Raw genomic sequence first — 54,223 nt, forward strand, 5'->3', positions numbered from 1 at the left:
GAGCCAACTGCGCTGCTTCGTGGCCACCGCCGAGGAGCTGCACTTCGGACGCGCCGCCCAGCGGCTGAACATGACGCAGCCGCCGCTCAGCCGGCAGGTCCAGCTGTTGGAGCGGATCCTGGGCGTCACCCTGCTGGACCGCACCAGCCGCTCGGTGCGCCTGACCCCCGCCGGCCGCGCCTTCCTGCTCGAGGCGCGCCGCATCCTACGGCTGGCCGAGAGCGCGGCCCTGGCCACGCGCCGCATCGCCAGCGGCGAAGCCGGCCAGATCGCCATCGGGTTCACCGCCGCCTCGGGCTATAATTTCCTGCCGCAGCTGGTGATCCTGTCCAAGGCCCGACTCCCCAATGCTGATCTCACCTTGCGTGAGATGGTCACCCGCGAGCAGGTCGAGGCTCTACTGACCGGCCGTATCGACATCGGCCTGGTCCGCCCGCCGATGGAGCGGGTCGAGTTCGCCACCGCCCGCGTATTGTCCGAACCGCTGGTCGCGGCCCTGCCCACGGGCGACGCGCGCTTGGCCAAGGCTTCCCTGACGCTGGCCGACTTCGACGGCGCGCCGCTGATCATGTATTCGCCCGAGGGCGCGGGCTATTTCTACAACATGCTGACGACGCTGTTCGACGCCAATGGCGTCGCGCCGAACTACGTCCAGCACGTCACCCAGATCCACTCGATGCTGGCCCTGGTCCACGCGGGTCTGGGCGCGGCGATCGTGCCCGAGGCGGCCATGAGCCTGCACTTCGACGACGTGCAGTTCCGGCCGGTGGCCACCACGCCGGACCGGCCGGTCGAGCTCTACATGGCCTGGCGCAAGGACAACGAGAGCCCGATCCTGCAGGCCTTCATCGACCTTTGCCTGGCCGAGGCCTCGCCGACGGAGCCGGACGCGCGCTGACGCGCGTCGTCTCTCCCTCGGCGGGCCGCGGCCCAACGACGACAAGACCGGGAGAGAAAACATGGCCGTCGATCGCCGCGCCGTTCTGGCCGGAGCCGCCGCGCTGGCGGCCGCCCCCAGGGTCAACGCCATCGGCCGCTCCGCTCCGGTCGCGACAACCACGGCCGGACGGGTGCGCGGCGCCGAAATCGACGGGATCAAGGTGTTCAAAGGCGTCCGCTACGGCGCCGACACCGCCCCGCGCCGCTTCCAGCCGGCCCAGCCAGCCCAGCCCTGGAAAGGAATCGCCGACGCCCTCGCCTACGGTCCGGCCAGCCCCCAGACCAAGACCGAGGAAGGGACCAGCGAGGACTGCCTGTTCCTCAATGTCTGGACGCCGGGGTTAGCGGACGGACGCAAGCGGCCGGTATTGTTCTATGTCCACGGCGGCGCTCATGCGAATGGCTCGGGTTCCAGTCCGCTCTACGATGGAACCTGGCTGGCCAAGACCTACGACGTCGTCGTGGTCACCGTGAATCATCGCCTCAACTGCTTTGGCTACGCCTACTTGGCGCGCCTGGGCGGCCCTGAACTGGCCGACAGCGGCAATGTCGGCAATCTCGACCTGATCCTGGCCCTGCAATGGGTGCGCGACAACATCGCCGCGTTCGGCGGCGATCCTGGCAACGTCATGACCTTCGGCCAGTCAGGCGGCGGCGCCAAGCTGGTGACCTTGATGGCCACGCCGCGCGCGGCGGGCCTCTACCACAAGGTCGCGACGATGAGCGGCCAGCACGTCACCGCCATGGGCCCGATCCACGCGACGATCCGGGCCCGCGCCTTCATGGAAAAACTGGGCCTAAAGCCCGACCAGACCGAAGCGCTCAAGACCTTGCCGGCCGCGCGGCTGGTCGAAGCCTTGAAGATGCGCGATCCGCTGGAACGCAAGGGCTCGATCCTGTTCTGGTCGGTTGTCGACCACGGCGTCCTGGCCCGCCATCCGTTCTATCCGGACGCGCCGCGCGAGAGTGGCCACGTCCCGATGATCATCGGCAACACTCACGACGAGACCAAGGCCTTCCTCGGCGGCGATCCCAAGAACTTCGCCCTGACCTGGGAGGAGCTGCCCGGCCGGATGGAAGGCGAACTCGTCCTGGACGTCGCGCCCGAGCACATCATCGCCCGCTATCGAGAGCTCTATCCGAACTACAGCCCCTCGGACGTGTTCTTCGCCGCGACCACGGCGGGGCGCTCATGGCCCGGTCACCTGATACAGGCCGAACAGCGGGCGAAGATCGGCGCTCCGGCCTGGATGTACCAACTGGACTTCGGGGCCCAGACCGATCCGAAGATGGGCGCTTATCACAGCTACGACATCGCCCTGGTGTTCGGCACGCTGGGCGCCAAGGGGTCGATGACCGGGACCGGTCCCGCCGCCCAGAAGGTCCGCGACCAGATGAGCGCGGCCTTCGTCTCGTTCGCGCGGACGGGCGACCCGAACTGCGCGGCGATCCCGGCTTGGGAGAAGTACACCCTGCCCCGCCGTCCCACCCTGGTGATCAACCAGACCTCGGCCATGGTCGACGATCCTCGCAAGGCGGAGCGCGAGCTGTTCTCGGTCGCGCCGTTCCTGAAGGAGGGAACCTAGCGGGCGAGCGCGACGGGCTTCGAGAAGGCCGAGCTGGCGCCGGCGGCCGTGGTGCTGGTCGCGGTGATCGCCGAGCCGGCCGCCGCGCCCTTGACCTCGCCGACGAAGGCCGCGTTGCCCTGCCCGTCGGTCACGACCTGGATAGAGCCCAGATAGCGCTCGCCCTCCGCGGTTCCGGCCTTGCCGCCGAACACCTCGACGGTGACCAAGCTCGCCGCAGGACCTTGCAACACGCCCTTCACCGAGAGCTTTCCGCCAACCGGCCGCACGACCGAGAGGCTGGGCGGCCCTAGCCCAAACTGTGGCAATGCGTGGCAACTGGCCGGGTCGTCCTGGTTCAGGCAGATCACCGCCGCGCCAGCCTTGTCGAACACCACGCCCATGCCGCGCGAGCCGACGAAGCTGCCGTGCTCCAGCCCGGGCGGGCCAATGACGATGCCGCCCCGAGCCATCTTCGGATCGCAGGAGCCGCCCGCTGAGCAGCGCATGATGGGCAGGCCATTGCCGGCGATCGCGTTCTGGCTGATCCGGTTGGCGGAGACCTTGGCTTCGGGCCGTACCGCGACGCCGATCCCGTTGCCGCGGATGTCGTTGCCCTCGACCATGTTGCCGGCGCCCGTGACGCTGACCCCGAAGGCGTTCTCGCGAAAGGTGTTGGCCGCGATGTAGTTGCGCGCGCCCCAGTTCAGCTGAAGGCCATCGGAATAGCGGACGAACCGGTTGCGAACGACCGTGTTGTCGTTGCCCCACAGGATCTCGATGCCCTGCGAGGGTTCCAGATTGTCGGTCCCGCCGTCGAAAACATTGTCGGCGATCAGGTTGAAGGCCGCGCCACGTGTCAGCTCCAGGCCGTCGCCGTTCTCCAGGAAGGTGTTGCGCAGCACCTTGTTGTCCAGCGTCGTGTTCGAGGTCGAGCCGCCCTTGCCGTCGTCGCCGCTGAGCATCACCCCGGCGCCGCCGATGTTGCGGACGATCAAGTTGTCGGCGATGACCGCATTGGACGTCCGCAGCACCAGGACCCCGATGCAGAAGCCCCGGATTTCAAGGCCCCGCAGCATCACACCCTTGGTGTCGACCAAGGCGAAGCCCGGATTGCTGGCGGTGCGGACATTGGTTCCGTACTGGCCCGAGACCATGCCGGGACAGGACTTCAGGTCGCGCGGCAGGTAGCCCGCCCCGTCGATGACGTTGTGGCCGCCCGAATGCGCGAAGGCTTGGCCTTCGATCGCCACCGGCCCCTTGATCGGCGGCAGGGCCGACTTCAACACGATGCGCGGCGCGATGATCTCGATGCGATAGCGGCCTGGTTCGGCATTGCTGGTCGCCACCGCCCAGCGCAGTGAGCCCTGAGCTTCGTCATCGACTTCGCGGTCAACCAACAGAAGCGTCGTCTCGGCCCCGGTGGTCGCCGGACCACCGGCGGCCACGGCCGCGATCGGCTTCGGGTCAGGCGTCTGCGCCCAGGCGGGCCCAGCCACCAGCGCCGCCAACATCACCCATCGTGAAGCCGTGCCCGTCATCAATCCCTCCTCGCGAACTACGCCCTGTCCCAGGGGAAGCTCAGGGTCGGGGCGTTCGTATACCGCTTCATTCTCAGCGTCAGCCGCGCGCCGGCGCCGGGCGCGAGCCGCAACGTGAATGCCGAAGAATCGACCGGCGCGGCCGGCGCATCGCCGATCGCGACGCTCAGGACCTGGTGCTCGGCATAGGCGCCGCCCTGCACCGTCACGGTTCGCGCGGCGACCTGGTTCGTGTTGACCAGGGTGACGACCGTGTCGTCTTCGCCCAGCTTCTCGACCAGAGCCGCGACGTCCTCGGGCACACCGGCGCGGCGCCGCTCGGGATCGAAGTAGCGCAAGCGGGCGTAGTGCAGCGCCCCACCCTGCGCCGGCGAAGTGCCCGACCAGGGCGGCCGGGCGATGTTGATGCCGCCCTCCATCAGGTGGATCAAGGCCGTGACGCTGGCCGGATTGATGTCCAGGGTGGCGTCGGCCAGGCGCGTATCTGGCGAGGTGCGGTCGTCGCGCTGGGCCTGGGCGCGCGCCCGGACCCGTTCGAGGTCGGCCCGTAAGGCCTTCACCGGATAACCGGCGTCCTTGCCCTCCAGATACGAGACCCACGGATGCTCGGCCGCCCGGGCGCGGTCCGAAGGCTTCTGCGACATGTACCAGATCTCGAGCCCGTTCTGCCGGTACTCGCCGGGCGCATAGCCGTACCAGCCCTTGGGCCCGTACATGCGCGGGGTCATGACCTTGCCGTCGACGACCTTCTTCTGGGCGTTGATCACGTCGTTCTGGCGGCGCCAGACGTCGAGATACTTGTCGTCGCCGGTCAGCAGGTAGGCGTTCAGGAAACCGACCACGGCGCGCGGCACACGGTTGCGGTCCTCACGCTTGCCGGTCTGCGGCACGAGCGGCGAAAAGCCCCAGCCGTAGGTCCCGCTCCACCACTGGCCCTTGGGCCCGCCGATCTTGCCGTCCAGGCCGATCTTGCTGGGCAGGACGTCGCCATTGGCCTTGGCCCGATCGACCCAGGCGTCGACATACGACACGATCCAGTCGCGGTATTTCGGCTCCTGATCCAGCATGTAGGCGTTCAGCACCAGGCTGGTGGCCTGCAGGTTCAACGGCGCGTCGCCGATGACGTCGCCATACTCGGCGTAGTGTCCCAGCGTCTCCTCGTAGCTGCGCTCGCCATGCTCCATGTAGAACTTGGTGACGTCGAACGGATCGCCGGCCCAATCGAGGGGCGTGGCCTGGCGCAGCATCGGACCCCGGCTGCCGGTGATCATGCTGCGGATGATCTTCCGCTTGGGATCATAGTTCGGCGCGCCCGGATCCTCGGCCATGTAGAATCCCGAGAACCGCTTCACCCGATCGCGATAGCGCGGGTCGTGCGGGTCCGACAGGCCCAGCAGGTTGAACACCGACAGCCCCTCGGAGAGGTGCTGCCAGTCGGTCATGACCGGAAATTCCTTGAAGTACATGCCGTCCCGCGCGAACGGCACGTCCTTGGTCTTCGCCGCCGTATACTGGCGGACATTGCCCTCGAACGCCTTCTTGGCCATGGCCATAACCTGGTCGCCAGCGCCCAGCGCGTGCAGGGTCGGCCAGTCGTTGACGTTCTCGATGGCGTCGTCGGGACCGTCGTTGGCGCCCCAGCGCTCAACCGCCAGCAGATAGCCGCGGTCGTCGAAATAGCGGGCGAAGAAGGCGGCGCAGGCCTCCTCGTTGGCCTTCAGCAGCTCGCGCTCCAGCAGCGCCCATTCGGGCGGAGCCATCGGCGTCGAGACGGTCAGGACCGGCGCGGCGAAGGCAGGACGACCAAGGGCGGCGAAGACTAGGGCCGAGGCGCCGGCCAGGACGTGGCGTCGAGTCGTCATGCTTACGCGGCCTTCAATTCCAGTCGCTGGATTTTTCCGACGATCAGGAAATAGGCCAGGATGGTGATCACGCAGTGGACGCCGACGAAGATCAGCGCCCCGTCGAACGAGCCCGTGGCCTTGACGATGTAGCCAATGACGATCGGGGTCACGATGCCGGCGACGTTGCCAAAGGTGTTGAAGATGCCGCCGGTGACGCCCGCCATCTCCTTGGGCGACGTGTCGGCCACCACCGCCCAGCCCAGCGAGGCGACGCCCTTGCCGAAGAACGCCGCGGCCATGATCACGATAACCAGCCACTCCTGCTCGACGTAGTTGCAGAGGATGATGCAGGTGGCCAGCACCATGCCCAGCAGCAGCGGCGTCTTGCGGGCGATGTCGAGATTGCCGGTCTTTTTCAGCAGGCTGTCCGAGATCATGCCGCCCAGTAGGCCGCCGGCGAAGCCGCACAGCGCCGGCAAAGCGGCGGTGAAGCCGGCCTGCAGGATCGACAGGCCGCGATCCTTGACCAGATAGATCGGAAACCACGTGACGAAGAAATAGGTCAGCACATTGATGCAGTACTGACCCAGATAGACGCCCAGCAGCATGCGGCTGGACAGCACCTGCTTGACATTGGGCCAGGTGAAGGCCGCCCCGTTCGCGGTCGAGGCCTCCTCCATCCGCACCAAGCCGCCGCCGGCTTCGATGTAGTCGATCTCAGCCTTGTTGACCGCCGGATGGGCCAGCGGGCTGTGGATCAGCTTGACGAAGAAGAGCGCCGCCACGACGCCGACCGCGCCCATCACCCAGAACACCGAGCGCCAGCCGAACATATGCGCCAGCCAGCCCATCAGCGGCGCGAAAGCCACCAGTGAGAAGTACTGGGCCGAGTTGAAGATCGCCGAGGCCGTGCCGCGCTCAGGCCCCGGGAACCAGGCGGCGACGATGCGGGCATTGGCGGGGAAGGACGGCGACTCCGCCAAGCCCACGGCGAAGCGCATGGCGAACAGCACGATCACGACCGTCAGGCCGGTGAAGAAGCCGGCGAAGCCCTGCAAGGCGGTGAAAGCCGACCAGGCCACCAGGGCGATCGTGTAGATCTTTTTGGAGCCGAACCGGTCCAGCAGCGCCCCGCCGGGAATTTGCCCCAGGACATAGGCCCAGGCGAAAGCCGACAGGATGTAGCCCATCGCCACCGGATCGAGGCCCAGTTCCTTCGACGCCGATTGGCCGGCGATCGAGAAGGTTGCGCGGTCGGCGTAGTTGATCGTGGTGATGATGAAGAGCACCGCGATGATCAGCCAGCGCACCCGCGTTCGCTTGGTGGTGTCGGTCATACGCGCCTCTTCCCTGTTCGAGAGCCGATCTGCCGTCGGCGTCTATCCCGGCGACGCTAGAGGCGCCCGGGAGGAAGGTCTAAGTCAATTCGCCTATCGACCAATCCACGGGAGACATGGATCGGTGCGGTTTCCGTATCGGAACCGCCTCCAGGCGGCCTTTGGCACGATCGATTTTCGATGAAACGCGGCCAGAAACCGGTCTACCGGCCAGGATCATCCGGCCATCCGTGCCGAATGCGCATTGGTTCATACCCGATTGGGATTGGCCCTGGACGAACAGGCGCTCCTATCCTGAGGCCAACAAAGAAGGGGGCTCGACCGCCTTCGGCACGAAAAGGACCCGCGAATGCGGGCAACTGGGAGGCAACCATGTCGATCAATCGCAAACCCGCCGCGCGCGCCGTTCTGGCGTTCAGCGCCTCGGCCCTGGCCCTGACCCTGGCGACCGCCGCCGCCGCCGCCGCTCAAGAAGCCGCTCCGGCCGCGCCCGCTTCCGACGAAGTCGAAGCTGTTGTGGTAACCGGTTTCCGCGCCAGCCTGCAGAGCGCGATGAACATCAAGCGCAACTCGAGCGGCGTCGTCGACGCCATCAAGGCCGAGGATATCGCTCAGTTCCCCGATCTGAACCTGGCGGAGTCGCTGCAGCGCATCCCCGGCGTCTCGATCTCGCGCATCAACGGCGAAGGCCGCCAGATTACCGTTCGCGGCCTCGGTTCGGAGTATACCCGCGTCCGCATCAACGGCATGGAGGCCATCTCCACCACCGGCGGCACCGCCAACAGCGGCGGCACCAACCGGGGTCGCGGCTTTGACTTCAACGTCTTCGCCTCGGACCTCTTCAACAGCATCGCGGTGCGCAAGACCGCCTCGGCCGATGTCGAGGAGGGCTCGCTCGGCGCGACGGTCGACCTGAACACCTCGCGCGCCTTCGACAGCCGCAAGCCGCAGCTCGTGCTGTCGGCGGGCGCCAGCTACAATGACCTGTCCGAGAAGACCACGCCGCGCGTCTCCGCCCTGGCCAGCCGCACCTTCTTCGACGGCAAGCTGGGCGTCCTGATCTCCGCCGCCTACGAAGAGCGCCACCTGAAGGAAGAAGGCGCCAACATCACCCGTTGGGCCGTCGGCGGCAGCAACGGCGGCTTCAACGCGGCCTCGACGGTGCCGGGCTACACCCTGGCCCAGATCAACAACACCAACACGACCACCGGGATCTTCGCCCCGCGCATCCCGGCCTATGTCAGCTACGACATTCAGAACAAGCGCACGGGCCTGGCCGGCTCCATCCAGTTCAAGCCGGACGCCAACACCGAGATCACGCTGGATGCGCTCTACGCCTATCTGGAAGGCAAGCGGAAGGAAGCCCAGCTGCAGGCCATCGGCCTTTCGCGCGCCACCACCGGCAAGCCGGAGACGATCATCCGCGACGGCGTCGTCGAGAACGGCAATCTGGTCTATGCCCGGATGGACAATGTCGATCTGCGCACCCAATCGGCCTATGACGAGCTGAACACCGAGTTCAAGCAGTTCACGCTGTCGGCTAAGCACAACTTCGGTGACCGCCTGGTCGTCGGCGCCCTGGCCGGCTACGCGGACTCGACCTTCACCCAGCCGGTCTCGACCATCGTCACCTTCGACCGCCTGAACAGCCAGAACTACGCCTACGACTTCCGCAAAGGCCGCGCCCCGCAGATCCTGCTAGGCTTCGACGCCACCGACCCGGCGAACTGGTCGGCGATCAACGGCACCTCGGAAGTGCGTCTCCGCCCGACCTTCGTCGAGAACCAGTTCTCGACCGCCAAGGTCTATGGCGAGTGGGAAGCCAGCCAGAACCTCAAGTTCAAGGCCGGCGTCGACTGGCGCAAGTTCGAATACGACAGCTATGGCCTGTATCGGACCACGGAGACGGTCAGCCAGACCTTGACCCCGGCCCAGCTGGCTTCGGTGTCAAAGGTGTCCAGCGGCTTCGGCAAGGGCCTGGACATGCCGGCCGGCAACGCCACGGCCTGGCTGGTCCCCGATATCGACAAGTACGCCGCCCTGCTGAACATCTACAGCAACAGCGGCATCTACGCCCTGACCGGCACCAACAACACTTCAGCCCGCGGCCAATACGGCGCGGTCGAGGAGCAGGACACCGGCGCCTATGTCCAGGCCGAGTTCCGCTTCGAGGCGTTGGGCCTGCCCTTCCGCGGCGACGCCGGCGTGCGCCGCGTCCACACCGAACAGGAGTCGGCCGGCTACGCCGCCGTCGGCGGCGTGATCCAACGCGTCGAGGTCAAGCGCGACTACGACCTGACCCTGCCGTCGTTCAACCTGGCGGCCGACGTCACCGACACCTTCGTGGCCCGCTTCAGCGCCGCCAAGACGATCGCCCGTCCAGGCATCGGCTCGCTGTCGCCCGGCGGCGACGTCGCGGTGCAGGGCGCCAACCGCAGCTTCAGCTCGGGCAACCCCTACTTGAACCCGACCCAGTCCAAGAACCTCGACGTCTCGCTGGAATGGTACCCATCGTCGGGCGCGATGTTCGCCGCCGGCTTCTTCTACAAGAAGATCAACACCTTCGTAGCGACCCAGAGCGAGCAGCGCGTCTACAACACCCTAGGCCTGCCGGACTCGCTGATCGCCGGCACCACCGCCACGCCGGACATGCTGTTCCAGGTTTCCAGGCCCGTGAACACCAAGGGCGGCGACCTCAAGGGCTTCGAGCTGAACGTCCAGCAGCCCTTCACCTTCCTGCCGGGCTGGCTGAGCCACTTCGGCGTGATCGCCAACTACACCTACGTCGCCTCCAAGATCGAATATCCGACCTCGTCGGCGGCGGGCGCGCCGGTGGTGATCAACGACCTGATCGGCCTATCGAAGAACGCCGCCAATGCGACGCTCTATTGTGAGACCCCCAAGTGGAGCGTGCGCGGCTCACTGGCCTATCGCGCCGGCTACCTGACCCAGGTTCCGGGCAGCGACGGCAACACCGTCCACGGCACCAACGAGACCCTGAACGTCGACATGCAGGCCAGCTGGAACATCCGCGAGAACCTGAAGCTCTCGGTCGAGGGCGTGAACCTGACCGACGAGTTCAACGATCAGTACGTCGGCGATAGCAACCGCCTGAACGTCTACACCCACAGCGGCCGCCAGTTCATCGTCGGCCTCCGCTATAACTTCTAGGCGTCCTTCTGTTTCCCCCCGCCTAGGAACCTCGCGCCGCTCCTCCTCCCAGGGGCGGCGCGTTTTGTTTACAGCGCGCCTCGGCTTCAGGACCTGACTGACGCGCCATCGTCGTATCAGACCCGCCTCCAACACAGGCGCCGAGCACCGCTTCGTCGTGGCGTCGTCGCTCGCCGCTTGCGTCCGCGCCCTTGCATTGAGATAGTTTTTATTATCGTAATGTGGCCGACCGGTCGAAGTGCTGGACTTAGGGGAGTGCGATATGAAGGCGCCTATGTTCATGGGATGCGCCGCGCTGGCGCTTTCAGCCGGTGTCGCCGCGGCCCAGACGCCGACGCGGCCGACCGCCCAGGATAGCGCGACGATCGAGGAGATCGTCGTCACCGCCCAGAAGCGCGCGGAGAACTTGCAGGACGTGCCGGTCTCGGTCACCGCCCTGACCGCCGACGCCCTCTCGGCGCGCGGCGTCAACAATGTGCTGGCCCTGAACAACATGGCGCCGGGCATGCGGATCAGCGCCAACGACGCGGCGGCCAATCCCAAGATCTACATCCGCGGCGTGGGCCTCAGCGACTTCAATCCCAATGCGTCCAGCGGTGTCGGCGTCTATGTCGACGGCGTCTATATCGGCTCGCCCCTGGCCCAGATGGCCGGCTTCTTCGATCTGGCCCAGGTCGAGGTGCTGCGCGGACCGCAGGGCACGCTTTACGGCCGCAACACCAACGGCGGCGCGATCAACATCACCACCAAGCGGCCTAGCCAGACCTTCACCGCGGACGCTTCGCTGGAATACGCCACCTTCAACGCCGTCACGGCCGAGGCGGCTGTCGGCGGCCCGATCGTCGCCGACAAGCTGGCCTTCCGCGCCGCCGGCCAATGGGTCAAGGATGACGGCTATACCTACAACCGGGTGACCGGGAACGACGTCAACGCCGCCGACCATTGGGCCGGCCGACTGTCGCTGCTGTACACCCCGTCCGACGATTTCGAGCTGCTGGCCCAGGTCAATCGCTATGTGAACCGGGGCGACGCCATCGCCCCACAACACCGCGCCCTGTTCCCCGCCACGGCCGCCGCGACGGGACCCGATGGGCTGTGTGCTCCCAACGCCTACGCCAGCGGCGCGTGCACGGACCTGCTGGGCTATGCCGACACCGACGGCAACCCGCGCGCCATCGACGCCAATCTGGAAGGCAAGGACAAGGTCGACCTGTTTGGCGCCTCGGCTCAGGCGACCTGGTCGTTCAACAACCTGCAGCTGGTCTCCGTCACCGCTTGGCAGTGGGCCCATCGCAACGACCTGGAGAACACCGACGGCAGTCCGGCGCAGATGCTGGAGATCAACTACCGCTCGCGCCAGCAGCAGTTCACCCAGGAACTGCGCCTGCAGTCCGACAATCCGTCGAGCCGCCTGAATTGGCTGATTGGCGGCTACTTCATGGACGAGACGGTCGAGGACAACACCCGCCAGGACACCCTGCGCGACCTGCGCCCGCTGTTCATCGCGCCCGACAATCCCACCGGCCTCAGCCCGGAGAACAGCGTCGCGGTGTTCGGCTGGCCCTACACCCAGAAGACCAAGGGTTACGCCGTCTTCGGCCAGGCCGACTACAAGCTGACCGACAAGCTGACGGGCACGGTCGGCCTGCGCTGGTCGGCCGACGACAAGCACATGAACTACCAGAGCCAGATAGAGGACGGGCTGATCGTTCTGCTCACCTCGGACCAGAAGAAGACCTTCTCGGCGTTCTCGGGACGCCTCGGCCTGCGCTATCAGGTGAGCGACGACGCCAACGTCTACGCCACCTACAACCGCGGCTATAAGAGCGGCGGCTTCTTCGGCGGCCTGGCCACAACGCCCGAGGAGGTCGAGCCCTATGACAATGAAACCCTCGACGCCTACGAAGTCGGCCTGAAGTCCGAGTTCCTGGACCGCCGCGTGCGGCTGAACGTGTCGGGCTTCTACTACGACTACAAGAACCAGCAGGTCTTCGCCCAGGCGCTGCGCAACGGCTTGACCGTTCTGGTCCTCGACAACGCCGCCAACTCCAAGGTCTACGGCGGCGAGGCCGAGATCACCGCGCGGCCGATCCAGCCCCTGACCCTGACGGCCGGCGTCTCGCTGCTGCACGCCAAGTACGGCGAGTATTTCAGCGAAGGTCAGGACTTCACCGGCAACCGGCTGCCGCAGTCGCCGAAGGTGACGTTCAACACGGCGGCCACCTACGTGGCCCCATTGGCTAACGGTTCGTCGATCGTCGCCAATATCGACGCCAACTATTCGTCGAAGGTCTATTTCGACAATTCGAACGCCGAGCGGCTGTCACAGGGCGCGGTGTGGATCGCCGGCGCCCAGGTCAGCTGGCGCTCGCCCGACCAGAAGATCGAGGTCGGCGCCTTCGCCCGCAACCTGTTCGACAAGACCTATGTCGTGTCGATCTCGAACATCGACAGCTTGGGCGAGGACCTGCTGAGCATGAACCGGCCGCGCAGCCTCGGAGCCTTCCTGCGATACCACTACTAGGGCGCGATTGGTCGGCGGCGGGCAATCTTGCTATCAGGATCCCATGGCCAGAAGCACCGCCGCCAAGACCCCTGTCACCAAGACGGCCCCCACCAAGACCCGAACGCCTTCGCTCGACACCAAGTCGCGGCCGTCGCGCCGGCGCGGCAAGGACACGTTCGAGGTGATCCTGACCACCGCCGGCGAGTTGCTGGCCGAGGTGGGCTTCGAGCGCCTGACGACGAACCTGGTCTGCGAGCGGGCCGGCCTGACTCCACCGGCCCTCTATCGCTATTTCCCCAACAAGTACGCCCTGCTGAAGGAGCTGGCCCATCGCCTGATGGACGCCCAGGACAAGGTGGTGCTGGCCTGGCTCGCGGCTGGCGGGACCGAGGCCTCGTCGATCGAGGAATCGGTCGCCAAGAACCGCGACCTGCAGAAGCAGATCAACGCCATCACCCGGGCCTTTCCCGGCGGCGACTGGATCTTGCGCGCGCTGCGGGCGTTGCCCGTGTTGCAGGAAGTGCGCACCACCTCGCGTGACATGGTCGCCCAGACGCTGTTCGACATTCTGAAGGCGGCCAACCCCGCCGCCAGCGAGGATCGGCTACACACCGCCACGCGCCTGACGACCCAGATGATGTACGCCGCCACCGAGATGGTCCTGGAAGAGCCGGATCAGGACGAGGACAAGATCAACGAAGAGATCTGCTGGATGGTCAGCCTGTACTACCAGCACCTGACGCGGCCGGACGCCTTGACGCGAGCACGCTGATCAGGCCCAGGGCCAGCGCCAGGCAGACGCCTGACAGAGCAAGAGCCCGCCGCACGGGGCCTTCTCCCACCACCAGGGACGCGGCCAGCGGCCCGGCGCTGCTGCCCAGCAGCTGGGCCGCCCCCAGTTGCATGGCCGCTCGCCGGGTCGGATCGATCCGGATCAGCAGCAGGGTCTGGAACGGCAGGGCGAACAGCCACAGGAAGCCGAACACCGCGACGCAGGCGATGAACAGGCCACGCCCTGGCCCGCTCCACAGCACGGTGAGAATGACGGCGTTGATCGCGCCGATCCCGATCAGCATCCCACTCGGCGGCGCGCGGTCCCCGACCAAGGTGGCGGCCGTCCCGCCTAGCACCTGCAGCCCCAGCGCAAGGGCGATGGCCATCCCGGCCTCGCGCGACGAGAGCCCGGCCTGGGCCGCCAGCGGCTCCAGATATACCCAGAGGGCGACGATGAAGGCCATGTAGAGGAACACCGCGGCCAGCCCGGCCAGCGAGCGCGCATCCAGTCGTCCGCCGTCCACGGACTTGGGCAAGGCGGCGAAGCTGTCGGGGCCCGCCAGGGCCGCCAGAGCGGCCAGCATGGAGATGGCCGCAAGGCAGGTCAGGGCGCCATTGACACCCCAGCGCCCCATGACCAGAGCCGGTAGAGCGGCGGCGAGCACGAGCTGGGCCAGGGTCTGGACCGTAACAAAGACCCCCGCGGCCCGCTCCGGACGCGACGATCGCGCGATGACCCCGATCGCCAGCCACAGCATCACCCCGGCGCACGCGCCCGCCGCGCCACGCGCGACGATCACGCCGGTCCCGCTGGTCAGGGTGGTCAGCAGCATCGCCCCGGCGTGCAGCAAGCAAGCCAGCATCATCTTCAGCCGGATGTTGGCGGGCTTGAGGAAGGCCGCCGCCACACCGCAGGCCACGCCGATCGCCATCAGCTCGACCGTCGCCGCCAGACCAATCTGGGCCGTGCTGAGCCGCCCTTCCCGCTCCAGCGCCCCCAGGATCACCGGCTGCAGCCCGGCGATCAGCAGGGCCACGACGCCGACGCCCTGGCTGATCGCGGCTTCGCGCCTCGGCGGCGACAGGACGGGGGCCGGCACGTCGACGACGGCTTCGGAAATGCTCATCGACCCTGCCCATAGGATTTGAAGCGCTGGAGGATCACCTGCATCTCCTCCTCCGCCAGCAGGGTCGGGCCGCCGATGGCGAGGGTTCCCCAATAGACCGCCGCCTGCTCCTCGATCTCCTCGGCGATGGCCAGGGCGAAGTCCAGGTTGGGCGCGGCGACGATCTGGCCGTGATTGGCCATCAGGGCGGCGTAGCGGCCGTCCAGCGTCTGGACCACCGCTTCGGCCAGTTCCTCCGAGCCGAAGGTGGCGTAGGGCGCGACCGGCACGCTGGTCCCGCCGCTGACGGCCACCATGTAGTGCACCGCCGGGATCGGCTTGTTGGCGCAGGCCAGGATGGTGGCGTGGCGCGAGTGGCAGTGGACGACCGCCCCGACATCGGGCCGGCGGTCCAGCAGGCCCTGGTGCATCCGCCACTCGCTGGACGGCTTCAGCGCGCCAGGCGCCGTCGAGCCGTCAGGCTGGATCAGCACCATCTGCTCGGCGGTCAGGCGCGAGGCCGGCACGCCGCTGGGCGTCACCAGCATCGCCTCGCCGCACCGCGCGGAGACATTGCCGGACGTGCCGCGATTGAGCCCCCGCTCGTCCATGGCCCGCATCACCTCGGCCATGCGTTGACGCAGCGCGCCTTCGTCCATCGGCGCGGCCATCAGGCGGCCTCCCCCAAGGTCATCTGGCGCATCGCGGCCTCGGTGGCCTCGAAGCTTTCGAGCTTGCCGAGGGTAGCCAACCCCTGGGCGACCAAGGCCGCTGTCGCCGTCGCGAAGCGGGCCGCCTCTAGCGGCGGCCATCCACGGTCGAGCGCGGCAATAAATCCGGCGCAGTAGGAGTCGCCGCAGCTGGTCGTGTCGACCGGCGTGATCACATAGGCCGGCAAGGTGGTCCGGACGCCGTCCAGCACCACGAGCGAGCCTTGCCTGCCATTCTTGATGATGCAGCCGCCGGCGCCCAGCTCACGAAAGAAATCGGCGGCCGCGACGAGGTCATCCTGGCCTGTCAGGAACGCGGCCTCGGCGGCGCTGGGCATGAAGTAGTCGACGAAGGGCAGCAGCCGCTTCAGCTCGTCCAGGGCCGAGGCCTGGGGCGAGATCAGGTCGCAGGTCACGATCGCCCCCGCATCGCGCGCCGCCTTGACCAGTTCCGCGCCCGCCCCGCCGTCCAGGCGCGGCCCGCCGATCCCGCCATAGTGCAGGAAGCCGACCGACTTGGCGGCCTCCAGCGCGGCGGGCGTGGCCGCCGCCAGCATGCCCGCTCCCAGAGCGTGGAAATTCGGGCGCCGGCCCGCCGAATCCACCGCCAGAACGGTGGTGGAGCTGGGCAGACCCGGCAGGGTCTCCAGCGCGGAGAGGTCGACCCCGGCCTCGTCCAAGGCCAAACGAATGAAGCGCCCGATCAGGTCGTCGCCGACCGCCGAGGCTAGCTTGACGCTCATGCCCAGCTTGGCGGCGATCAGGGCGGCCCCCGCCGCCGTCCCCGCCGGCGCGCAGGCGATGCCTTCGATCAGGGTCGTCCCCTCGCCCTCCGGCAGCGCGTCGATCGTGCGCGCCACCACGTCCAAGGTCGTCAGGCCAATGCACGCCAAGCCGGTCTTCATCGCCGCTTCTCCCAATACATTGACAGTCACTATGCCCGAGCCATTATGATAGTCAAAACTATCTTATGGCGGAGCGCCGGACATGACCTGGACCAACAGCAAGGACACCGCGCTGCGCGAGCGCGCCATGGCCGTGATCCCCAACGGCATGTACGGCCACCAGTCGGTCATGCTGCTGCCCGACGACTATCCGCAATTCTTCGACCGCGCCCAAGGGGCCTATCTGTGGGACGTCGACGGCAACCGCTACATCGATTTCATGTGCGGCTACGGCCCCAACCTGTTCGGCTACGGCCACGCGGCGATCGACCAGGCCTACGTCGAGCGGATGAAGCAGGGCGACACCATGACTGGCCCCGGCCAGGCCATGGTCGAACTGGCCGAGGCCCTCACCACCCAGGTTTCCCACGCCGACTGGGCGATGTTCTGCAAGAACGGCACCGACGCCACGACCATGGCGATGATGATCGCCCGGAACTTCACCCAGAAGAAGACCATCGTCCTGGCCAAGGGCGCCTATCACGGGGCCGCGCCCTGGTGCACCCCGCTGAAGAACGGCACGACCCCCGCCGACCGCGCCAATCAGGTGTTCTACACGTACAACGACGTCGAGAGCCTGGAGGCCGCCGTGCGCGAGGCCGGCTCGGACCTGGCCGCGATCTTCGCCGCGCCGATCAAGCACGACGCCTTCATCGACCAGGAACTGCCCGACCCTGAATACGCCCGCCGGGCGCGGCAGCTGTGCGACGAGCACGGCGCGCTGCTGATCGTCGACGACGTTCGCGCCGGCTTCCGCCTGGCTCGCGACTGCAGCTGGTCGCTGGTCGGGGTCAAGCCAGACATGTCGACCTGGGGCAAGGCGATCGCCAATGGCCATCCGATCTCGGCCCTGCTCGGCGCCGATGTCGCCCGCTTCGCGGCCGCCACCATCTACGCCACCGGCTCGTTCTGGTTCTCGGCCGCGCCCATGGCCGCCTCGCTCGCGACACTGAAGCTGATCCGGGAGACCGACTATCTGGAGCGCACCATCGCGCTCGGCGAACGCCTGCGCACTGGCCTCGACGAGGTCGCCGGCCGTCATGGCGTCGGCTTGCGCCAGACCGGGCCGGCCCAGCTGCCGCTGATCATGGTCGATGACGATCCGACCGGCGCCAAGGGCTATTTCTGGAACAACGCCCTGCTGAAGCGCGGCGTCTACTTCCACCCGTGGCACAACATGTTCATCACCACGGCGATGACCGACGGCGATATCGATCACGCGGTCGAGGCCGCCGACGACGCCTTCAAGCTGCTGAAGGCCGCTGGTCCGCTCGAGCCCGTGGCCAAGCTGGAGTTCATGCACTCGCTGGTGGACTGACGGCGCCTGTCCTGAACTCACTATCGGCCCGGGCCAGTACGCGCTACGCCGGATGCATGACGAGCAAGCCTGTCGCGCTACGGCGCCTGATCGACCTTCCCGGCGTTAGGGACCTGGAATACCGGGCGCTCCTGAAGCGGGACTTCGCCGAACCCGACGCCCGAGCCGAGTTTCCGGAGATCAACGCCTGCGTGAGCGCCCTGCTCGGGCTAACCGCGGACGAGGCCGAGGCGGCGGCGCGACCGCCCGGCTGGGACGATGTCGAAAACCAGCCACCGGCCCAGCAAGTCATCGCGTTCGAGGCCGAAGGCTGGGACGTGACCGACGACAAGCGCCGACCGCTGCGCGTCTTGGGCCACTTTGGCGCGCCGCTGTGGTTGGCGATCCGCGGCGTGGCCGGAAGCCTGCCCTTCGAGGCGGAAAGCACGGAACCGGAAGCCTGGATGTCCAAGCTCGAGGCCGAAGCCAAACGCTTCCGCAAACGCTAGACGATCGCAGAGGCGCCGCGGCGCTACTTCCCGTCCTTCCGCACCTTACCCCAGGCCTCCAGCCGCTCGCGCACCTTGGCCTCGGCGCCCACGGGCTTCGGCTCGTAGAACCGTCGCCGCTCCATGCCCTCCGGGAAGTAGTTTTGACCCGAGACGCCGCCCTCCACGTCGTGGTCGTAGGCATAGCCGTCGCCATAGCCGAGCGACTTCATCAGCTTGGTCGGGGCGTTGAGGATGTGGGCCGGCGGCATCAGGCTGCCGGTCTCCTTGGCGGCCCGACGCGCGGCCTTGTAGGCGTTGTAGACGGCGTTCGACTTGGGCGCGCTGGCCATGTGTACCACGGCCTGGGCCAGGGCCAGTTCCCCTTCGGGCGAGCCCAGGAAATCGTAGGCGTCCTTGGCCGCGGTGGTCAGCAGCAGGGACAGCGGGTCGGCGGCGCCGATGTCCTCGGACGCCATGCGCACCAGACGACGAGCGATGAACAGCGGGTCCTCGCCGCCCTCCAGCATCCGGGCCAGCCAGTAGAGCGCCGCGTCCGGATCGCTGCCGCGCACCGACTTGTGCAGGGCGGAAATGAGGTTGTAGTGCTCCTCGCGGTCCTTGTCGTAGGCCGGGCGGCGCTTCTGCAGGAACTGACCCAGTTGGGTCGGGTTCAACGGGCTGTCGGTCCCGATCGAGAACAGGGTCTCGGCCAAGGTCAACAGGTAGCGGCCGTCGCCGTCGGCCATGGCCACCAAGGTGGAGCGGGCGTCAGCGTCGATCGGCAGTGGCCGGTTCTCGGCGGCCTCGGCGCGCTGGAGAAGCTGTTCCAGCGACTCCTCGGTCAGGCGCTTCAGCACGAACACCTGACAGCGCGATAGCAGAGCGCCGTTCAGCTCGAACGACGGGTTCTCGGTCGTGGCTCCGACCAGAGTGACGATCCCCTCCTCCACGAACGGCAGAAAGCCGTCCTGCTGGGCGCGGTTGAAGCGGTGGATCTCGTCGACGAACAACAGGGTGCTCTGGCCGGCCTGCCGACGCATGCGGGCCTGTTCGAAAGCCTTCTTCAGATCGGCGACGCCGGAGAACACCGCCGAGATCTGGTGGAACTCGTAGCCACCTGCCTTGGCCAGCAGGCGGGCGATCGTGGTCTTGCCGGTGCCCGGTGGGCCCCACAGGATCATCGAGGCCAGACGGTGGGCCGCGGCCATACGGCCAATGGGGCCTTCGGGGCCCAGCAGATGCTGCTGGCCCACCACCTCGTCGAGGCTTTGGGGCCGCAGCCGGTCAGCCAAAGGCGCCGGGGCGTGGGGCGTCAGGCCGGCGGCCTGGAAGAGATCGGACATGACGCTTTTCTAGCAGGCTGGTCCGTTCAAGTCCCGTTATCACCTTGCTCGCACAGTGCGCACGGAACAACGGGGACGGCGGATGGCAGGGGGGACCGAGGGGCGGGTTGGCTCGCGCTGGCTGAAGCTGTTGGTGGCGGGGTCGGCGGCCTACCAGCTGATCTATCTGGCGATCTATCTGGCCAAGCCCCACTCCGTCGCCGAACCGCCGTTCTCGGACTTTTACGCGTTCTGGAGCTTCGGTCGCTTCCTTCAGGCGCTGCCGGCCCACCAGATCTACGACTTCGCGACGCTGCAGCCGTTCCAGCACGACCTGCGGCCCGGCTTCGACGCCTTCTATCCGTGCGTCTATCCGCCGATCCTGCTGCCGTTCCTGCAAGCGTTGGGCGCCCTGGGCTACCTGCCGGCCCTCGCGGTCTGGACGACGCTAGGCCTTGCCGGCTTCATCCTGGCCGTCGCGGGGCGCGACTGGCGCGCGCCCACGCCTTGGCTGGCCATCTTGGCGCCGACCACGATCCTCGCCGTCGTATCGGGACAGAACGGGCTGCTGACGGCGGCTCTGCTGATCGGCGGCTTCCGATTGATGGCGCGGAGGCCATGGCTGGCGGGCGTGTTGCTGGGCCTGCTGGCGTTCAAGCCACAGCTCTTCGCCCTGCTGCCGATCGTCCTGTTGGCCGGGCGCCGCTGGCGCACCCTGGCCGCCGTCTGCCTGACGGTGGCGGGCATGGTCGGTCTCAGCTTTTCGCTGTACGGCCTGGAGACCTGGCGGGCTTGGGCCGAGGCCCTGCCCGCCTTTTCCCAGGCGCTGGAGAGCCAGCGTGAGGCTGTCGGTTGGCTGATGCCGACGATCACGGAGGGCCTGCGCGGCGCGGGGCTCACGGGGCCGCTTGTTGGCGTCGTCCAGGGCGCCAGCGCCGCGACGGCGGTGATCGCCCTGGTGCTGTTGTTCCATCACGGTCGCGAGCGCGACGCCCCGTCGGCGCTGGACGCCGCGGCGGTGCAGGTCGGGACCTTCCTGGCGACGCCCTACGCCTTCGTCTACGACATGCCGATGGTCTCGGCCGCCGTCGTCGCCCTGGTCGCCGCGCGCCTGTCGTCGGACCAGAGCTGGCGGCCGGGCGAGCGCGTCGTCGCCGTGGCCGGCTACGGCCTGCCGCTGGCCCTGCTCTCCGGCGGCTTCAAGACCGTCCCGATCGGCCCGATCGTGCTGACCGCCCTATTCGCCGTGCTGGTTCGCGCCGCCTGGGACCTCAGGTCGAAAAGCGCGCCGTGATCCGCTGACCCTGGCGCTCGACCGTCACGGTCCAGTTGCGCCCCTGGCCGGCGACGGCGGCGTTCAGCTCGGCCACCGTGTTGACGGCTCGGCCGTTGACCTCGCGAACGAAATCGCCCGGACGCAAGCCCGCGTTCAGAGCAAAGCCCTCGCCGATCTGCGTCACCAGGACGCCGCGCCCAGCAAAAGGATCGAGGTGCAGATCCTGGGCCACGGCCGGCGTGAGATTGACTACGGTAGCGCCGTCGAACGGATTTCGCCCCTTGATCGTACGCTCGTCGCGCGCCGGACTGTCCGGGGCGGCCTCGGCGCGGACGGTGATCGTCTGTTCGCGATCGCCGCGATGGATCTGCATCGGCACTCGATCACCGACCTTGTGGGTGCCGATGGCGAAGGCGCCGCCGCCCTCGTCATTCACCGCGCGGCCATCGATCGACAGGATGACGTCGCCTTCCTTGAGGCCCGCGCGGTCGGCCGAGGAGCCGGGATAGACCTGAGCGACCAGCACGCCGCGCGGCGCGGTCATGCCCAGGCTCCTGGCGATCTCGCCGGTGACCGGCTGGCCCTTCACGCCCAGCCAGGGCCGCACGACACTGTGGCCGCCGCCCAGGGCCGCGGCGACGACCTGGCGGACCACGGCGGCGGGGATGGCGAAACCCACCCCGCTCGAGGAACCAGAGCGCGAGATGATGAAGGTGTTGATGCCGATCAGGTCGCCGTCCATGTCGACCAGCGGACCGCCAGAGTTGCCCGGATTGATGGCCGCGTCGGTCTGGATGTAGCTGCCGAAGTCGGCGGCCCCGACGTCGGTGCGGGCCAGGGCCGAGACGATGCCGTTGGTCACGGTCTGGCCGACGCCGAACGGATTGCCCAAGGCGAGGACAAGGTCGCCGACCTCCATCCGGTCCTGGTCGTCGATGGCCATGACCGGCAGCTTCTCACCCTTCGTGTCGATCTTCAGCACCGCGAGGTCGGCGCGCGGGTCATCCAGCAGCACGGTGGCCGGGAACTCGCGACGATCGGCCAGCTGGACGGTGATGTCGCTCATGCCGTCGATATTGTGGTGGTTGGTGATGATCACCCCGTCGGCGCGAACGATCGCGCCCGAGCCCAGCGAGCCCTGGACCTGCGCGCCGCCGCTGCCGCCGCCGCCCATGAAGAAGTCCCAGAACGGATCCACGCGGCGCTGCACGACCCGGCGGCTGGCGACATTGACGACCGCCGGGGCGGCCTTCTTCACCACCGGCGAGAACGACAGCTTCATCGAGGCCGCGTCGGCCGGGACGCGGCGGGTCGGCTGCGGCATGTCCGGGATGGACTGAGCCTGGGATTGGCCGGTCGGGTTCGAGCAGGCGGCCAGCAGAACGACGGCGGGCAGCAGGGCGCGAAGTTGGCGCATGACGTTCAAGGAAGCTCCTAACGGTTCTCCGCGAACTCAGCCGAGCTTTCGGGCGAGTCTAAGGCGGCGAAAGGTCGAGGTTTCGGCGAGACTGAAAGTCCTCAGGCGGCCTGCGGTTCCGGCGTCGGCAGCGGCCGGGCCTTGGCGTAGCCCAGAAAGCCCCCGGCCAGCATCAGCGTCGCGGCGATCAGCACCGGCAGACCGGGCATGTGCAGCGTCGCGTCGTGACGCACGGCGAAGGCGAACGGCATCAGGAACAGCGTCGGGCCGAGGATCGAGGCGATGCCCATCATGGCCGAGTTGGCGCCCTGCAGTTGGCCCTGCTCATTGGGCAGGACGCGGCGAGTCATCAGGCCTTGTAGGCCCGGCTGGATCAGGCCGGTCAGGGCGAAGATCGGCAGGCCGCACAGATAGAGGAAGCCGGTCGGGGCCAGGGCGTAGATCATGAAGCCGGCGAAGCCCGAGAACAGGCCGATCAGCAGCGCCCCGCGCTCGCCCACGGCCTTGACCACCCGGCCGACGATCAGGGCCTGGACGATGATGCCCGAGATGCCGCTGGCCATCAGGGTCAGGCCGATGGTCTGGGGCGTCCAGCCGTAGCGGAAGCCCATGTACAGTACGAAGACGCTGGGCAGCACGTTGTGGGACAGCTGGAACAGGAAGCCGACGCCAGCCAGGCCGAGCAGGCCGGGATGCTTGCGCAGCAGCTGCAGCGAACCGACCGGATTGGCCTTCTTCCAGTCGAAGCGTGGCTGGCGGCGCTCGGGCGGCAGGGACTCGGGCAGGATGAAGAAGCCGTACAGCCAGTTGCACAGGGCCAGGGCCGCGCAGACCAGGAACGGCGCGCGATGGTCGAACTCCCACAGCCAGCCGCCCAGGGCCGGGCCGAAGGTGAAGCCGACGCCGAACGCCGCGCCCATCAGGCCAAAGCCCTTGGCCCGGTTTTCCGGCGTGGTGACGTCGGCGATATAGGCGCTGGCGGTCGAGAAGCTGGCCGCCGTCATGCCGTTGAACACCCGACCGACGAACAGCCACCACAGGCTGGGCGCGAAGGCCATGAACAGGAAATCGACGCCCAGACCGAAGATCGAGGTCAGGATCACTGGCCGGCGGCCGAAGCGATCGGACATCAGCCCCAGGACCGGCGAGCAGAAGAACTGCATCACGCCCCAGGTGGTGGCGAACAGGATGTTCCAGTCCGCCGCCATGGCCGTGTCGCCGCCGCCGAACGATTTCACCAGGTTGGGCAGGACCGGGATCATCACGCCCAGGGAGGTGACGTCCATGATCGCCGTGACGAAGATGAAGCCCAGGGCCGCCTGTCGGCGCCCGCCCGTGATTGTCTGGTTCATGCGTCTCTCTCCCCGGCCGTCCCTAGTTGTATGCTGTTGGCGCGACCCGCAAGCCCCGCCAGCAAGGTCCGCCACCATTCGCCATGACGCTGCAGGAAGAGGTGATCCGGAAAACCGTGCCGCGCGACGTGCGGGGCCGGGACACTGTCCCAGCCGCGGTGCTCGACGGTGACGCGGGTCCCCTCCTCCACCGCCTCGAAGCGGACCTCGACCTCGGTGTCCATCTCGGGCGTGAAGGCCGCCTGGCGCCAGCCGAACACCAGTCGCGCACCGCGCTCCCAGGCCCGCACCCGGCCCACCTCGAACACCTTGCCCGTGGGCAGGCGCTCGACTAGCCGGCCGTCCTCGAAGGCCATCACACCCGGCGAGCGCGGAGTGAACGAAAACAGCGAATTGGGCCGCCACCACAGGGCGATATCGTCGGTGAAAGCGTCGAACACCGTCTCGGGCGGCGCGGCGATGCGCAAGGCGACCAGGATCTTGGAACTCACTTGTCCTTGCTCTCCACGTGCGCCTTCAAGGCCGAGAGTTGATCGACCCAATGGTCCTCCGCCGCCTCCAGCCAGGCCTTCAGCTCGGCCATTGGACCGGGCCGCAGGCGATAGACGCGCACCCGGGCGTCGAACTCGGGATGGCTCTCCTCGACGAGCCCCGACTGACGCAGGGCCTTCAGGTGGCGGCTCATGGCCGGCGGCGTCAGGCCCAGGCTCTCGGCCAGCTCCCCCGCCCGGCGCGGCCGTTCGCGCAGCAGGTCGACGGTCCGTCGCCGATGCGGATCGGCCAGGGCCGCCAAGGTGCGATCCACTGCTTGCCTGGGGGCCTCGTTCAAGATTGGGCGTCCAGCAACTTCTTCGGCGCGACATTGCGCCAGGCGTCCATCAGCGCGCCGCGCGCCGTGGCCTCGTCACAGGCCGAGAGACGCAGACGCGTCGCCCCACCCTTGCCCCAGCCGCCCGGCACAGGGACGAAAACCCCCGGCTCGGCGGCCACGCGCATCTCTTGCTGGTCCGGCGCCAGCTTGACCATCGCCCAAGCGGCGTCGGGATTGCCCAGAGTCGCGAAGATCTTGCCGCACCGGAAATCGACCGTGCCCATGTGCGAGCTTTCGATCGCCTGAGGCATCGACAGCGCCAGGCGGCGGAAGTCTTCCGGCGAGATCATTCGGCGCCGACGGCGATCTTCAGGCCGCTGCGCGCTTCCATCTCGGCGAACGAGACGGTCTCGACGTCGGCCGAGACGGTCCAGATGTGCAGCTCCGGATCGCGGCAGCGATAGGTGCGCGAGCCGTAGAACTGGTTGGCCGGTTCCATCAGGATCTCGGCCCCGGCCGCCTTGGCCCGTGCGCAGTGGGCGTCGACGTCGCCGGGAATATAGATGTGCACGGTCTGGGTGGTCTTGCCGGCCAGCGAGGCGGGGCTGGCGTGGTTCTCGCTCCACTCGTTGCCGATCATGATCGTCGAACCAGCATAGCTCATCTGTGAGTGGGCCAGATTGCCCTCGGCGTCCTCGATCAGAAAGGTCAGCTCGAAGCCGAATGCCTTCTCCAGAAAAGCGATGGCGGCCTTGGGATCGCGATAACTGACGGCCGAGACCAGGCCGGTGCGTTGTTCGGACATGCGATCCTCCTTGCGTTCTATGATAATATTTAACGCATATCGAAACTATCTTGGCAACCGCCGTTATCGCTCGCCCATCAGCTGGAGCGCCGTCAGCGGCGTGACGCCGAAGAACCGCCGCATGGCCCGATTGAGGTGCGACTGGTCGACGAAGCCGGCCTCGGCCGCCGCCGCCGCCAGGCTCTCGCCGGCCCGCACGCTCAGCATCGCTGTCTCCAGGCGCAGCCACAGCCGCCAATGGGACAGGGGCGCGGCCAACTCGGCCAGGGCCAGAGCTCGCAGCCGCGCCGGCGACAGGCCCACCCGGCCAGCCAGCTCGGCAAGGTCGAGATCGCCGTCCAATGCGTCGAGCACGGTCCGCAGGCGTGGATCGATGGTCTCCGCCTCGCCCAAGGCCGCCTCGGCGTCGAGCGCCTCGTCCAGTCGCTCGCTGGTCAGCACCGTCGTCCATTCGGTGGGCGCGGCCGCCACGGGCGTGGCCCAGCCGCCGACGTTCCAGCGCCGCGCCAGCCGGCCCAGCGGACGCGGATAGACGGCTCTCAGGCTCTCCGAGGCCAGAAGCCGATGGCGGACGCCGGGCGCGATCGCGATGACCGCCGCTTCGACAAGACCTTGCTCGGTTTCGACCCGCACCGGCCCGTTCAGCCCCGCCACCACCTGGGCGCAGAGATGGCCGTGCGTTCGCGAGTCGCCGCTGGCGCCCTCGAAGCCCCACCAGTCGCGACCGAGCCACAGCCGCCCGGACCATCCCCTATCGCGCATCGCGTGGAAGTCCTCCCCGGCAAGCGTTCGATCCAAGACCCGGCGGCGGATCAGCGAGAGAACCTCGACATGGAGGACCTCGCATGACCCAGCAAGCCCAATACGTACCCGCCCTCGGCCGACCCGAACTGACCGGGCTCTACGACCATGTCCTGGCGTAGGTGGCGCGGGAAGGCCGCTGGCGGGCGATGCTGCTCGCGGCCCTGCAACCCCGCGAGGGCGAGCTGATCGTCGACATCGGCTGCGGCACCGGCTCCCAGGCCATCGCCATCAAGGCCCGCTGTCCGGGCGCGCGGGTGATTGGCGTCGACCCGGATCCGGCCGCCCTGGAGATCGCCCGCGCCAAGGCCCGACGGGCAAGCGTCGAGATCGAATGGGTACAGGCCCTCGGCGGCCAGGCCGACGCCCTGATCGGCCAGAGCATAGCCGACGCGGTGATCTCCAGCCTGGTGCTGCACCAGTGCGACGTGCCGGTGAAGGGCGAGATCCTTCGGGCCATGGCTCGCCTGGCCAAGCCCGGCGCGCGGCTTCTGATCGCCGACTACGGCCGCCAGCGCGGTCTGATGCGCCTGCTGTTTCGTGTGGTCCAGGCGGTGGACGGCTTCGAACGCACCGAGTTCAACGCCGTGGGCGGCCTGCCGGGCGAGATGCGCCGGTGCGGCCTGTCGGCGGTAAGCGAACTCGGGCGGATCGCGACGCCGACCGGATCGATCTCGCTGTATGGGGCGGAGGTTGGCTAGCGCAGCGCCTGCCCCACCACCTTCAGCGACCCATCCCCGACCTCCGGCCTCACGCCGGTGATCTTGGCCAGCAGCGGATAGATGTCGACATTGTCGAACACCGGCAGCACGACCCCGGGCTTGAACGACGGCCCGTGGGCCACGAACACGGCCCGCATTCTCGGATCGTACGGGTCGAAGCCGTGCGCCCCGCCGTCCTTGTTGTCCCACTTGCCGGGCTTCTTCCGGGCCTCGACGGTCGTGGTGTACCAGCCCGTTTCGGACAGGCAGACGATGGCCGGCACACGCTTGTTGCGGCCGTAGTGGAAGCGGGCCGGGATCGCGCCCTTCTTCCAGCAGGTCATGTGCGGCAAGGGCTTGGCCAGGAACGCCGTCTCGACCGCCCTCGCCTGCCCCGGCTGGGGCGAGAAGCTGGTCACCGCGCCCTTGGTGACCAGGTGGATCTTCGCGACGTTGATCAGGTCGTCCAGCACCACGCGGTGCGCCGCCGGCAGCGGCGCCATGCCGTGGTCGGCGACGATGACGATGTCGGTAGCCTCGAACCGTCCGCGCGCCTTCAGACCCTCAACCAGCCGGGCGAGAGAGCGGTCGATTTCCGCGGCGGCGGCGCGCACCTCGGACGACTCCGGGCCATAGTGATGGCCCTCGGTGTCGACCGCGTCGAAATAGAGGGTGGTGAAGGCTAGCGGCGGGCCGTCGGCCCTATCCATCCAGGCCAGGATCTGATCGACGCGAGCGTCGTACGGGAACTTGGTGTCATACTTCATCCAATAGGTCGGCCGCACGCCGTCGATCGCCGTCTCCGAGCCCGGCCAGAACATCGCCGCGGCCCGCTTGCCCTGCTGCTCGGCCGAGACCCAGAACGGCCTGGCCTGGTTCCACCAGCGCGGATCGTTGGCGGTCGGGCCGTTCATCGTGAACTTGGGCCCGCCGATCACCGCGTCCTCCATTTCGTTGCCGACCACGCCGTGGCGGTCCGGGCGCTTGCCGGTGACCAAGGTGTAATGGTTCGGATAGGTCAGGCTAGGGAACGAGGGCCGCATGGCCCCGCGCGCGCCGTCGTCGGCCAGGGCCTTCAAGGTCGGGGTGTCGCCGCGGTCCAAATAGTCGGCGCGGAAGCCGTCGATCGAGACCAGGATCGTCAGGTGCGGCGTCTTCTCGCGCGCCAGGGCCGCGCCACTCGCCAACACCAGGCCCGCGGCGAGGATCAGGGACAAAAGGCGGCGGGCGATCATCGGCGACTCGTCGAAAGCGGAACGGATCCAGCAGATCATGGCCCGACGTTGCACGCGTATGACAGCGCCGCATGACCCGCTCTTAACTTGGCGCATGCCCAGGGCCTCGCCATAGTCGCCGCGTCGAGCCGAGTCGTTCGGCGCCGGAAACGCCCGCATGTCGATCGCCCTCGAGGCCGACCGCCTCACCAAGACCTACGGGGCGGTGCGCGCCCTCGACGACTTCTCCATCACCATTCCCGCCGGCGGCGTGTTCGGCGTGCTGGGCCCCAACGGCGCGGGCAAGAGCACCCTGTTCCGCATCGCGCTCGGCCTGGTGCGCCCGACCAGCGGCTCGGCCAGCCTGTTCGGCGCGCCGGCCGGCGACATCCGGGCGCTGCGCAAGGTCGGGGCGATGATCGAGACGCCCCGGTATCCTGCCTATCTGACCGCCCGCGACACCTTGAAGATGCTGGCGCTGGAGAGCGGAGCCAAGAACGCCGATATCGACGGCTGGCTGGAGCGTGTCGGCATCGCCCACGCCGCCGACCGCGCGACCAGCGGCTTCTCGGTCGGCATGAAGCAGCGCCTGGGCCTGGCGGCCGCCTTCTTCACCAAGCCCGAGCTGGTCATCCTGGACGAGCCGACCAGCGGCATGGACCCGGCCGGCATCCAGGAGATCCGCGCCCTGATCGTCGATCTGGCCCAGCGCGAGGGCGTCACCGTCATCCTGGCCAGTCACCAGTTGGACGAGGTGAAACGCGTCTGCGACCGAGTCGCCATTCTGTCGAAGGGCAAGATCGCCGCCGAGGGAGCCGTGAACGCCCTGACCGCTGGCGACGTCCGGCTGCGCATCACCGCAGCCTCGCCGATCGCCCAGGTGCTGGCGGTGCTCGGGACCAAGGGCGTGGCCGACGGGTCCGACGCGGTCCTGGCCGACATCCGTCGCGAGGAAACTCCCGCCCTGATCCGCAGCCTGGTCGAGGCCGGGGTCGAGATCACCGAGGCCCGCTGGCGCGAGGCCGACCTGGAAGGCGTCTATCTGCGGACCCTCGAAAATAGCCAGCCTCCTCTGGAAGGAGCCGCCTGATGCTCGCCGACGCCATCGCCGCCGAACGCTTCCGCCTGCTGCGCGACCGTTCGGCCCTGTTCTGGGGATTCTGCTTCGCCCCGCTAGTCGGGTTCCTGCTCAGCGTGGCCGGCGACCTCTTCCTGCGCTACGTGAGCAAGCGGCCGCCGCCAGATATCACGGCCGGCTTAATCGACCAGGTGATCCATGTCCTGCAAAACGGAGCCTCGACCTTCGGAGCCCTGTTCCTGATGATTGGCGCCGCGGCCGTGCTGGCCAGCGACTATCGCTGGGAAACCTGGCGATTGCTGACGCCGCGCAACACCCGCCAAAACCTGTTGTTGGCCAAGCTCATCGTCGTCGGCGAGGCGGTGTTCTGGAGCCTTTCGCTGACGGCGTTGCTGTCGGCGCTCGCGGTCCTGATCGGTTCGGTAATCGACGGCCGGGCCCTGACCTTCTCGATGTTCGATCGCAACCTGTTCGACGTGGTCGGCGTCCTGGCCATCACCTGGCTGGAAGCCATGACGCTTGCGGCGCTGGCGGCCTGCGTCGGGGTGCTGTCGCGCTCGACCATGGGGGTGGTCATCGCCTGCCTGGGCGTGCGCTTTATCCAGACGGTGCTGGCCAGCTCGCTGCGCCTGATGGAACAGGGCCAGCCCAGCTGGAAGCTATTGGCCATTCCCGTCTTCGACGCCGACCTGCTGCGCGCCACCCTGCTGGATCCGGGTCAACTGGGCGCGGCCAGCGGCTCGGCGGGCGTGGCGCTGGCGGCGCTGGTGGCCTGGGTCGCGGTCCTGGCCACGGGCGCGGTGTTCCTGTTCCGGCGCCAGGACCTGACGAAGGAGTAGCAGCGACGGATCGACGCTCCACCGAAGGGCGTTGAGCGGGCGATCACAACTTTGCCGCAAATGGGCGCATGATCCGACGCATGAAAGCTTCACCGTCTGCCATAGCCGCTCTCGCCGGCGCCGCCGGGCTTCTCACCGCCTCCGGAGCCCTGGCGCAGGGAGCGCCCGCCCCGCTCTATTTCAGCTGCGACGCCAGGGCGCGAGACCTCGCCATGGACGGACTCAAGCAGGCCTCGCCGTCGCCGGAAGCGCAAGCGGCCGATCTGGCGGCGGCCAACGCCGCAATCGCCAAGGCGACCAAGCTGAACGAGGACGCGCTGGCCGGGCGCGATGTTCCCCAGCCCTACAGCGGCGTGGCCCATTGGTCGAAACTGGCCGGCCAGGCCACCGCGCCCGACACGGCGGAGCTCTTCCGGCGCGTCGCCAAGGATCAGCTGGCGCGATACCAGGCCACCATCGCCATGACCCGGACCCACTGGGCCGAGGGTCTGTCGGATCCGGCGCGGCGTTACGCCTACAAGATCGTGTCACTGGACGGCTGCGGCGTCGACGAGGCCAACACCGCCTGGTTCAAGATCGTGCTCAAGACCCACGGCTGGTTCACCATCGGCAAGGACGGCAAGGACGCCGACACGGCCGCTTTCCTGCTAGTACAGCACGCCGACCGCGATCCGGCCTTCCAGGCCGAGGTGTTGCCGATGTTGGAGAAGCTGGCGCTCGAAGGTCAGGCGCGGCCCGCCAACTACGCGCTTCTCTTCGACCGCGTCGCGCACGCCCAGAAGCGGCCGCAGCGATACGGCTCACAAGGCCGCTGCAACGACACGGGCGTATGGGAGCCTTTCGAGACCGAGGATCCCGCCACACTCGACCAGCGCCGCGCGACCATGGGCCTGCCGCCGGAAGCCGACTATGCGGCGTCCATCTCGGCCCGAGCCTGCAAACGCGGCTGAGCGGCCATCAGCCAATACGTACCGAGGGATCCATGAAGCGCACGCTGATCACACTCGCCTGCCTGACGTTGGCGGCCTCGCCGGTCCGAGCCCAGGACGCCGCCGCCTCGACTTCGAATTCAGAGATGACCCGGCTCTATGACGAAGATCAAGCCGATCGGCTCGGGTCGGGCGCCATCGATTGGTCGAAGGTCGGTCCGCGCGACGACCAACGCCGCGCGGCGACGCGCAAGCTGCTGGAGGCCGGAACCCTGCACACCGCCGCTGACTTCAACCACGCCGCCTTCATCTTCCAGCATAGCGGCGCGCCAGACGACTACCTGCTCGCCCATACGCTGGCGATGGTGGCGGTGGCAAAGGGTGACAAGAAGTCCCTGTGGATCGCGACCGCCACGCTCGATCGGTACCTGCAGCACCTCAAGCAACCGCAGATCTACGGCACCCAGTTCTCGCGCGTCGACGACGCCGAGATGAGCCAGGAGCCGTACAATCGCGACCTGATCTCCGACGCCCTGCGCGGCGAGCTGGGCGTGCCATCTCTGGCCAAGCAGGTCGACCAGCTGAAGGCCGTCCGCGCCAAATATCCAGCGGCCACGAAACCCTAGCCACCGCCAACGAAAAAGGCCCCGGATCGCTCCGGGGCCTTTTTGTTCAGGCGAACCTGAAAATCTTAGTCTTCGGCGTCGTTGACGTAGACCGGACCCGAGTCCTTGCCCTTTTCCGAGACGTCGCGGTCGACGAACTCGATCACGGCCATCGGGGCGTTGTCGCCGTAGCGGAAGCCGGCCTTCAGGACGCGGATATAGCCGCCCTGACGATCCTTGTAGCGCGGGCCGAGGGTGGCGAAGAGCTTGCCGACCTGTTCGACGTCGCGAACCGAGCTGATGGCCTGACGACGGGCGTGCAGGTCGCCGCGCTTGGCCAGGGTGACCAGCTTCTCGACGATCGGACGCAGTTCCTTGGCCTTGGGCAGGGTGGTGACGATTTGCTCGTGCTTGATCAGCGAGGCCGACATGTTGGCGAACATGGCGGTGCGGTGAGCCGAGGTGCGGCCGAGTTTACGGTGAGCCTTACCGTGACGCATTTTGTATCTCCTGGGCGAGAAGCCCGAGCGGCGCGAAAAGTGGGCGCCTTGTTGTCACCAATCCTGGTCATTCCCGACCGGGTCAGAGCGGAGCGCCGGGGCCCTCGACCGCGTGAGCGGCTTCAAAAGGCCCAGGCCGCTCCCCTTCCCGAAGGAGGAGGAGCGGCCCGGATTTAGCGCGGCAGGCTTCGAGGTTCTTAGATTTGGTCTTCGAACTTCTTGGCCAGGTCTTCGATGTTCTCCGGCGGCCAGTTCGGCACGTCCATGCCGAGATGCAGGCCCATGCCGGCGAGCACTTCCTTGATTTCGTTCAGCGACTTGCGGCCGAAGTTCGGGGTGCGGAGCATCTCGGCTTCGGTCTTCTGGATCAGGTCGCCGATGTAGACGATGTTGTCGTTCTTCAGGCAGTTAGCCGAACGGACCGACAGTTCCAGCTCGTCGACCTTCTTCAGCAGGGCCGGGTTGAACGGCAGTTCCGGCTTGGACTCGTCGGCCGACTTGGCCTTCGGTTCCTCGAAGGTGATGAAGATCTGCAGTTGGTCCTGCAAGATCCGGGCGGCGTAGGCCACGGCGTCCACCGGAGTGACGGCGCCGTTGGTTTCCACTTCCAGGACCAGCTTGTCATAGTCCAGCGACTGGCCTTGACGGGTCGGCTCGACGCGATAGGCGACGCGCTTGACCGGCGAGTACAGGGCGTCGACGGCGATCAGGCCGATCGGCGCGTCTTCCGGACGGTTGCGGTCGGCCGGGACGTAGCCCTTGCCGTTGTTGACCGTGAACTCCATGCGCACCGAGGCGCCGTCGTCCAGCGTGCAGAGCACGTGGTCGGGGTTCAGGATCTCGATGTCGGCCGGGGTTTCGATCTGGCCGGCGGTCACCGGGCCGGGGCCCGTGGCGCGCAGGGTCATGCGCTTCGGGCCTTCGGCGTGCATCCGAACGGCCAGTTGCTTGATGTTCAGAACGATGTCGACGACGTCTTCGCGGACGCCTTCGAGCGAGGAGAATTCGTGCACCACGCCATCGATCTGGATGGCGGTGACGGCGGCGCCTTGCAGCGACGAGAGGAGAACGCGACGCAGGGCGTTGCCGAGCGTTACACCGAAACCGCGCTCGAGCGGCTCGGCGACGATACGGGCCTTGCGAGTCGCATCGGCACCGGTTTCGATCTGCGGCTTCTCAGGACGGATCAGCTCGTTCCAGTTTCTTTCGATCACGTGGTCGGGTCCCTTGAACGCGGCTCGCCGGCCGCGTTTTGCGCAGCCGGCGAAGGAGATTAGTGGTCTAAAAAGTACTAGACGCGACGACGCTTGGGCGGACGGCAGCCGTTGTGCGGGATCGGCGTGACGTCGCGGATGGTCGTGATGGTCATGCCCGCGGCTTGCAGCGCGCGCAGAGCCGATTCACGGCCAGAACCCGGACCCGAGACGTTGACTTCCAGGGTCTTCACGCCGTGCTCGGCGGCCTTCTTGCCCGCGTCTTCCGCAGCCATCTGAGCGGCGTACGGGGTCGACTTGCGCGAGCCCTTGAAGCCCATCATGCCGGCGCTCGACCAGGAGATGGTGTTCCCCTGAGCGTCGGTGATGGTGATCATGGTGTTGTTGAACGAGGCGTTCACGTGCGCCACGCCCGAGGTGATGTTCTTACGTTCGCGCTTCTTTACGCGAGCCGGTTCCTTGGCCATCGGTCAGGCTACCTTATTTCTTCTTGCCGGCGATCGGCTTGGCCGGACCCTTGCGGGTACGAGCGTTCGTGTGGGTGCGCTGACCGCGGACCGGCAGGCCCTTACGGTGACGCAGGCCGCGGTAGCAGGCCAGGTCCATCAGACGCTTGATGTTCATCGAGTTCTCGCGACGCAGATCACCCTCGACGGTATAGTCGCGGTCGATCGTTTCGCGGATCGCCAGGACTTCGGCGTCGGTCAGTTGATTGACCCGACGCGCATCCTCGATGCCCACCTTCGTGATGATTTCACGCGCGGACCGTTGGCCGATGCCGTGAATGTACTGAAGCGCGATCAAAACGCGCTTGTTCGTCGGGATGTTGACGCCTGCAATACGGGCCACGTCTAATGTTCTCCTAGTCACGCACTAAAGACGCGAACGGCGCGCCCGGCCGGATCCAGAGAATCCAAACCGGCGCGCACGGATCGCGCCCTTTCGCGGAAGCGCCCCGTTATAGGGATCGTTTCGCTTCCGTCAACAACTGAATCCACTGGAAAGTCAGCAAATTCGGGGTTCGTTAGGCGACGACCGCCAGAGCGGTGTCGATAGACGCGGCGACCGCTTCGACGGTCCCCATGCCGTCCAGCTCCGTCAGCTTCCCCTGCCCTTCGTAGTAGGGCAGCAGAGGCGCGGTCTGGGCGTTGTAGGCGGCCAGGCGAGTCACGAAGACTTCCGGATTGTCGTCAGGCCGTCCCTGCTCTTCGAATCGCTTCTTGATCCGTCCGATCAGGGCTGGTTCGTCTACCTTGAGTCGGAGAACCGCGTCGATCTGCTGTCCGCGGGCGGCCAACATTTTGTCCAGGGCCTGCGCCTGGGCGACCGTGCGCGGGAAACCGTCGAAGATCGCGCCGCCGGCCGCCTCGGCCTCGGGCAGACGTTCCTCGATCAGGGCGATGACGATCTCGTCGGTGACCAGGTCGCCGCGGTCCAGCACGCCCTTGACGCGCTGGCCGAGCTCGGAGCCCGAGGCGATGGCGGCGCGCAGCATGTCGCCGGTCGAGAGCTGCACCATGCCGCGCTCGGTGACCAGGCGCTTGGCCTGGGTCCCCTTCCCCGCCGCCGGCGGACCGAACAGGATCAAGTTCATGAAAGCCCCTTCGCGCGTTGGCGGGTCTTGAGCCCGCTTAGAGCCTGCCTGGGCAGGCTCCTTTTCCTCATTGGGAGCGTGATGGCCGCCGGAAACCGGCATCCACTTCCGGCGATCACGCTCCGCTTCCCGTCGCAGACCTAGATTGCGCCGGAAGAAAACGGAAGCCGGTTTTGTGACAAACCGGCTTCCGACGCTTCTAATAAAGCCGACCCAGACTTAGCGGTTGCGACCGCCGCGCAGCTTCGACTTCTTGATCAGGCCCTCGTACTGGTGAGCCAGCAGGTGCGACTGGATCTGCGCCACGGTGTCCATGGTCACCGTCACGACGATCAGGATCGAGGTTCCGCCCAGGGCGAACTGGTTGGACTTGATCGCCATCATCGCCAATTCGGGCGCCACGCAGACCGCGGTGATGTAGGCCGCGCCGATCACCGTCAGGCGGGTCAGCACATAGTCCAGATACTCGGCGGTGCGCTTGCCCGGACGGATGCCCGGCAGGAAGCCGCCGTACTTGCGCAGGTTCTCGGCCGTCTCCTCGGGATTGAACACGACCGAGGTGTAGAAGAACGAGAAGAAGATGATCAGCAGGGCGTAGAAGACCAGGAACGCCGGGTGGCCGTGCTGCAGCGCGCCCACCACGCCCGGCAGCCACGACAGCCACGCCGGAAGCGTGGTGGTCGAGATGAACTGCATGGCGGTCGTCGGCAACAGCAGCAGGCTGGAGGCGAAGATCGGCGGGATGACCCCCGAGGTGTTGATCTTCAGCGGCATGAACGAGCTTTCGCCGCCGATCATGCGGTTGCCCTGCTGGCGCTTGGGATAGTGGACCAGCAGGCGGCGCTGCGAGCGCTCCATGAACACGATCGACAGGATGGCCGCGACGCAGCCGAACACGATCAGGAACAGCGGGGTGTAGTTGCCCGACGTCTGGGCCTGGACCAGCATCTGCCCCAGGACGATAGGCAGGCGCGCCACGATGCCGGCGAAGATGATCAGGCTGACGCCGTTGCCGACGCCGCGGCTGGTGATCTGCTCACCCAGCCACATCAGGAACAGCGTGCCGCCGGTCAGCGCCACGACCGTCGAAGCCACGAAGAAGGCCGCGCCGATACCGCCGACGACGACACCCGGCTGGGCCTGCAGGCCGAAGGCGATCGACGCCGACTGGACGACGGCCAGCACCACGGCGAAATAGCGGGTGTACTGGTTGAGGGTCTTGCGACCCGCCTCCCCGCCTTCCTTCTTCAGCTTCTCCCACGGCGGATAGATCGAGCCCATCAGCTGCACGATGATCGAGGCGCTGATGTACGGCGTCACGTTCAGCGAGAAGATCGCCATGTGCTGCACGGCGCCGCCCGAGAACAGGTTGAACATGCCGAGCAGGCCGCCGGAGTTGCCGTTGAACAGGCGCTCGAAGGCGACGGCGTCGATGCCGGGGATCGGGATGTAGGTGCCAAGGCGATAGACGATCAGGGCGATGATCGTGAACCAGATACGCTTGTGAAGTTCGGTCGCTTTTTGGAACGACGCGAAATTCATGTTGGCTGCGAGTTGTTCGGCGGCCGAGGCCATTCAGATCCCCACGACTCAAGAGCGCGATGCCGGAAGTGGATACCGCTTTCGGCGGCGACCACGCTCTGAAATTTGGTTTCTCGGACCAGGCTGGCCCGAGGAGAGCGCCACAAATAGGTGAGGCCCGCCGCGATGTCACGGCGAGCCTCGAAAAGAACTGTCATCCCGGCCGAAGCGGAGAGCCGAACCTTCGAAGGTTCCAGCGTCTGCCGCGGTCCCGGCTCGGCCTAGCGGCCGTCCAGGATGACAGCTTTATAGCCTAGGCTTCGGCTTCCGCCTTGACCTTCTTGGTCACGGTGACCGAACCACCGGCGGCCTCGACGGCCTTGATGGCGGCTTCGGTGGCCGAGTAGACGGTCAGCTTCAGCGCGGTCTTGATCTCGCCCTTGCCCAGCAGCTTCACGCCGTCCAGCTCGCGACGGATCACGCCGGCGGCGACCAGGTCAGCGGGAGCCAGTTCGGCGCCGGCCTTGAACTTGCCAGCGGCGACGGCCTGCTCCAGGCGCCACAGGTTCACTTCAGCGAACTCGAGACGGAAGGGGTTGTTGAAGCCGCGCTTAGGCATACGCATGTGCAGCGGCATCTGGCCGCCTTCGAAGCCGGCGATGGCGACGCCCGAGCGCGCCTTCTGGCCCTTCACACCGCGACCGGCGGTCTTGCCCTTGCCCGAACCCGGGCCACGGCCAACGCGCATGCGGCCCTTGGTCGAGCCTTCGCGGGGAGCCAGTTCATTCAGCTTGGTCATATGTGCCTCTCCTTGGAGATCTGCGCCCGGCGGAAGCCGGACTCGGCGTTGAATTTGGACTTCGTCCGATCCGCGACCGGGGTCGCGGCTTCAAACGAAAACCACCCCGGCTTTCACCGGGGTGGCGCTTTCGGCGTCTCGTAGCAGACCTACTCGACGATTTCCAGCAGGTGCGCGACCTTGCGGATCATGCCGCGAACCGACGGGGTGTCTTCCAGCGTGGACACGCGGCCCAGCTTGTTCAGACCCAGACCGGCCAGCGTATCGCGCTGGTCGCTCTTGCGACGGATCGGGCTGCCGGTTTGGCGGACCGTAACGGTTTTAGCTTCAGCCATGACTTAACCCTCGATGGCGTCCGGAGCCGAAGCCCCGTCGGCGCGGCGGCCGAGGATGTCGCCGACCTTCTTGCCGCGCTTGGCGGCGATCTGGCGGGGCGACGATTGAACCTTGAGGGCCTCGAACGTGGCGCGAACCATGTTGTACGGGTTCGAGGAACCCGTCGACTTGGCCACGACGTCCTGGACGCCCAGGGTTTCGAGAACCGCGCGCATCGGACCGCCGGCGATGACGCCGGTGCCGGGAGGCGCCGCGCGCATCATCACCTTGCCGGCGCCCCAACGGCCAGCGCCGTCGTGGTGCAGGGTGCGGGATTCGCGCAGCGGAACGCGGATCATCGTCTTCTTGGCTTCTTCGGTCGCCTTGCGGATGGCTTCCGGCACTTCACGCGCCTTGCCATGACCGAAGCCGACGCGGCCCTTTTGGTCGCCGACGACCATCAGAGCGGCGAAGCTGAAGCGACGGCCACCTTTCACGGTGGCGGCGACGCGGTTGATGTGGACGAGCTTTTCGACGATGTCGCTGTCGACCCGCTCTTCGGGGGCGTTGCGGTCGCGACGGTCCCGGCGTTGACCGCCTTCACCGCGCTGTTGTTCACCACGAGCCATTTCGTTTCCCTTAGAAGTTCAGGCCGGCTTCGCGCGCGGCGTCGGCCAGGGCTTTCACCCGGCCGTGAAAGATGTAGCCACCACGATCGAAGACGACGTCCTTGACGCCCTTTTCGATGGCGCGCTCGGCGACGAGCTTGCCCACAACGGCAGCGGCATCCTTGTCCGCGCCCTTGCCTTCGGCTTCCAGAGTGGAGGCCGACGCCAGGGTCACGCCGCGTTCATCATCGATGACCTGGGCGTAGATGTTCTTGGACGAGCGGAAGACCGACAGGCGCGGACGACCGTTGGCCAAGCTCTTGAGGCGGGTGCGAACGCGCTGAGCGCGCTTGGCCGCCGATTCACGAGGAGAGAGCGCCATGGCTTACTTCTTCTTGCCTTCCTTGCGGCGAACCTTCTCGCCAGCATAACGCACGCCCTTGCCCTTGTACGGCTCGGGGGGACGAATGCGGCGGATCTTCGCGGCAATCTCGCCAACCGCCTGCTTGTCGATGCCGGCGATCTTGATTTCGGTCTGCTTCGGCACCGCGAAGCTGACGCCGGCCGGAGCCTCGACGTCCACATCATGGCTGAAGCCGAGCTGGAGGCTCAGGGCGGTGCCCTTCATGGCCGCGCGGTAACCAACGCCGACCAGTTCGAGGCTTTCCTCGAACCCGACGGTGACACCGTGCACCATGTTGGCCACCAGCGTGCGGGACAGACCCCACATGCCCTTGGCGCGCTTCGAGTCGACGCGCGGAGTCAGCAGGAGCTCGGAGCCCTCTTGCTTGACTTCGACTTCGTCGGCGATCGTCCACGACAACTGACCCTTGGGGCCCTTTACCGTGACCGTCTGACCGTCGAGCGTCAGGGTGACGCCCGAGGGGATTGCGACGGCTTTCTTACCGATACGTGACATGCTCTTTCCCTCCCGCGCCTAGTAGACGCGGCAGAGGACTTCGCCGCCGACATTAGCGTCGCGTGCAGCGGTGTCCGACATGACGCCCTTCGGCGTCGAAAGGATCGAGATGCCCAGGCCGTTCTTGATCGGCTTCAGGTCCTTGATCGACGAATAGACGCGACGGCCAGGCTTGGACACGCGGCTAATCTCGGCGATCACGGGCTCACCGTCGAAGTACTTGAGCTCGATCTCGAATTCGGGGAACGCACCGGGCTTCTCGATCAGCGAGTAGCCACGGATGTAGCCTTCGTCGGCCAGCACGTCGAGGACGCGAGCGCGCAGCTTGGAAGCCGGCGTCGAGACCTTGTTGCGCTTGCGCGTGGCGGCGTTCTTGATGCGAGCGATCATATCGCTCAGGGGATCGTTCATCGACATCTGATCGTCCTTACCAGCTCGACTTGACGAGGCCGGGGATCTGACCCTGCGAACCCAGTTCGCGGAGCGCGATACGGCTCATCTTAAGCTTGCGGTAGTAGGCGCGCGGACGGCCCGTGACTTCGCAGCGGTTGCGGATGCGGATCGCCGAGCTGCTGCGGGGCAGCTTGGCGAGCTTGAGGCGAGCCTCGAAGCGTTCCTCGAGCGGCAGGCTCTCGTCGTTGGCGGTCGCCTTGAGCGCGGCGCGCTTCTCGGCGAACTTCTTGACGAGGGCCTTGACGGCTTCGTTGCGGTTGACGGCGCTTTTCTTGGCCATGGTTTGTTTTCCCTTCCCGCTCTCTTAGTTGACGAACGGGAACTGGAATTCCTTCAGGAGAGCCTTGGCTTCCTGGTCGGAGTTCGCAGTGGTGCAGACGATGATGTCCATGCCCCAGACCTGTTCGATCTGGTCATAGTTGATTTCCGGGAACACCAGGTGCTCCTTCAGGCCCATGGCGTAGTTGCCACGGCCGTCGAAGCTCTTGCCGTTCAGGCCGCGGAAGTCCTTCACGCGCGGCAGCGCGATCGTGACCAGACGGTCCAGGAACTCGTACATCCGGTCCTTGCGAAGGGTGACCTTCGCGCCGACCACCATGCCTTCGCGCAGCTTGAAGCCGGCGATCGACTTGCGGGCCTTGGTGGCGACGGGCTTTTGGCCGGCGATCGCCTGCAGGTCCTTCAGAGCGGTCTGGGCCTTCTTGGAGTCGGCCACGGCCTCGCCGATACCCATGTTCAGGACGATCTTGTCCAGCTTGGGGATCTGCATCTCGTTGGTGTAACCGAACTGTTCCTTCATCGCGGCGCGGATGCGCTCGCGATATTCGGACTTCAGCCGGGGCTCGTAAGCTTGATCAGCCATTGATCACCTCGCCGGTCGTCTTGGCGACACGCACCTTCTTGTCGCCTTCGATCTTGAAGCCGACGCGGGTGGGCTTGCCCTTGGAATCGACGATCGCCACGTTCGAGACGTGCAGCGCCGCTTCCTTTTGCTTGATGCCGCCCTGGGGGTCGGCTTGGGTGGCCTTGGTGTGACGCGAAACCATGTTCACGCCTTCCACGACGACCCGGCTATCCTTCGGCAGAACCTTGGACACGGTGCCTTGGCGGCCCTTGTCCTTGCCGGCCAGAACGACGACGCGGTCGCCCTTCTTGATCTTAGCGGACATTACAGCACCTCCGGAGCGAGGGAGATGATCTTCATGTGGTTCTTGGCGCGCAGTTCACGGGGAACCGGGCCGAAGATCCGCGTGCCGACCGGCTCGCTCTGCTTATTCACGATGACCGCGGCGTTCTTATCGAAGCGGATGACCGAGCCATCCTTGCGCTTCAGATTTTGATTCACGCGAACGACGACGGCGCGAAGCACGTCACCCTTCTTCACACGGCCACGCGGGATGGCTTCCTTGACGGAGACGACGATGACGTCGCCCACGCTGGCGTAGCGACGGCCTGCGCCGCCCAACACCTTGATGCACATGACCCGGCGAGCGCCAGAGTTGTCAGCGACTTCCAGGTTAGTTTGCATCTGGATCATGGTCTAAACCTTCCAGATTAAGCCGAAGCCTTGGGAAGTGCTTCCCAGGTCTTCAGCTTGGACTTCGGAGCGCACTCGACAATGCGAATAGCTTCGCCGGCCTTGTACGCGTTGGCTTCGTCGTGCGCGTGGTACTTCTTCGACTGACGCACGATCTTCTTCAGGATCGGGTGAACGATAGTCCGTTCCACCTTCACCACGACGGTCTTATCGCCCTTGTCGGAGACGACGACCCCTTCGAGGATACGCTTGGGCATATCGTTCTCCTTAAGCCGCGGCCTTGGCGCGCAGCACGGTCTTGATCCGCGCGATATCCTTGCGGATCTCGTTGACGCGGTGGGTCTTCTCGACCTGGCCCGTGGCGGCCTGGAAGCGCAGATTGAACTGCTCCTTCTTCAGGCTGATCAGGGTGTCGGCCAGCTGGTCGGGGGTCAGGCCCCGGATGTCAGCGATCTTCATGAGCCTCAGGCCTCCTGGGCCACACCCGCATCGATGCGGGTGACAACACGGGTGCGGATCGGCAGCTTGGCGGCGCCCAGGCGGAGCGCTTCACGCGCGATATCGTCCGGCACGCCGTCGATTTCGAACATGATGCGGCCCGGAGCCACGCGGGCGGCCCAGTAATCCACGGCGCCTTTACCCTTACCCATCCGGACTTCCGCCGGCTTGCCGGTGACCGGCACGTCCGGGAAGATACGGATCCAGACGCGGCCTTGACGCTTCATCTGGCGGGTAATGGCGCGACGGGCGGCTTCGATTTGACGGGCCGTGATGCGCTCCGGCTCGACGGCCTTCAGGCCGTACGAACCGAAGTTCAGCAGGGTGCCGCCCTTCGAAGTGCCGTGGATGCGGCCCTTGAACTGCTTGCGGAATTTAGTCTTCTTAGGAGACAGCATGGCGATCTAATCCTTACCCGCGATCGCGACGGCCGCGGTCGCCCCGGTCGGGACGATCGCCGCGCTCACGTCCGCCACCTTCGCCGGCCGGGCCGGACTCGGTGGCCAGACGCTTGTCCAGCGCCATCGGATCATGCTCCAGCACTTCGCCTTTGAAGATCCAGGTCTTCACGCCGATGATGCCGTAGGTGGTCTTGGCTTCGGCGAAACCGAAGTCGATGTCGGCGCGCAGGGTGTGCAGCGGCACGCGACCTTCGCGATACCACTCCATCCGAGCGATTTCAGCGCCGCCGAGGCGACCCGAGACGTTGATCCGGATGCCCTTGGCGCCGAGGCGCACGGCCGACTGGATCGAACGCTTCATGGCGCGACGGAAGGCGATACGGCGTTCCAGCTGCTGAGCGATCGACTCGGCCACCAGTTGAGCGTCGGTTTCCGGCTTGCGGATCTCGACGATGTTCAGGTGGACTTCGCCCTCGGTCATGATCGACAGATCCTTGCGGAGCTTGTCGATGTCAGCGCCCTTCTTGCCGATGATGACGCCCGGACGGGCGGCATAGATCGTCACGCGGCACTTCTTGTGCGGACGCTCGATGATGATGCGCGAGACACCAGCTTGGTACAGGCGCTTCTTCAGGGCGGTCCGGACCGCGAGGTCCTGGTGCAGCAGCTTGCCGTACTGGGGACCGTCGGCGAACCAACGGCTGTCCCAGGTGCGGTTGACGCCGAGCCGCAGCCCGACCGGATTGACTTTCTGACCCATTAGGCGGCCTCACCCAGTTCGCGGACCACGATCGTGATCTCGGAGAACGGCTTCTCAACGCGCGTCGCGCGACCGCGAGCGCGGGGCGAGAAACGCTTCATGATCAGGTTCTTGCCCACATAGGCCTCGGCGACGACCAGGGAGTCGATGTCGAGGTTGTGGTTGTTCTCGGCGTTGGAGATGGCCGAGTACAGCGCCTTGCGGACGTCCTGGGCGATACGCTTGTGGCTGAATTCGAGCTCGTTGAGAGCGCGCTGGACGTTCAGGCCACGGATGGACTGAGCGACCAGGTTCAGCTTGCGAGCGCTGGTGCGCAAGGTGCGAACCTTGCACATCGCTTCGTTGGCCGGCAGGCGGCGAGGTTGTTTAGCTTGGCTCATGGCCTACTTCCTCTTCGCCTTCTTGTCGGCGGCGTGGCCGGGGAAGTTACGGGTCGGAGCGAACTCGCCGAACTTCATGCCGACCATGTCTTCCGACACGGAGACGGGGACGTGCTTCTGGCCGTTGTGGACGCCGAAGGTCAGGCCGACGAATTGCGGCATGATCGTCGAGCGACGCGACCAGGTCTTGATGACGTCCTTGCGGCCCGACGACAATGCGGCGTCGGCCTTCTTCAGGAGGTACCCGTCGACAAACGGGCCTTTCCAGACGGAGCGGGTCATGGCTTAGCGGCCCTTCTTCGCTTTGTGGCGCGAACGGATGATGAACTTGTCCGTGGCCTTGTTGACGCGGGTCTTGGCGCCCTTGGTCGGCTTACCAGCCGGGGTCACCGGATGGCGGCCGCCCGAGGTGCGACCTTCACCACCACCGTGGGGGTGGTCGACCGGGTTCATGGCGACACCGCGGACGTGCGGGCGACGGCCCATGTGACGAGAACGACCGGCTTTGCCGAGGTTCTGGTTCATGTGGTCGGGGTTCGAAACGGCGCCGACGGTGGCCATGCACGTATCGAGCACCATGCGCAGTTCGCCCGAGTTCAGGCGGATCTGGGCGTAGCCGGCGTCACGGCCGACCAGCTGGGCGTAGGCGCCAGCCGAACGGGCGATCTGACCACCCTTGGCGGGCTTCAGCTCGATATTGTGGATGATCGTACCGATCGGCAGCGTGCGCAGCGGCGAGGCGTTGCCCGGCTTCACGTCGACCTTCTCGGCGGTGACGACTTCGTCACCGGCCTTCAGGCGTTGCGGGGCCAGGATGTAGGCCAGCTCGCCGTCGCTCTGATACTTGATCAGGGCGATGAACGCGGTGCGGTTCGGATCGTACTCGAGGCGAACGACCGTGGCCGTGCCTTGCTTACGACGCTTGAAGTCGACCAGACGGTACAGGCGCTTGGCGCCGCCGCCGCGGAAACGGACCGCGATACGGCCATTGCCGCCGCGACCGCCCGACTTGGTCAGACCTTCGACCAGCTTCTTTTCCGGGCGGCCCTTGTGGAGCTCGCTGCGGTCGATCAGCACCAGGCCGCGCTGGCCCGGGCTGGTCGGATTAAAGTGCTTCAAGGCCATCTCTTAGAGCCCCGTCGTGATGTCGATCGACTGGCCTTCGGCCAGCGTCACGATCGCTTTCTTGACGTCGGAACGGTGTCCGACGATGCCGCGGAAGCGCTTGGTCTTGCCCTTGGTCACGATGGTGTTGACCTTGGTCACCTTGACCTTGAACAGCTCTTCGACGGCGGCGGCGATTTCGTCCTTCGTCGCGTCGTTGGCCACCTTGAAGACAACCTTGTTCTGCTCCGAGAGCAGGGTCGTCTTTTCGGTGATCACCGGCGACAGGATCGTGTCGTAGTGGCGAGCGGTGGCGGCCATTAGGCGGCTTCCTTCTCAGCGAAACGAGCCGAGATCGCCACGATCGCGTCCTTGGTCAGGACGAGCGTTTGGCGACGCAGCACGTCGTAGACGTTCAGGCCGGCGTTCGGCAGGACGTCGACGTTCGGAATGTTGCGGGCGGCGAGCTTGAAGTTCGCGTCCACTTCCGGACCGGCGATGACCAGAGCGTTCTTCAGGCCGATCTTGTCGAAGGTGGCGCGCAGGGCGGCCGTCTTCGCTTCGGTCAGAACCACGCTGTCCAGCACGACCAGCGAGCCGGCCTTGGCCTTCGACGACAGGGCGTGACGCAGAGCCAGAGCCCGGATCTTCTTGGGAAGATCGAAGGCGTGGCTGCGGACGACCGGGCCGTGAGCCTTGGCGCCGCCGACGAACTGAGCCGCACGGCGCGAACCGTGACGAGCGCCGCCGGTGCCCTTCTGCTTGTACATCTTCTTGCTCGTACGAGAGACCTCGTTACGAACCTGAATCTTGTGGTTGCCCGAGCGGCGCTTGGCCAGCTGCCAGGTCACGACGCGTTGAAGGATGTCGCCACGGATTTCGTCGATGCCAAAGATGGCGTCGTCGAGATCCACGGAACCGGCCTTCGCGCCGTCAAGCTTGATGACGTCGAGTTTCATTAGCCTTCGCCCTCTTCGGTCGTAGCCGCGGGGGCCTCTTCAGCGGGGGTTTCAGCAGCGGCGGCAGCCGGAGCTTGGCCAGCCTTGCGGAAAGCGCCCGGACGCGGGAGGTCGGCCGGAGCGGCCTTCTTCACGGCGTCGCGGATCTTCACGTAGCTGCCTTCGTGGCCCGGGACAGCGCCCTTGATCAGGATCAGGCCGCGTTCGACGTCGACCTTCCAGACCGTCACGTTCAAGGTGGTGACGGTTTCCTGACCCAGGTGACCCGCCATCTTCTTGCCCGGGAACGTACGGCCCGGATCCTGGCGGTTGCCGGTCGAGCCGTGCGAACGGTGCGAGACCGAAACACCGTGGGTGGCGCGCAGACCAGCGAAGTTCCAGCGCTTCATGGCGCCGGCGAAGCCCTTACCGACGGTCACGCCTTGAATGTCGACCTTCTGGCCGGGGACGAAGTGGTCGGCCGTGAACTCGGCGCCGACTTCGATCAAGGCGTTCTCTTCGACACGGAACTCGGCGACGACGCGCTTCGGCTCGACGGCCGCCTTCGCGAAGTGACCGCGCATGCCCTTGGAGGTGTTCTTGGCCTTCTTGGCGCCGGCGCCCAGTTGCAGGGCGGTGTAGCCGTCCTTGTCAACGGTGCGTTGAGCCGTGACCTGGCAACCGTCGAGCGACAAGACGGTGACCGGCACGTGCTGGCCAGCTTCGTCGAAGAAGCGGGTCATGCCCAGCTTCTTGGCGATCAGACCGGTGCGTTGGGTGGGGAGAGTCATAAGCGAGGCCCTCCTTACAGCTTGATTTCGACGTCAACGCCGGCCGACAGGTCGAGCTTCATCAGCGCGTCCACGGTCTGCGGAGTCGGGTCAACGATGTCGAGAACGCGCTTATGCGTACGGATCTCGAACTGCTCGCGCGACTTCTTGTCGACGTGCGGCGAGCGGTTGACGGTGAATTTCTCGATAAGCGTGGGCAGGGGGATCGGTCCCCGTACCGTCGCACCAGTGCGCTTGGCCGTGTTCACGATCTCGCGCGTGGAATGATCCAACACGCGGTGATCAAAGGCCTTGAGCCGGATGCGGATGTTCTGACGATCCATATCGCTCGGTTTCCTAGTGGGCTGCGCCCGCGTCTCGAACCATTTCAAAGACCAACTCGAACTCCCGAGAGAGCTCGTACGCAGCGTCCGCAAAACAAAATACCCCTGCGGTCGCCCGCCGGGGTGGTTGTCCAGATATTGCGCCACCCACTCGAAAGAAGGCTGAAGGCGCTATGTCCGGGCGTCTCGCGAACCGCGTTTGAGCCCGAGAGCTCACAGCCGGTCCAACAGAGGCGCGCTTGTACGTTCCAGAATCGGTTTCGTCAAGCGCTGTGTCCGGCTCATCTCGTCCTTGAGGAACGCGAGTCGCCGGGCCGGTTCTGAATAGGCGCCCTGCCCGGTTCGCGCAAGGCCCATGAAAACATAACGCCGGTCTCGTTTTAACGCTTTCGGCCAGATTACTAGCAAGAACGTGCGCCCGCTTGCGCGTAGGTGAAAACCTCGCCCGCGCAAGTGTCGCAAAATTGCATTATTCGCCCGCCAAGCGCCGCCGCTGGTCTTGAGCAGGTCCCCGAACCTCCATAGATGCCGCCCCTCCCCGGCGGACTGGGCGGCCCTCCCCCCAACAACGACCGCCCAGCCAGCCGGAGGAGCCACTGTTGTGTTGTGTAAGGGGATAGACCCAATGAATACGAAGCTCTTCGCCACCGCCGCCCTGGTCGCCGCCGCCATCTCGGCCCCGGCCTTCGCGCAAAACGTCGGCTCGGTCGGCGCCGCCGTGAACTACACCGACCTGAACACCCGCCTCGGCGGCGCGGACGGCACCTCGGCCGTCCTCGACGGTTCGGTCGCCATCCCGCTGCAAGGCGCCTGGACCGTGACCGCCAACGGCGACGTCTCGATCTCGGACAACGACCTGTCGGACGAAACCGTCGCCTCGGGCGCCGTCCACCTGACGACCAAGCTGGGCGATACCGTCCGCGTCGGCGGCTTCACCGCCCTGTCGCGTCCGTCGAATGACACCCTCTGGGCCGTCGGCGCCGAAGCTCAGAAGTACCTGGACAAGGTCACCCTGACGGGCCTGGTCGCCTACGGCCAGTCGAACGACCTGGACGCCGACCTGTACTCGGTCCGCGGTGAAGCCCGCTACTTCGTATCGGACAACTTCCGCCTGAACGCCGGCGCCGGCTGGTCGCGCATCGACACCAACGTCAATGCCGACCTGTGGGACGTGAATGCCGGCGGCGAATACAAGTTCGCCAATAGCGGCTGGTCGACCTTCGCCAAGTACACTCACGCGGAATCGAAGGACCTGGCCAAGCTGAACTCGGACGCCGTGAAGGTCGGCTTCCGCTACACGTTCGGCGGCAGCCTGAAGGACCGCGATCGCGCCGGGGCCGACCTGGCCACGGCCGGCGACCTGTTCGGCTTCGGCGTCCGCTAAGGATCGCCGAACCGCCCGGTTCGACATGAAGAAGGCCCCGGGAGCGATCCCGGGGCCTTCACTCTTATATATAGAGTGTGTCGCGTCGGCCTATTGGCCGATGATCACGTCGCCCGAGCCGGCCACGTGCTTCTTGACTGGGCCGTTGACCTTGGCGATGCGCACGTCGCCCGAGCCGGCCACCGAGACGTCGACCTCGTCGGCCTCGCCATTGAAGGCCACGTCGCCCGAGCCCATCACACTGACATCGACCATGCGGCTGCGGCCGCCCGCGACGGTGATGTTGCCCGAGCCGGCGATGTTGCCGTCCAGCTTGCCGGCGATGCTGGCGACCGAGACGTCGCCCGAACCGGCGATATTGACCTCGAGGTCGCCCGCGACGGCCTGGGTCGAGACGTCGCCCGAGCCGGCGATGCTGATCTCGGCCACACCGGCCGAGCCGGTCTTGGTGTCGCCCGAGCCTGCCTGGGCCACTTCCAGCTTGCCCTTGGTGTTGGCGATCGTCCAATCACCGCAGCCGGCGTTGCCCAGCTTCACGCTGTCCGAGCGGCCGATGTCGCCAAACACCGCGCCGCCGGCCTGGACCTTGGCGTCCATCGGCACGCGCACCGCGATCTGCGGGAAGTTGTCGTACGAGACCTCACCGACGCCGCGGACCTTGACCCAGATCTTGCCGTTGCGGCTATTGCAGCCGTTGATCTTGTTCATGCGCAGGTCGCCGTCGACGATCACCTCGTCTCCGTTCTGGCGCACCTCCAGCGGCAGGCTGGGATTGGTGGTCAGGAACTCGACCTTCACGTCCGAGCGGTTCTCGGGGATGACCACGACGCGCGCGACGGCGTCCTTGATTTTCACGGAGGGGGCGGCCGAGGCGGCGCTGGCGGCGGACACGGCGGCGGCCACGAGGGCCAGGGTGGTCAGAGCGCGCATCGGTTTCTCCCGTCGGATGCGTGTAATTCGATGAGGAGAAGCTAGCGACGGTTCGCCCAACCTTCGACTTAATTCGTGGTCATGACCCAGAAGTCATGGAACGGCGGTCGCTTAGCCAACCGCGACGACCTCCCAAAAGTTAGGCGCGCCACGCAGCCTGATGCTTGCGCAGCCGCACCGGAGCCGACTTGTAGGCCGGCGTGCCCGAGCGCTGGTCGTGGTCATCCAGGGCGATCACCACATTGGTCTCGGGATAGTAGGCCGCCAGGCATCCCGGTGGGATGTCGCGCGCCACCACGGTGAAGGCCCGCACCAGGCGCTCGCCCGTTTCGTCGAAGGCCGCGCCCAGGTCGACCAGGTCCCCCTGCTCCAGCCCCAGCCGGGCCAGGTCGTCCGGATTGGCGAAGATCACGTCGCGGCGGCCGAACACCCCGCGATAGCGGTCGTTGTCGCCGTAGATCGTGGTGTTGTACTGGTCGTGGCTGCGCAGGGTGGTCAGGATCATCACGTCCGGATCGCCCCGGCGCGGATCGCCGGCCTTGGGCGCATGGACGATGAAGTTGGCCTTGCCCGTCGCCGTCTTCCAGATCCGGTCGGAGGGTCCGACGGGCAGGCGGAAGCCGCCCGGGACACGGATCTTGTCGTTGTAGTCGTCGAACGCGCCGGGGAAGACCCGGGCGATCAGCGCCCGAACCGCGTCGTAATCGTTCGCCAAGCCCGGCCAGTCGATCAGCGGATCCTCGCCAAACACCGCCGCGGCGATCCCCGCCACGATGGCGGGCTCGGACAGCAGGTGCTGGGAGGCCGGCGGATTGAGGCCGCGCGAGGCGTGGACCATCGACATCGAGTCCTCGACCGTCACCGACTGGCGCACCCCGGCCCGCACGTCCAGCTCGGTGCGACCCAGGCACGGCAGCAGGATCGCCGCCTTGCCGACCAGCAGGTGGGTGCGGTTGGGCTTGGTCGCGACGTGGACGGCCAGGTCCAGCTTGCGCATGGCCGCGAAGGTCCGCACCGGGTCCGGCGCGGCCACGGCGAAATTGCCGCCCAGGCCGACGAAGACCTTGGCCTCGCCCCGCTCGATCGCCGCGATCGCCTCGACCACCGTGTGGCCGTGGGCGCGCGGCGGCTCGAAACCGAACACGTCTCTTATAGAGTCCAGCATCGCCGCCGACGGCTTCTCGGCGATCCCGACCGTGCGGGCGCCCTGGACGTTGGAGTGGCCGCGAAGCGGACAGATCCCCGCCCCCGGCCGGCCGATGTTGCCCTTCAGCAGCAGCAGGTTGACCAGCTGCTGCACCGCGCCGGAGCTGTCGCGGTGCTGGGTTAGGCCCATGCCGTAGCAGAGGATCGCCGCCTTGGCCTTGGCGTAGGTCGCCGCCGCCTCCTCTATCCGCGCTTGCGGCAAGCCGCAGCCCGCCTCGATGTCAGCCCAGTCCAGCGCCTCGACGAACGCCGCGAGGCCTTCGAATCCGGCGGTGTGCTCTTCGATGAAGGCGTGATCCAGCACGCCGCCATCGCGCGCCTCCATCGCCAGCAGCGCCTTCATCATGCCCTGCACGAACATCGCGTCGCCGCCGATGGTCAGCTGGTAATAGGCCGAGGCGATCGGGGTCGAGGTCAGGGTCGCCATCTCGACCGGATCTTGCGGCGAGGCGAACTTCTCCAGCGCCCGCTCCTTCAGCGGATTGAAGGCCAGGATCGTCGCGCCGCGCCGGCTGGCCTCGCGCAGGGTGGCCATCATCCGCGGATGGTTGGTGCCGGGATTGTGCCCGAAGCACAGGATCAGGTCGGCGTGGTCGAAGTCCTCGAGGGTCACCGAACCCTTGCCCAGGCCGATCGAGTCCGGCAGGCCGACGCTGGTCGGCTCGTGACACATGTTCGAGCAGTCGGGGAAATTGTTGGTCCCGAACCGCCGCGCCATCAGCTGGTAGAGGAACGCCGCCTCGTTGCTGGCCCGACCCGAGGCGTAGAATTCGGCCTGGTTGGGATCGTCCAGCGCCTTCAACCCCGCCGCCGTCCGCGCGAAGGCCTCGTCCCAGGTAATGGCCTTGTAGCGATCGTCGGCCGGATCGTAGGCCATCGGCTCGGTCAGCCGGCCCAGGTCCTCGATCTGATGGTCGCTCCAGCTCAGCAGCTCGCTGATCGTATGCCGGGCGAAAACCTCGGGCGTGGCCCGCTTGGTCGTCGCCTCCCAGGCCACGGCCTTGGCCCCGTTCTCGCAGAACTCGAAGGACGAGGTGTGCTTGGGGTCGGGCCAGGCGCAGCCGGGGCAGTCGAAGCCCTCGGGCTGGTTGGCCCGCATCAGGGTCTTGCCGCCCTCGATCACCGTTTCCTGGTCGGCCAGGGCGCCGGCTACCGCCTTAAGCGCGCCCCAGCCGCCGGCGGGCTGGTGATAGGGCCGGACGCCCTGAACCTTGGCGCTGGGGACCTTGTCGCTCGCCATCAGGCCGGTTCCATTTCGGATTCCAGGAGTCGCTCGCCGCCGGCGAACACCGCATGGCCGTCGGCGCGGGCCAGGGCGACCAGGGTCAGGTTGGCCTCTTCGGCCTTGGCGATGGCCAGCTCGGTCGGCGCCGAGACCGCCACCAGGATCGGGCAGCCCATCCGCGCGGCCTTCTCGACCATCTCGAACGAGCAGCGGCTGGTGACGACGACGAAGCCCCTCGCCGCGTCGATCCCCTCGCGGGCCATGGCCCCGGCCAGCTTGTCGAGCGCGTTGTGTCGGCCGACGTCCTCGCGGACCCGGACCAGCGCGCCGTCCGCGTCGAAGAAGGCGGCCGCGTGGGTGGCGCGGGTCAAGCGGCCCAGCGCTTGCCGCTCCTCCAGCGCCGCCAGGGCGCGGGGTATGGCCTCGTGCGCGATCCGGACGCCCGCGCCTAGCACCGGCAGCGGCCGCACCGCGTCGGCCAGGCGCTGCACACCGCAGAGCCCGCAGCTGGAGCGGCCTTCGAGATTGCGCGGCCGAGCCTTGCGGGTGACCGCGCCGGGCGCCAGGCGGATGTCGACCAGAACGCCCTGCTCTTCTTCCTTGGCGGTGATTTCCAGCACGTCGGCGGCCGTGGCGATCGCCTCGGTGATCACGAACCCCAGGGCCAGGTCTTCGAGATGCTCGGGCGTGGCCATCAGCACCGTATGGGGACGACCATCGAACGACAGGCCCACGGCGGTCTCGCGCGGCAGGTCCCGCGAAAGCGATTCCGGGGAGCGTCCGGCGCGCCATTGCACGGCGGGACGACGGGTGGCGGGGGAACGCGACATGGTCATGAGCTTACGCCTTGGGCGCCAGGCGGTACAACCGATGACGCCAAGGCGGGAAAGTTCAAAACCTTCATCGTTGGACGGGTGACCGGCGCGCGTTCCTGGAGCAATCTCCCACCCATGGCAGGCACAACCTTCGACACCCGACGCGCCCAGATGTTTCCCCGGCTGGAACCGGCCGAGATCGACCGCCTGCGCCGTTTCGGCCAGGTGATCCACGCCGAGGCCGGCGCGGCCCTGGCCACCTCCGGCGTTCCCTCGCCCGGCCTGTTCGTGACTCTGGCCGGGCGGGTGGCGATCAGCCGCCGCGACGCCCACAACGACAGCCAGCCGATCGTCGAGCACGCCGCCGGCCAGTTCATCGGCGAGATCGCCCAGCTGTCGGGCCGCCCCTCCCTGGTCGACGTCACCGCCATCAGCGACGTCGAGGCCCTGCTGATCGCCCCCGAACGGCTGCGCGCCGTGCTGGTCGCCGAGGCGGAACTGGGCGAGCGGATCATGCGCGCCCTGATCCTGCGTCGGGTCAGCCTGATCGAGACCGGGGCCGGCGGCCCGATCATCGTCGGCCGCGCCGCCGATTCCGAGGTCATCCGCCTGTCCGGCTTCCTGGCCCGCAACGGCCATCCCTATCAGCACCTGGATCCCGACGCGGTCGAGTGCGCCAAGGTGCTGATCCAGCGCTTCGAGGTCGACGACAGCGAGCTGCCGATCGTCCTGTGCCCCGACGGAACCCTGCTGCGCCAGCCGACCAACTATCAGCTGGGCCGCTGCATCGGCCTGGTGGGCCCGATCGACTCGGACCGCCTCTATGACGTGGCCGTGGTCGGGGCCGGGCCCGCGGGCCTGGCCACCGCCGTCTACGCCGCGTCCGAGGGCCTGTCGGTGCTGGTGCTGGACACCCGCGCGTTCGGCGGCCAGGCCGGGGCCTCGGCGCGGATCGAGAACTATCTCGGCTTCCCCACGGGGATTTCGGGCATGGCCCTGATGGGCCGCGCCTACGGCCAGGCCCAGAAGTTCGGGGCCGAGCTGGCCATCCCCGACGAGGTCGCCTCGCTGGACTGCGAGGAAGGCTCGCACCGCTATCGCCTGAAGCTGGCCAGCGGCGAGAGCGCCCAGGCCAAGACCGTGGTGATCGCCAGCGGCGCCCGCTATCGCCGGCTGGAGGTCGAGAACCTCGACCGCTTCGAGGGGGCCTGCGTCCACTACTGGGCCTCGCCGCTGGAGGCCAAGCTGTGCGCCGGCCAGGAGGTCGCGCTCGTCGGGGCCGGCAACTCGGCGGGCCAGGCGGCGGTCTATCTGGCCAGCCAGGTCAAGAAGGTCTGGATGATCGTGCGCGGCGAGAGCCTGGCGGCGACCATGTCGCGCTACCTGATCGAACGGATCGAGAGCACGTCGAACATCGAGGTGGTGGTCAAGAGCGAGGTGATCGACCTCGAGGGCGACGCCCCTGATGGCAAGGGCGGCCAGCTGTCGGCCGTGCGCTGGCGCGGTCCGGGCGGGCTGGAGACCACCCAGGCGATCAGCCACCTCTTCCTGTTCATCGGCGCCGCGCCCAACACAGCCTGGCTGGCCCACTGCCGGGTCGAGCTGGACAACCACGGCTTCGTGCGCACCGGGGCCGATCTGGCCCCGGGCCATCCGCTGCTGCAGACCAGCCGCAAGGGCGTGTTCGCGATCGGCGACGCCCGCGCCGGCTCGGTCAAGCGGGTGGCCGCCGCCGTCGGCGAAGGCGCCCAGGCCGTCGCCGCCATCCACGCCTATCTGGCCGACGCGTAAGGATCTCCGATGAGCTGCATGCACGGCGACGCCATCCGCCTGGTCACGCCCAGCGCCAAGGGCTGCGAGGAGTGCCTGAAGACCGGCGGCTGGTGGGTCCACCTGCGCCTGTGCCGCACCTGCGGCCACGTCGGCTGCTGCGACGACAGCCCCTCCAAGCACGCCACGGCCCACTTCCGCGCCACCAAGCACCCGATCATCGAAGGCTACGACCCGCCCGAGGGCTGGGGCTGGTGCTTCATCGACGAGGAGTTCGTCGAGCTGCCGGACCAGACGGCGCAGGTCGGGCCGATCCCGAGATTCGTCGAAGGCTAAGGCGCGGAGCGGGGGATACAGGCCGCCAATTCCCGTAGTCACTCCCAAAATCCCTCTCTCTGAGAGAGAGGGAGGGGCCCACGCGAAGCGTGGGAGGGTGAGTGGTTACACCCTCACAGGACAGAGCACCCCGCCTCCCGACCTCCCCGGCGAAAGCCGGGGCCCAGCTCGAACCCACGGGGCGTCACGCGGATGGCGCGGTGCGAGGGCGCGTCAGCCCCAGCCTCTCCGGATGGATCTGGGCCCCGGCCTTCGCCGGGGAGGTCGGCGTTTTGGAGAGCGAACCCATTGTCTCGGATTTCCCGGCCAGCGGTGAAACCACTCACCCTCCTACCGCTTCGCGGCGGGCCCCTCCCTCTCTCTGAGAGAGAGGGTTTTCGCGGGCGATCGGCGAGCGCCTGGGGAACTTCCAAGAACCTCCAAGAACTCCGCCGGATCCGATCACTTCGCGCCGGGCAATTTGATTCCCAGCAGGATCAGCCGGTCGCCGGTAATCCCGAACCAGTGCGGTACGCCCGCGGGGATCA

62 protein-coding genes (2 of these 62 only partly in view) are annotated in these 54,223 nt (G+C 67.0%); 16 read left to right on the forward strand and 46 right to left on the reverse strand.

The features are described 5' to 3' along the window. On the forward strand, window positions 1-898 hold the 3' portion of the coding sequence (locus ASC70_RS18055; protein ID WP_047413578.1) for a LysR substrate-binding domain-containing protein. It extends 11 nt beyond the left edge of the window; only the last 898 of its 909 coding nucleotides appear in the window; its start codon lies beyond the left edge, outside the window; its stop codon occupies window positions 896-898. Window positions 899-959: 61 nt separating this feature from the next. Continuing rightward, the gene (locus ASC70_RS18060) at window positions 960-2,525 is read left to right on the forward strand and encodes a carboxylesterase/lipase family protein (protein ID WP_056052655.1); all 1,566 of its coding nucleotides are present in this window, start codon (window positions 960-962) and stop codon (window positions 2,523-2,525) included. On the opposite strand, the gene ASC70_RS18065 is transcribed toward ASC70_RS18060, so the two are convergent. From ASC70_RS18065 to ASC70_RS18075, 3 genes are read right to left on the reverse strand one after another with little or no spacing between them, the layout of a single operon-like run. Then, on the reverse strand, window positions 2,522-4,045 hold the full coding sequence (locus tag ASC70_RS18065) for a nitrous oxide reductase family maturation protein NosD (protein WP_082539778.1): 1,524 nt from the start codon (window positions 4,043-4,045) through the stop codon (window positions 2,522-2,524). The two genes, ASC70_RS18060 and ASC70_RS18065, sit on opposite strands and share 4 nt — an antisense overlap. Window positions 4,046-4,062: 17 nt before the next feature. Then, on the reverse strand, window positions 4,063-5,907 hold the full coding sequence (locus ASC70_RS18070; protein WP_056052662.1) for a hypothetical protein: 1,845 nt from the start codon (window positions 5,905-5,907) through the stop codon (window positions 4,063-4,065). A gap of 2 nt (window positions 5,908-5,909) precedes the next feature. Next, window positions 5,910-7,226 carry an MFS transporter gene (locus tag ASC70_RS18075; RefSeq protein ID WP_056052665.1) on the reverse strand — a complete coding sequence of 439 codons (1,317 nt, stop codon included), beginning with the start codon at window positions 7,224-7,226 and terminating at the stop codon, window positions 5,910-5,912. A 372-nt stretch (window positions 7,227-7,598) separates the two neighbouring features. Here ASC70_RS18075 and ASC70_RS18080 point away from each other — a divergent pair, with 372 nt between their 5' ends. The 3 genes from ASC70_RS18080 (at window position 7,599) to ASC70_RS18090 (ending at window position 13,675) form a co-directional block, all read left to right on the forward strand. Continuing rightward, window positions 7,599-10,397 (forward strand): TonB-dependent receptor, encoded by a 2,799-nt coding sequence (locus tag ASC70_RS18080; RefSeq protein WP_056052668.1) that lies wholly within the window; start codon window positions 7,599-7,601, stop codon window positions 10,395-10,397. A 262-nt stretch (window positions 10,398-10,659) separates the two neighbouring features. Further along, window positions 10,660-12,921, forward strand: coding sequence for a TonB-dependent receptor (locus ASC70_RS18085; RefSeq protein ID WP_056052670.1), 2,262 nt, complete (start codon window positions 10,660-10,662; stop codon window positions 12,919-12,921). Between the two features lie 43 nt (window positions 12,922-12,964). After that, entirely contained in the window at window positions 12,965-13,675 is a 711-nt protein-coding gene (locus tag ASC70_RS18090; protein ID WP_082539779.1) for a TetR/AcrR family transcriptional regulator, read from the forward strand. Here the strand turns inward: ASC70_RS18090 and ASC70_RS18095 are convergent. Genes ASC70_RS18095 through ASC70_RS18105 form a run of 3 tightly spaced genes read right to left on the reverse strand, consistent with a single transcriptional unit; the run spans window position 13,620 to window position 16,398 of the window. After that, the gene (locus ASC70_RS18095; protein ID WP_056052672.1) at window positions 13,620-14,804 is read right to left on the reverse strand and encodes an MFS transporter; all 1,185 of its coding nucleotides are present in this window, start codon (window positions 14,802-14,804) and stop codon (window positions 13,620-13,622) included. The genes ASC70_RS18090 and ASC70_RS18095 overlap by 56 nt on opposite strands. After that, the gene (locus ASC70_RS18100) at window positions 14,801-15,454 is read right to left on the reverse strand and encodes a class II aldolase/adducin family protein (RefSeq protein ID WP_082539780.1); all 654 of its coding nucleotides are present in this window, start codon (window positions 15,452-15,454) and stop codon (window positions 14,801-14,803) included. The genes ASC70_RS18095 and ASC70_RS18100 overlap by 4 nt, the downstream gene beginning before the upstream one ends. After that, the gene (locus tag ASC70_RS18105) at window positions 15,454-16,398 is read right to left on the reverse strand and encodes a carbohydrate kinase family protein (protein ID WP_056052675.1); all 945 of its coding nucleotides are present in this window, start codon (window positions 16,396-16,398) and stop codon (window positions 15,454-15,456) included. Before ASC70_RS18105 ends, ASC70_RS18100 begins: the two co-directional genes overlap by 1 nt. 82 nt (window positions 16,399-16,480) lie before the next feature. Here ASC70_RS18105 and ASC70_RS18110 point away from each other — a divergent pair, with 82 nt between their 5' ends. Both ASC70_RS18110 and ASC70_RS18115 read left to right on the forward strand, forming a co-directional pair. Next, entirely contained in the window at window positions 16,481-17,755 is a 1,275-nt protein-coding gene (locus tag ASC70_RS18110) for an aminotransferase class III-fold pyridoxal phosphate-dependent enzyme (protein ID WP_056052678.1), read from the forward strand. 191 nt (window positions 17,756-17,946) lie between these two features. Further along, a complete protein-coding gene (locus ASC70_RS18115; RefSeq protein ID WP_235519445.1) occupies window positions 17,947-18,243 on the forward strand; it encodes a hypothetical protein in 297 nt (98 codons plus the stop codon). 23 nt (window positions 18,244-18,266) lie between these two features. On the opposite strand, the gene ASC70_RS18120 is transcribed toward ASC70_RS18115, so the two are convergent. Further along, window positions 18,267-19,568: a replication-associated recombination protein A gene (locus ASC70_RS18120; protein WP_056052683.1), complete on the reverse strand. Its 1,302-nt coding sequence runs from the start codon at window positions 19,566-19,568 to the stop codon at window positions 18,267-18,269. An 82-nt stretch (window positions 19,569-19,650) separates the two neighbouring features. Here ASC70_RS18120 and ASC70_RS18125 point away from each other — a divergent pair, with 82 nt between their 5' ends. Continuing rightward, window positions 19,651-20,841: a glycosyltransferase family 87 protein gene (locus ASC70_RS18125; protein WP_056052686.1), complete on the forward strand. Its 1,191-nt coding sequence runs from the start codon at window positions 19,651-19,653 to the stop codon at window positions 20,839-20,841. Here ASC70_RS18125 and ASC70_RS18130 read toward each other — a convergent pair. From ASC70_RS18130 to ASC70_RS18160, 7 genes are all read right to left on the reverse strand, one after another. Then, window positions 20,819-22,249, reverse strand: a complete 1,431-nt coding sequence (locus ASC70_RS18130; RefSeq protein ID WP_156396249.1) for a Do family serine endopeptidase — start codon at window positions 22,247-22,249, stop codon at window positions 20,819-20,821. The genes ASC70_RS18125 and ASC70_RS18130 overlap by 23 nt on opposite strands. A gap of 92 nt (window positions 22,250-22,341) precedes the next feature. Beyond that, the gene (locus ASC70_RS18135) at window positions 22,342-23,592 is read right to left on the reverse strand and encodes a TCR/Tet family MFS transporter (RefSeq protein ID WP_047413159.1); all 1,251 of its coding nucleotides are present in this window, start codon (window positions 23,590-23,592) and stop codon (window positions 22,342-22,344) included. Next, window positions 23,589-24,083, reverse strand: coding sequence for an SRPBCC domain-containing protein (locus tag ASC70_RS18140; protein WP_056052688.1), 495 nt, complete (start codon window positions 24,081-24,083; stop codon window positions 23,589-23,591). The genes ASC70_RS18135 and ASC70_RS18140 overlap by 4 nt, the downstream gene beginning before the upstream one ends. Beyond that, a complete protein-coding gene (locus tag ASC70_RS18145; RefSeq protein ID WP_056052693.1) occupies window positions 24,080-24,421 on the reverse strand; it encodes a helix-turn-helix transcriptional regulator in 342 nt (113 codons plus the stop codon). Before ASC70_RS18145 ends, ASC70_RS18140 begins: the two co-directional genes overlap by 4 nt. Beyond that, window positions 24,418-24,753 carry an MmcQ/YjbR family DNA-binding protein gene (locus tag ASC70_RS18150; RefSeq protein WP_056052696.1) on the reverse strand — a complete coding sequence of 112 codons (336 nt, stop codon included), beginning with the start codon at window positions 24,751-24,753 and terminating at the stop codon, window positions 24,418-24,420. The genes ASC70_RS18145 and ASC70_RS18150 overlap by 4 nt, the downstream gene beginning before the upstream one ends. Then, entirely contained in the window at window positions 24,750-25,208 is a 459-nt protein-coding gene (locus ASC70_RS18155) for a VOC family protein (protein ID WP_056052697.1), read from the reverse strand. Before ASC70_RS18155 ends, ASC70_RS18150 begins: the two co-directional genes overlap by 4 nt. Window positions 25,209-25,271: 63 nt before the next feature. Further along, the gene (locus tag ASC70_RS18160) at window positions 25,272-25,970 is read right to left on the reverse strand and encodes a helix-turn-helix domain-containing protein (protein WP_056052700.1); all 699 of its coding nucleotides are present in this window, start codon (window positions 25,968-25,970) and stop codon (window positions 25,272-25,274) included. 161 nt (window positions 25,971-26,131) lie between these two features. Here ASC70_RS18160 and ASC70_RS18165 point away from each other — a divergent pair, with 161 nt between their 5' ends. Next, a complete protein-coding gene (locus ASC70_RS18165) occupies window positions 26,132-26,710 on the forward strand; it encodes a class I SAM-dependent methyltransferase (RefSeq protein ID WP_255355039.1) in 579 nt (192 codons plus the stop codon). On the opposite strand, the gene ASC70_RS18170 is transcribed toward ASC70_RS18165, so the two are convergent. Continuing rightward, the gene (locus tag ASC70_RS18170) at window positions 26,707-27,945 is read right to left on the reverse strand and encodes an ectonucleotide pyrophosphatase/phosphodiesterase (RefSeq protein WP_056052914.1); all 1,239 of its coding nucleotides are present in this window, start codon (window positions 27,943-27,945) and stop codon (window positions 26,707-26,709) included. The genes ASC70_RS18165 and ASC70_RS18170 overlap by 4 nt on opposite strands. Window positions 27,946-28,102: 157 nt before the next feature. Here ASC70_RS18170 and ASC70_RS18175 point away from each other — a divergent pair, with 157 nt between their 5' ends. The 4 genes from ASC70_RS18175 to ASC70_RS18190 all read left to right on the forward strand — a co-directional run bounded on the left by ASC70_RS18175 (window position 28,103) and on the right by ASC70_RS18190 (window position 31,396). Beyond that, window positions 28,103-29,014 (forward strand): ABC transporter ATP-binding protein, encoded by a 912-nt coding sequence (locus tag ASC70_RS18175; protein ID WP_056052702.1) that lies wholly within the window; start codon window positions 28,103-28,105, stop codon window positions 29,012-29,014. Beyond that, window positions 29,014-29,841: an ABC transporter permease gene (locus ASC70_RS18180; RefSeq protein WP_056052705.1), complete on the forward strand. Its 828-nt coding sequence runs from the start codon at window positions 29,014-29,016 to the stop codon at window positions 29,839-29,841. Before ASC70_RS18175 ends, ASC70_RS18180 begins: the two co-directional genes overlap by 1 nt. 212 nt (window positions 29,842-30,053) lie before the next feature. Beyond that, window positions 30,054-30,791 carry a DUF6624 domain-containing protein gene (locus ASC70_RS18185; protein ID WP_056052707.1) on the forward strand — a complete coding sequence of 246 codons (738 nt, stop codon included), beginning with the start codon at window positions 30,054-30,056 and terminating at the stop codon, window positions 30,789-30,791. Window positions 30,792-30,823: 32 nt separating this feature from the next. Next, window positions 30,824-31,396: a DUF6624 domain-containing protein gene (locus ASC70_RS18190; protein WP_056052710.1), complete on the forward strand. Its 573-nt coding sequence runs from the start codon at window positions 30,824-30,826 to the stop codon at window positions 31,394-31,396. Between the two features lie 65 nt (window positions 31,397-31,461). Here the strand turns inward: ASC70_RS18190 and rplQ are convergent, their stop codons facing one another. The 27 genes from rplQ to rpsJ form a co-directional block, all read right to left on the reverse strand. Beyond that, entirely contained in the window at window positions 31,462-31,875 is a 414-nt protein-coding gene (gene rplQ / locus ASC70_RS18195) for a 50S ribosomal protein L17 (RefSeq protein WP_047413140.1), read from the reverse strand. 197 nt (window positions 31,876-32,072) lie between these two features. Further along, on the reverse strand, window positions 32,073-33,089 hold the full coding sequence (locus ASC70_RS18200; protein WP_047413138.1) for a DNA-directed RNA polymerase subunit alpha: 1,017 nt from the start codon (window positions 33,087-33,089) through the stop codon (window positions 32,073-32,075). A 77-nt stretch (window positions 33,090-33,166) separates the two neighbouring features. Then, complete coding sequence (gene rpsK / locus ASC70_RS18205) at window positions 33,167-33,556, reverse strand: 30S ribosomal protein S11 (protein ID WP_018112960.1); 390 nt, start codon at window positions 33,554-33,556, stop codon at window positions 33,167-33,169. Window positions 33,557-33,569: 13 nt separating this feature from the next. Continuing rightward, complete coding sequence (gene rpsM, locus ASC70_RS18210; RefSeq protein WP_047413133.1) at window positions 33,570-33,938, reverse strand: 30S ribosomal protein S13; 369 nt, start codon at window positions 33,936-33,938, stop codon at window positions 33,570-33,572. A 175-nt stretch (window positions 33,939-34,113) separates the two neighbouring features. Further along, complete coding sequence (locus ASC70_RS18215) at window positions 34,114-34,683, reverse strand: adenylate kinase (RefSeq protein WP_047413130.1); 570 nt, start codon at window positions 34,681-34,683, stop codon at window positions 34,114-34,116. Window positions 34,684-34,902: 219 nt separating this feature from the next. Next, entirely contained in the window at window positions 34,903-36,258 is a 1,356-nt protein-coding gene (secY, locus tag ASC70_RS18220; protein ID WP_047413127.1) for a preprotein translocase subunit SecY, read from the reverse strand. A gap of 259 nt (window positions 36,259-36,517) precedes the next feature. Continuing rightward, the gene (gene rplO / locus ASC70_RS18225; RefSeq protein ID WP_047413125.1) at window positions 36,518-37,003 is read right to left on the reverse strand and encodes a 50S ribosomal protein L15; all 486 of its coding nucleotides are present in this window, start codon (window positions 37,001-37,003) and stop codon (window positions 36,518-36,520) included. Between the two features lie 149 nt (window positions 37,004-37,152). Next, window positions 37,153-37,338 carry a 50S ribosomal protein L30 gene (rpmD, locus tag ASC70_RS18230; protein ID WP_047413122.1) on the reverse strand — a complete coding sequence of 62 codons (186 nt, stop codon included), beginning with the start codon at window positions 37,336-37,338 and terminating at the stop codon, window positions 37,153-37,155. Window positions 37,339-37,341: 3 nt separating this feature from the next. Continuing rightward, window positions 37,342-37,947, reverse strand: coding sequence for a 30S ribosomal protein S5 (gene rpsE / locus ASC70_RS18235; protein ID WP_052196978.1), 606 nt, complete (start codon window positions 37,945-37,947; stop codon window positions 37,342-37,344). Between the two features lie 10 nt (window positions 37,948-37,957). After that, the gene (gene rplR, locus ASC70_RS18240; protein ID WP_047413121.1) at window positions 37,958-38,308 is read right to left on the reverse strand and encodes a 50S ribosomal protein L18; all 351 of its coding nucleotides are present in this window, start codon (window positions 38,306-38,308) and stop codon (window positions 37,958-37,960) included. Between the two features lie 3 nt (window positions 38,309-38,311). After that, entirely contained in the window at window positions 38,312-38,845 is a 534-nt protein-coding gene (gene rplF, locus ASC70_RS18245; RefSeq protein WP_056052712.1) for a 50S ribosomal protein L6, read from the reverse strand. A gap of 18 nt (window positions 38,846-38,863) precedes the next feature. Further along, complete coding sequence (gene rpsH / locus ASC70_RS18250) at window positions 38,864-39,262, reverse strand: 30S ribosomal protein S8 (protein WP_047413115.1); 399 nt, start codon at window positions 39,260-39,262, stop codon at window positions 38,864-38,866. A 10-nt stretch (window positions 39,263-39,272) separates the two neighbouring features. Then, the gene (gene rpsN, locus ASC70_RS18255; RefSeq protein ID WP_047413112.1) at window positions 39,273-39,578 is read right to left on the reverse strand and encodes a 30S ribosomal protein S14; all 306 of its coding nucleotides are present in this window, start codon (window positions 39,576-39,578) and stop codon (window positions 39,273-39,275) included. Between the two features lie 24 nt (window positions 39,579-39,602). Beyond that, window positions 39,603-40,160 carry a 50S ribosomal protein L5 gene (gene rplE / locus ASC70_RS18260; protein WP_056052714.1) on the reverse strand — a complete coding sequence of 186 codons (558 nt, stop codon included), beginning with the start codon at window positions 40,158-40,160 and terminating at the stop codon, window positions 39,603-39,605. After that, window positions 40,153-40,467, reverse strand: coding sequence for a 50S ribosomal protein L24 (rplX, locus tag ASC70_RS18265; RefSeq protein WP_047413105.1), 315 nt, complete (start codon window positions 40,465-40,467; stop codon window positions 40,153-40,155). The genes rplE and rplX overlap by 8 nt, the downstream gene beginning before the upstream one ends. Further along, window positions 40,467-40,835, reverse strand: a complete 369-nt coding sequence (rplN, locus tag ASC70_RS18270) for a 50S ribosomal protein L14 (protein ID WP_010919137.1) — start codon at window positions 40,833-40,835, stop codon at window positions 40,467-40,469. The genes rplX and rplN overlap by 1 nt, the downstream gene beginning before the upstream one ends. A gap of 17 nt (window positions 40,836-40,852) precedes the next feature. Further along, a complete protein-coding gene (gene rpsQ / locus ASC70_RS18275) occupies window positions 40,853-41,092 on the reverse strand; it encodes a 30S ribosomal protein S17 (RefSeq protein WP_047413102.1) in 240 nt (79 codons plus the stop codon). Between the two features lie 10 nt (window positions 41,093-41,102). Next, window positions 41,103-41,294 (reverse strand): 50S ribosomal protein L29, encoded by a 192-nt coding sequence (gene rpmC / locus ASC70_RS18280; RefSeq protein WP_047413099.1) that lies wholly within the window; start codon window positions 41,292-41,294, stop codon window positions 41,103-41,105. 5 nt (window positions 41,295-41,299) lie between these two features. Beyond that, entirely contained in the window at window positions 41,300-41,731 is a 432-nt protein-coding gene (rplP, locus tag ASC70_RS18285) for a 50S ribosomal protein L16 (protein ID WP_010919134.1), read from the reverse strand. A gap of 13 nt (window positions 41,732-41,744) precedes the next feature. After that, the gene (gene rpsC / locus ASC70_RS18290) at window positions 41,745-42,494 is read right to left on the reverse strand and encodes a 30S ribosomal protein S3 (RefSeq protein WP_047413095.1); all 750 of its coding nucleotides are present in this window, start codon (window positions 42,492-42,494) and stop codon (window positions 41,745-41,747) included. Continuing rightward, window positions 42,494-42,874, reverse strand: coding sequence for a 50S ribosomal protein L22 (gene rplV, locus ASC70_RS18295; RefSeq protein ID WP_047413092.1), 381 nt, complete (start codon window positions 42,872-42,874; stop codon window positions 42,494-42,496). The genes rpsC and rplV overlap by 1 nt, the downstream gene beginning before the upstream one ends. A gap of 3 nt (window positions 42,875-42,877) precedes the next feature. Beyond that, complete coding sequence (rpsS, locus tag ASC70_RS18300; RefSeq protein ID WP_029912294.1) at window positions 42,878-43,156, reverse strand: 30S ribosomal protein S19; 279 nt, start codon at window positions 43,154-43,156, stop codon at window positions 42,878-42,880. A gap of 3 nt (window positions 43,157-43,159) precedes the next feature. Continuing rightward, on the reverse strand, window positions 43,160-43,999 hold the full coding sequence (gene rplB / locus ASC70_RS18305) for a 50S ribosomal protein L2 (protein ID WP_047413086.1): 840 nt from the start codon (window positions 43,997-43,999) through the stop codon (window positions 43,160-43,162). A 3-nt stretch (window positions 44,000-44,002) separates the two neighbouring features. Then, window positions 44,003-44,299 carry a 50S ribosomal protein L23 gene (locus tag ASC70_RS18310; protein ID WP_047413083.1) on the reverse strand — a complete coding sequence of 99 codons (297 nt, stop codon included), beginning with the start codon at window positions 44,297-44,299 and terminating at the stop codon, window positions 44,003-44,005. Then, window positions 44,299-44,937 carry a 50S ribosomal protein L4 gene (gene rplD, locus ASC70_RS18315; protein ID WP_047413081.1) on the reverse strand — a complete coding sequence of 213 codons (639 nt, stop codon included), beginning with the start codon at window positions 44,935-44,937 and terminating at the stop codon, window positions 44,299-44,301. Before rplD ends, ASC70_RS18310 begins: the two co-directional genes overlap by 1 nt. Continuing rightward, on the reverse strand, window positions 44,937-45,707 hold the full coding sequence (gene rplC, locus ASC70_RS18320; RefSeq protein WP_047413080.1) for a 50S ribosomal protein L3: 771 nt from the start codon (window positions 45,705-45,707) through the stop codon (window positions 44,937-44,939). Before rplC ends, rplD begins: the two co-directional genes overlap by 1 nt. A 14-nt stretch (window positions 45,708-45,721) precedes the next feature. Beyond that, on the reverse strand, window positions 45,722-46,030 hold the full coding sequence (gene rpsJ / locus ASC70_RS18325) for a 30S ribosomal protein S10 (RefSeq protein ID WP_004616952.1): 309 nt from the start codon (window positions 46,028-46,030) through the stop codon (window positions 45,722-45,724). A gap of 625 nt (window positions 46,031-46,655) precedes the next feature. Between rpsJ and ASC70_RS18330 the strand changes: the two genes are divergently transcribed. Beyond that, window positions 46,656-47,414, forward strand: a complete 759-nt coding sequence (locus tag ASC70_RS18330) for an outer membrane protein (protein ID WP_056052717.1) — start codon at window positions 46,656-46,658, stop codon at window positions 47,412-47,414. Window positions 47,415-47,504: 90 nt separating this feature from the next. Here ASC70_RS18330 and ASC70_RS18335 read toward each other — a convergent pair whose 3' ends face one another. From ASC70_RS18335 to fdhD, 3 genes are all read right to left on the reverse strand, one after another. Beyond that, a complete protein-coding gene (locus ASC70_RS18335; protein ID WP_056052719.1) occupies window positions 47,505-48,344 on the reverse strand; it encodes a GIN domain-containing protein in 840 nt (279 codons plus the stop codon). 139 nt (window positions 48,345-48,483) lie between these two features. Further along, window positions 48,484-50,790 (reverse strand): FdhF/YdeP family oxidoreductase, encoded by a 2,307-nt coding sequence (locus ASC70_RS18340; RefSeq protein WP_056052722.1) that lies wholly within the window; start codon window positions 50,788-50,790, stop codon window positions 48,484-48,486. Beyond that, window positions 50,790-51,605: a formate dehydrogenase accessory sulfurtransferase FdhD gene (gene fdhD / locus ASC70_RS18345; protein ID WP_082539810.1), complete on the reverse strand. Its 816-nt coding sequence runs from the start codon at window positions 51,603-51,605 to the stop codon at window positions 50,790-50,792. Before fdhD ends, ASC70_RS18340 begins: the two co-directional genes overlap by 1 nt. 120 nt (window positions 51,606-51,725) lie before the next feature. Between fdhD and ASC70_RS18350 the strand changes: the two genes are divergently transcribed. Together ASC70_RS18350 and ASC70_RS18355 are read left to right on the forward strand one after the other, a co-directional pair. Then, window positions 51,726-53,381, forward strand: a complete 1,656-nt coding sequence (locus ASC70_RS18350) for an FAD-dependent oxidoreductase (protein WP_056052919.1) — start codon at window positions 51,726-51,728, stop codon at window positions 53,379-53,381. A 9-nt stretch (window positions 53,382-53,390) separates the two neighbouring features. Continuing rightward, window positions 53,391-53,696 carry a UBP-type zinc finger domain-containing protein gene (locus ASC70_RS18355; protein WP_056052724.1) on the forward strand — a complete coding sequence of 102 codons (306 nt, stop codon included), beginning with the start codon at window positions 53,391-53,393 and terminating at the stop codon, window positions 53,694-53,696. A 441-nt stretch (window positions 53,697-54,137) separates the two neighbouring features. On the opposite strand, the gene ASC70_RS18360 is transcribed toward ASC70_RS18355, so the two are convergent. Further along, a protein-coding gene (locus ASC70_RS18360) for a cupin domain-containing protein (RefSeq protein WP_056052727.1) crosses the window boundary here: on the reverse strand, window positions 54,138-54,223 show its end. It continues 421 nt past the right edge of the window; only the last 86 of its 507 coding nucleotides appear in the window; its start codon lies off the right edge, out of view — the gene reads right to left on this strand; the stop codon is at window positions 54,138-54,140.

Source organism: Caulobacter sp. Root343 (genome assembly GCF_001425745.1).
GTDB lineage: Bacteria > Pseudomonadota > Alphaproteobacteria > Caulobacterales > Caulobacteraceae > Caulobacter.

Coding starts and splice junctions, on each gene's coding strand:
- ASC70_RS18060 (WP_056052655.1), top strand. CDS start 960: ATGGCCGTCGATCGCCGCGCCGTTCTGGCCGGAGCCGCCGCGCTGGCG.
- ASC70_RS18065 (WP_082539778.1), bottom strand. CDS start 4,045: ATGACGGGCACGGCTTCACGATGGGTGATGTTGGCGGCGCTGGTGGCT.
- ASC70_RS18070 (WP_056052662.1), bottom strand. CDS start 5,907: ATGACGACTCGACGCCACGTCCTGGCCGGCGCCTCGGCCCTAGTCTTC.
- ASC70_RS18075 (WP_056052665.1), bottom strand. CDS start 7,226: ATGACCGACACCACCAAGCGAACGCGGGTGCGCTGGCTGATCATCGCG.
- ASC70_RS18080 (WP_056052668.1), top strand. CDS start 7,599: ATGTCGATCAATCGCAAACCCGCCGCGCGCGCCGTTCTGGCGTTCAGC.
- ASC70_RS18085 (WP_056052670.1), top strand. CDS start 10,660: ATGAAGGCGCCTATGTTCATGGGATGCGCCGCGCTGGCGCTTTCAGCC.
- ASC70_RS18090 (WP_082539779.1), top strand. CDS start 12,965: ATGGCCAGAAGCACCGCCGCCAAGACCCCTGTCACCAAGACGGCCCCC.
- ASC70_RS18095 (WP_056052672.1), bottom strand. CDS start 14,804: ATGAGCATTTCCGAAGCCGTCGTCGACGTGCCGGCCCCCGTCCTGTCG.
- ASC70_RS18100 (WP_082539780.1), bottom strand. CDS start 15,454: ATGGCCGCGCCGATGGACGAAGGCGCGCTGCGTCAACGCATGGCCGAG.
- ASC70_RS18105 (WP_056052675.1), bottom strand. CDS start 16,398: ATGAAGACCGGCTTGGCGTGCATTGGCCTGACGACCTTGGACGTGGTG.
- ASC70_RS18110 (WP_056052678.1), top strand. CDS start 16,481: ATGACCTGGACCAACAGCAAGGACACCGCGCTGCGCGAGCGCGCCATG.
- ASC70_RS18120 (WP_056052683.1), bottom strand. CDS start 19,568: ATGTCCGATCTCTTCCAGGCCGCCGGCCTGACGCCCCACGCCCCGGCG.
- ASC70_RS18125 (WP_056052686.1), top strand. CDS start 19,651: ATGGCAGGGGGGACCGAGGGGCGGGTTGGCTCGCGCTGGCTGAAGCTG.
- ASC70_RS18135 (WP_047413159.1), bottom strand. CDS start 23,592: ATGAACCAGACAATCACGGGCGGGCGCCGACAGGCGGCCCTGGGCTTC.
- ASC70_RS18150 (WP_056052696.1), bottom strand. CDS start 24,753: ATGATCTCGCCGGAAGACTTCCGCCGCCTGGCGCTGTCGATGCCTCAG.
- ASC70_RS18155 (WP_056052697.1), bottom strand. CDS start 25,208: ATGTCCGAACAACGCACCGGCCTGGTCTCGGCCGTCAGTTATCGCGAT.
- ASC70_RS18160 (WP_056052700.1), bottom strand. CDS start 25,970: ATGCGCGATAGGGGATGGTCCGGGCGGCTGTGGCTCGGTCGCGACTGG.
- ASC70_RS18170 (WP_056052914.1), bottom strand. CDS start 27,945: ATGATCGCCCGCCGCCTTTTGTCCCTGATCCTCGCCGCGGGCCTGGTG.
- ASC70_RS18175 (WP_056052702.1), top strand. CDS start 28,103: ATGTCGATCGCCCTCGAGGCCGACCGCCTCACCAAGACCTACGGGGCG.
- ASC70_RS18180 (WP_056052705.1), top strand. CDS start 29,014: ATGCTCGCCGACGCCATCGCCGCCGAACGCTTCCGCCTGCTGCGCGAC.
- ASC70_RS18185 (WP_056052707.1), top strand. CDS start 30,054: ATGGACGGACTCAAGCAGGCCTCGCCGTCGCCGGAAGCGCAAGCGGCC.
- ASC70_RS18190 (WP_056052710.1), top strand. CDS start 30,824: ATGAAGCGCACGCTGATCACACTCGCCTGCCTGACGTTGGCGGCCTCG.
- rplQ (WP_047413140.1), bottom strand. CDS start 31,875: ATGCGTCACGGTAAGGCTCACCGTAAACTCGGCCGCACCTCGGCTCAC.
- rpsK (WP_018112960.1), bottom strand. CDS start 33,556: ATGGCCAAGGAACCGGCTCGCGTAAAGAAGCGCGAACGTAAGAACATC.
- ASC70_RS18215 (WP_047413130.1), bottom strand. CDS start 34,683: ATGAACTTGATCCTGTTCGGTCCGCCGGCGGCGGGGAAGGGGACCCAG.
- secY (WP_047413127.1), bottom strand. CDS start 36,258: ATGGCCTCGGCCGCCGAACAACTCGCAGCCAACATGAATTTCGCGTCG.
- rplO (WP_047413125.1), bottom strand. CDS start 37,003: ATGACCAAGCTGAATGAACTGGCTCCCCGCGAAGGCTCGACCAAGGGC.
- rpmD (WP_047413122.1), bottom strand. CDS start 37,338: ATGGCTGAAGCTAAAACCGTTACGGTCCGCCAAACCGGCAGCCCGATC.
- rpsE (WP_052196978.1), bottom strand. CDS start 37,947: ATGGCTCGTGGTGAACAACAGCGCGGTGAAGGCGGTCAACGCCGGGAC.
- rplR (WP_047413121.1), bottom strand. CDS start 38,308: ATGGCGCTCTCTCCTCGTGAATCGGCGGCCAAGCGCGCTCAGCGCGTT.
- rplF (WP_056052712.1), bottom strand. CDS start 38,845: ATGTCACGTATCGGTAAGAAAGCCGTCGCAATCCCCTCGGGCGTCACC.
- rpsH (WP_047413115.1), bottom strand. CDS start 39,262: ATGTCGATGAACGATCCCCTGAGCGATATGATCGCTCGCATCAAGAAC.
- rpsN (WP_047413112.1), bottom strand. CDS start 39,578: ATGGCCAAGAAAAGCGCCGTCAACCGCAACGAAGCCGTCAAGGCCCTC.
- rplE (WP_056052714.1), bottom strand. CDS start 40,160: ATGGCTGATCAAGCTTACGAGCCCCGGCTGAAGTCCGAATATCGCGAG.
- rplX (WP_047413105.1), bottom strand. CDS start 40,467: ATGTCCGCTAAGATCAAGAAGGGCGACCGCGTCGTCGTTCTGGCCGGC.
- rplN (WP_010919137.1), bottom strand. CDS start 40,835: ATGATCCAGATGCAAACTAACCTGGAAGTCGCTGACAACTCTGGCGCT.
- rpsQ (WP_047413102.1), bottom strand. CDS start 41,092: ATGCCCAAGCGTATCCTCGAAGGGGTCGTCGTCTCCGACAAGGGCGAT.
- rpmC (WP_047413099.1), bottom strand. CDS start 41,294: ATGAAGATCGCTGACATCCGGGGCCTGACCCCCGACCAGCTGGCCGAC.
- rplP (WP_010919134.1), bottom strand. CDS start 41,731: ATGCTGTCTCCTAAGAAGACTAAATTCCGCAAGCAGTTCAAGGGCCGC.
- rpsC (WP_047413095.1), bottom strand. CDS start 42,494: ATGGGTCAGAAAGTCAATCCGGTCGGGCTGCGGCTCGGCGTCAACCGC.
- rplV (WP_047413092.1), bottom strand. CDS start 42,874: ATGAGCCAAGCTAAACAACCTCGCCGCCTGCCGGCCAACGAAGCGATG.
- rpsS (WP_029912294.1), bottom strand. CDS start 43,156: ATGACCCGCTCCGTCTGGAAAGGCCCGTTTGTCGACGGGTACCTCCTG.
- rplB (WP_047413086.1), bottom strand. CDS start 43,999: ATGGCCTTGAAGCACTTTAATCCGACCAGCCCGGGCCAGCGCGGCCTG.
- ASC70_RS18310 (WP_047413083.1), bottom strand. CDS start 44,299: ATGGCCGCCACCGCTCGCCACTACGACACGATCCTGTCGCCGGTGATC.
- rplD (WP_047413081.1), bottom strand. CDS start 44,937: ATGAAACTCGACGTCATCAAGCTTGACGGCGCGAAGGCCGGTTCCGTG.
- rplC (WP_047413080.1), bottom strand. CDS start 45,707: ATGACTCTCCCCACCCAACGCACCGGTCTGATCGCCAAGAAGCTGGGC.
- rpsJ (WP_004616952.1), bottom strand. CDS start 46,030: ATGGATCGTCAGAACATCCGCATCCGGCTCAAGGCCTTTGATCACCGC.
- ASC70_RS18330 (WP_056052717.1), top strand. CDS start 46,656: ATGAATACGAAGCTCTTCGCCACCGCCGCCCTGGTCGCCGCCGCCATC.
- ASC70_RS18335 (WP_056052719.1), bottom strand. CDS start 48,344: ATGCGCGCTCTGACCACCCTGGCCCTCGTGGCCGCCGCCGTGTCCGCC.
- ASC70_RS18340 (WP_056052722.1), bottom strand. CDS start 50,790: ATGGCGAGCGACAAGGTCCCCAGCGCCAAGGTTCAGGGCGTCCGGCCC.
- fdhD (WP_082539810.1), bottom strand. CDS start 51,605: ATGTCGCGTTCCCCCGCCACCCGTCGTCCCGCCGTGCAATGGCGCGCC.
- ASC70_RS18350 (WP_056052919.1), top strand. CDS start 51,726: ATGGCAGGCACAACCTTCGACACCCGACGCGCCCAGATGTTTCCCCGG.
- ASC70_RS18355 (WP_056052724.1), top strand. CDS start 53,391: ATGAGCTGCATGCACGGCGACGCCATCCGCCTGGTCACGCCCAGCGCC.